Source organism: uncultured Thiodictyon sp., assembly GCF_903946935.1.
Lineage (GTDB): Bacteria > Pseudomonadota > Gammaproteobacteria > Chromatiales > Chromatiaceae > Thiodictyon.
Genome location: NZ_CAJAXH010000119.1, coordinates 1 through 48,777, shown reverse-complemented (window position 1 = coordinate 48,777; position 48,777 = coordinate 1). Strand labels below are relative to the sequence as shown.

Sequence of the window (48,777 nt, the reverse complement as noted above, 5' to 3'; positions counted from 1 at the left end):
GCAAACCGACTTCAAGCGAAACACAGGTTTATATTGCATCCGGACGCTTGCTTCTTCGGCAGATCTGCAATAATCAAACGCCGTATTTATTAGCCGTTAAGTAAGCCTCTATCTCAAAATGGTTCTTAGACAGCCTCTTACAACGCGCTCTTCAGAAACGGTATTAGGATTTTCATCCTGCGGTACTAGCCGCGTGATCAACGAGAACGTCACACTCGACGATCCCGCCGCCTATGCGCTTTGGCCGGCCCGTGCCACGGCCCAAGGAGAGTCGCCGGCGGAGCGCTGGGCACCCGGCATCCGCTTCACGCTGGTATTGCGTCTCATCCTGGGAGCCGATGCAGCAACCGATACACGCCAGATCGAGCACACGCTGCGCGCGTGGTTGCTCTTCGGCGGCATCGGGGGTCGCACACGCCGGGGTTGTGGCGCACTTGGCATCCCCGATGAGACAGCCCGAACCATTTGGCTTCCGGAGTCTCTGGATCTCGGCGCCATTGGCGCCTGGTTGTCATCGGGGCAAACTGCCAATGCGGTCTATCCGTCGCTATCCGGCGCGCGACTCTGCATCGGCCAACTCCGCTCGGCCACAGACACCTGGCATGAAGCTATCGGCTGGTTGCGAGATTTTCGGCAAGGCACCAATACCGCTCGAACGGACACTGCCACCATCGGACCATTTGCCCGACAGCGATCGTCGCTAGCGCGCGGTAACGCCGGGCGCCCCGGGCGTTCCCGCTGGCCGGAACCGGATCTGATCCGACATGCCTTCGCAGCCTACGACCATAACGCACTAATCCCTGCGAATCCGATCAGTTGGCCCCGCGCGGTGTTCGGCCTGCCGATCCAGTTTCGGTTTCAGAATAAGGATCGGAGCGGCAACTTTTTCTCGAACCGCCCACCGCAAGCCGGCGAGTTAGGCTGGTCGCCGACCGGTGACCCGCATGCACCAAGCCAACGCCTCACCAGCCCGCTGCTGGTTAAGCCGATCCAGGCACGCAACGGTAAATTCGCCGCAGCTGCCCTTTGGCTGAGTCGTACCCTGCCTAAAGAAGCCGTGGTAGGTATCAAAGCTAAGGGTTCTTTGCGAAGCCCGGCGCCTATCGGGCAGATGCTGACTTCGCCGCTGTTTACTCCGTTGACCGGAAAGACCAGTACGGAGGATGCATTCATGGACTGGCTCAAGACTAACTTGCGCCTAACCGGGGGTACCCTATGAGCCGCACCGTGCTGATTGTCGCTATTGGTCCCGTACAACAATTTATCGGACAAGCGCGCCGGATGCGTGACCTTTGGTTTGGGTCCCACATTTTGTCTGAGATGTGCAGGGGCGCCGCGTGCTCTTTGGCCGAGTCCGGCTGGAGTCTGGTATTTCCGGCGCTCGCTGCGGGAGACATTGAACTTAGCCGTTGCGATGGTGCGATACGCCCCAAGACTGGCGTACCGCCTCTCGGTATTGCTAACAAGATTGTGGCAACCCGTCAAAGCGGTGATGATGTGACAACGACGGTCGCCGTATCTACGGCAAGGATTGCAGCCGCCAACATTTGGAAACACTTTGCTAAGGAGGCCAACGGTCGGGCCAAGGGGCTCATTGCCCACCAATTGGGTGCGCATGAATCACCGGAGGCGGTTATCGAATCCTTCTTGGAAGTGATTGGTGGCTGGTCAACTTACGAGGCGGACGGTGAGTTCGAGTCTGCTCGTTTAGCAGCTGAACAGGCGGTGGCAGCACGTAAGGTACTGCGCGATTTTCGCCAATGGCAAGGCGGACCTCGTCGAAAGTCGAGCCTTGATGGCCAGCGCGAGAGCATTCTGGTCGATCGCAAATATGGCGAGCATCCATCAAAATTGGCCTTACGATTCCGTCTTAGTCCGCAGGAACACTTGGACGCAATTGGAATGGTCAAACGGGCTGGTGGCGATCCGGATCAATTCGTTCCCATCGCCAGGGTCGCCGTGGAGCCTTGGCTCAAGGCGCTTGATGAGGCGGCAACAACACACCGATCACTCGATATAGCGCTCAGAACACTCGAGGCCGAATGCGAGAAGCAAGGTGTTCCTCGGTGTCAGCGTGGCGTTACACGCTGGCTAAGGGGCGCCTTTCTATATGACGGCGAGATATTCTTTGAGGGGCAATGGCCCGCTTTGAGCAAGGAGCTTGGCCTAAAGGGCTTTTTCGACCCCTACGTCAAGCGACTTTTTCGTGCGAACCTATCGATCCCGGAGCCCTACCCCTATGTTGCCTGCCTACACGCCGACGGGGATCGAATGGGGAAGGCCCTGGGTCGGCTTGGCTCGGCGATACGGCAATCACGCCTGTCGGAAGCCCTGGCTAAATTTTCACAGGGTGTACGTGACATCGTCGAAGAACATTCCGGTCTGCACATCTACGCCGGCGGGGACGACGTAGTCGCAATCCTCCCGGTCCTTCACGCGGCGAACTGCGCCGAAGCCCTCAGAGCAGCCTTCATCGACGTAGTACAACCCATATTTCTGGAAACATTCCCAGACTGTGATGATCAACCACCGACCCTCTCCGTCGGGATCGGCATAGCGCACTTCTTGAAGCCCCTCGGTAATCTGCTCGGCCTCGCCCGCGAAGCGGAAAGCTTTGCCAAGCAGGGGGAGAATCTCGCCGATGGCGATCCGCGTCAGCGCAATGCCCTTGGCGTCATTTTCGACAAGCGCAGTGGTGATACCATCAAGTGGCGTGCTCAATGGGGCCAGCAACAGTCGCCCGGCAGGCGCCTCAACGACCTTGTTGGCTTGCTTAGCGACGGCCGGCTCCCAAGAAAGCTGCCGTATGAAATTCGTAAGATCCTGAAAGATGTCGAGCAGGAGCCAGACCCCAGGGATCGCATCGTTGGCAGGACGTGGCGACTGGAGGTACTGCGAATACTGGCGCGCAAGCGGCCGGAGGGGACCGAACAGCGGATCACACCCGAGGACATCGGTCTCGGGCTCCCATCACGTGAAGACGCCCGCGTCGATACCGTACTTGATGCGCTGCGCGACTGGGTAGATGCTGCGATGATAGCCAGCGCGCTTGCCGATGCCGAGCGTAATGTCAAGAATGTAGCGGCACGAGGAATCGCATTGGAGATTCAGCATGGCGATTGATCTGGTGTTGAGCCCGCGTGACGGACTAACCTTGAAAGATGCCCGCGGTTTTGATCTCGCCGGGGGTGTGACCGCCAGTGGTTTGCCCTGGCCGGGACCCCGCACCACGGCTGGCGCAGCCCGCACCGTGATCGGCCGACTGCAAGGTCTGTCACAGACCTATGGTGAAGATCGTGACGCCTGGCAAAGCATCCTTGGCCAAGTGACGGTACATGGCCCAATGGTGGTGACACGCCCGATCGACGCAGAGCGGTGGTTTCCCTTGTGGCCCGCGCCGCAAGACGCACTGCGCCTCCCGCATCCGAAGACCGGACAACGCGACGCGCCTGATGCGCGCATCCACTGGCTCGAACCCCGCCCTCGCGATGTCGTGCGATGGCGAGCGCGCGGGCTCTGGACCGACCAACCGGAAGAGGTGGCCGCCACGGAGGGCCTGTGGTTGCCGATCCCAGACGAGCGCATCAAGCCACTCTCGCCCCGACTGCTCTGGTCGCACGATGAGACCGTGGACTGGCTGCGCGGGCCGCAGTCCCACGACGAGCGAGCGTCGCCGCAACCAAAGCAGCGTGTGGATACCCACGTCGGCCTCGACCCCGCAACCCTTGCGGCCAAGGACGAGTACCTGTTTGCCCACGCGACCTCTGAGCCCCTGATCGCTGGCGCGCGCCGCGTGATTTATGAGTTGGGTTTGGCCTTACGCATAAATGGCGTGCCGGAGGGACAAGACATCACCGCGCCGATTTGGCGAATTGGCGGCGAGGGACGTTTTGCTTCCGCGAAGATCCTTCCGTCTGAGGTTCTCGCCGCCCCCGACCGATTGGCCGATCATTGGGACGAGAGCCGCTTTCTGCGCCTGCTGCTCGTAACACCGGCCTACTTCAATACGGGTTGGCGCCCGGATTGGCTCGCGCCCACCGCAACTGAAGAAGGCTACCGGTTCCAGGGGATACTGCCGGGCATTAACCGTCTGGTGGCCTTGCGCAGTGCGTTTCTGGACCGCGCTTGCTGGATTAGCGGTTGGGACTTATTAAGCCAAAAGCCTAAGCCGTCGGTCGCCTGTGTCGCCGCTGGCACCGTGTACTATCTTGAGTCCTTGTCCGCTCCGTTCACGTCGACGGACATCCAAAGCCTCTGGCTATCGAGTATCCAGCAAGCGGGTGATGCCATCCGAGACGGCTTCGGCCTGATACTCCCCGGGGCTTGGCCGGTAAGCATCTGAATTGGAAATCAACGAGAAACGATATCATGCAGCGCGCATACTTCATCCACGCACTTTCCCCTCTCCATCCGGGTACGGGGCAAGCACAAGGCGCCATTGACTTGCCCATCGCCCGCCTGCGCGGGACGGGCATTCCTTACTTGCCTGGAAGCTCGGTCAAAGGGGTTCTAAGAGACGCCTATCGTGAGGAAGGACTACACAACGCGGTATTCGGTCCCCCGGTGAAGCTCGGTCAGGAGGACACCCGTTTCTCCGGCGCGTTGGCGTTTGGCGATGCTCGGCTCTTGGCACTGCCCGTGCGCAGCTTCCACGGCACATTCGCCTGGGTCACCTCGCCCCTATTGCTACGTCTCGCGCGGCGCGATTTAGAGTGGTCCCATCAGATCCCAGGGGCATATTCAGTCAAGGGGAAGGGTTGGATCGGAGTCACTCAGTCCACGGTGTTGGCTGCCAACGGACACGTCTTTCTTGAGGATTTGGAGTGCCCGATGAACGAAAAGGAACAGGATCTCGTCAGCCTTTGGGCGAAATCGCTGGGCCAACTCGTACTCAAGGAAGACGTCGAGATTTTCACGGAGCGGTTCGCCGTGGTAGACGACGAGACGATGACTTTCTTGTGGGAGCATTCCACCCAAGTTGACGCGCGGGTGCGGATCAATGAGCAGGGCGTGGTTCAGGACGGCGCCCTGTGGTACGAGGAAAGTCTACCCGCCGAGACATTGCTTCTCGGGGTAGCCGCAGTGATCAAGAGCGGAGAAAGACCCGATCAATGGCTTGACTATTGCCTGGGAGAAGAGCGGGCGAACCTGCAATTTGGCGGAAAGGCCACTGTAGGGCGCGGTCGTGCCCGGCTCGTACCGGTCACGGGAGAACGGCGATGACACTGAAGACACTAGAGCAGGTTCGCATGAAGCGTGCGTACGCGGCTATCGATGACACGCAAGGGGCGCGACGCACGACTTGGCTGCAGGCCGTGAGTGGGTTCGGTCCGGAGATTCAGCGATCCGGTCTGCTGCAAGCACTTGCCTTCCTGCACCGCGGGCCGACTAAGGATATTGCGGACGACCTCTGCAAACAGATTCGCGAACATCTGACCAAGCTCGGTCACTTGCCCGCGCCGAAACGGGTTACCAGCTTTCTCATTGAGGTTCGGGACCTGGACCGAGCGACCTACATGCGAGTGACTCGCGAAATCATGGCCCTCTCGGTTTGGCTCAAACGGGCCGGTCAAATTCTCGGTGATGACAAGGAGTAATCTATGCGTACCGCGCTGGCGAATACCCTCGGCCGAAGCATCGACTCGCGGAGCGCCCATCCGGGGCTACTTTATGAGCGCTACGTACCGCTGATCTACGGTGACGAAACCGCAGGCCGGTCCGATCGGAAAGTGCCGGATGTCGGCCACATGCGATCCCCGGAGGATCAGGACGCACTGCTCCGACATGTTACCGGAATCCCCATGAGTGCGGCCTACCGAGTCGCCTGGCACCGCTGGCGGCGCGCGTTGCAGGAGTCGCGGGCAGTGATGCAAACCGTGGAAGCAACCAGCCGGTTGCTGCTGGGCCACGGTAATCCGGCACCGACGGAGGTCGGGATCACCCTCCACCACGTCTACGGGGTACCCTTGCTGCCCGGTACGGCACTGAAGGGCCTGCTAAACCATTATCTTGCGACCTGGGGAGCCGCGACCGACGCTGAGTGGAAAGGGGTGCAATACGACGCCGGCGGCCGCCCGCAGGGCGCGCCGGGGGTTTATCATCGGGCCATATTTGGCGCGCCAAACCTCCCACTCGGCGAGAGCGGCGAGCAAGAGGGGAAATCGGGCGGGGTTGTCTTCGAGGACGCTTGGCTTGTACCGAGCGGAGACGACTATCCGCTGTGCTCCGATGTGCTGACCCCACACCAGAAGGAGTACTACCGAAACTTCGGAGCGGAACCCCCAAATGACTGGACAGACCCAAACCCGGTAACCTTCCTGACAGTCAAGCCCAAGATGCGCTTCCTAGTCGCGATTTCGCCGGCAAGCGCACAAGGTGAAGGCGCGGAACTCGCCATGCGGCATCTGCTCGATGCGTTGGAGCAATGGGGTGTAGGCGCCAAGACCCGGGCTGGCTATGGCCGCTTGCATCGCATAGCGGAGGAACCTGCGGGCAGGATGGAGAGGGCGCAGCTGGCGGGCGCAGGAATGGCGGCATCAGCGGCACCATTGACCGAAGCGCTACAGTCTCTTAAGAATTCAGTTTCAGCGGTTCTCAACCCGCCTAACCGAGACCAGGCCCCGCCGATCGCGGAACGCCTTGCCCGTCTAATCACGGACGACCTTCTCAATACCCTTTCACCAAGTGACTACACCGTCGCCCAGAAGCTTCTCACACCACTTGTCGAGCATGCTGGCCTGCGCAAGCGGCGCAAAGACAGGCTCGACGAGATTCTGAAAAAGGTGATCCCATGAATGCACGTATTGTGCTATTTCTAGGTCCTCGTGGCGATGACGAAGAAACAAGTTACGCTCGCCTTGATAGGCTGGATCAGGCGACAGGTGCGCAAACGCGGCTTCCGTGGAATGTTCTTGTGGACGATTGTCAGGAGTCATGTCCAGGGGCACATATTCATGTATTGATCATCGGTAGCGAACTCGCGTATCGTGAATGGCAAGGTTATCTTCAGCAAGATGCAAAGGACGCCGGCTATCCGGACCGCTGCAAGATACCGATCGCCTTTGTTCGCTACAATGAAGCTGCACTGAACCCCAGCAACCGAGATGTCTTCTGGCGCTTTTTCCAGAATCTTCGACTCGCGCTGGGCGGGGACCCAATATCGCATTTGGATGAATTTTCGATCGCCGAGAAGAGTTCGGCAGAACGGTTTTCCCAGGAAGCGGACTACGTGTGCGTGGACATTACGCGCGGCTTCCGCGCTGCCCCCTTTCTTGGTGCCTCAGCGCTCGCATTTGCCCAAGCCAGCAACCGACGGCGGGGGCGTACCGTTCGCCATCGCATCTATTATGCCGCCAAAGATGCGGAACAGAATAGAATCATTCCGATATGGGATTTGACGCCATTTGTCGAAGGAGTTGAGCTCAGCGATGCGCTGGATGCGTTCTCCCGTCATGGGCGCGCCGATGACTTAGCCATGTTTTTCAAGAATTCGCAGATCACAGAGGTAATAAAGTTGGCCGAACCGATGCGGCAGTTCGCCGACGATCTATTGCTGATGCGTATTCCGAACCTTCTCAAAGACAGTGCCCCGGCAGTTCAGCAGGCATTATCTGAATCCTTCGATTATTTGAAAGATGCTTATCCCTCGGTTAGCAATGATCTTCAGGATTTCAGGGATCAGATAGATCAACTCGCCCCCAACGGCGTAGGGCCGGACCCGGTGAGTTTAGATGGACTCAAGGCGGCAGCTGTTCTAGCGGACCGCTTATGGTTCACTCGTCGATACGCGGAACTTTACGGTCTACTGAGGGAGTCACTGCTGACAGCATTCACTGTCGTGTACGTTGCAGAGCCGCATTTGCAACCGAATCGACTTGATCAAAAGAAGTTCGCTGATCAGCGTGCCCAGATTGAACAAAGCTGGTTTCCGTTGCTTGAAAAGTCGAAATTCTCAGAGTCGTGTGTACAAAAGAAGCCGAGGTTCATTTTGACCTTTAACACGTCGAGCATTGATGATGCCAGGAAAATTGCCAAACAGATAGACGACTTTAGCCGCTTACGTAATGACGTCGCCCACTGTTCCATGGGCACTAAACCGAACAAGGAGGAAGAACTGCGAGCCGAATTAAAGAACAGCCTTGACGCGTATAAATCGCTGGTTGAAGCGCTAGTTTGCCGTCAATAGCGAGTAACGCGACGCATTACCATGCTCGATTTAACCCCACTGGAACGCGCCCTCGCCGCCCTCGACCGCAGCCTCTCACGCTTCGCCGGGGCGCCGACTGACGAAGAAGTGCGCGATGCGTGCATCCATCGCTTTGAATTCACCTTTGAGCTGAGTTGGAAGATGCTCAAGCGGCGGTTGCAAATGGACCTGCCCAATGCGCAGGAGGTGGACTCCATGACCTGGCGGGCCTTGATGCGCGCGGGCGCGGAGCAGGGCTTGATTGATGATGTCGCGGGGTGGCTGGTATATCGGGAGAAGCGCAATATCACCTCACATACTTACGATGCCATAAAGGCGGCCGAGGTCGCGGCGGTACTGCCGGAGTTCGCGCGCGCCGCGCGCGCTCTGCTCGGCCGCTTGCAGGTACGCGGGGCGGCAGATGCTTGACCTGACAAGACAACAGCTTGCGATCGTACGCGAGCTAATCGCACGCCATCTGCCGAACCGCGAAGTCCGAGCCTTCGGTTCGCGGGTGAACGGTCGGGCCTGGCGCTATTCGGACCTGGACCTGGCGGTGATGGGGGGTGAGCCACTGCCGAATCTGGTCCTCGCGACCTTGCGCGCCGATTTTGAAGACAGCGACTTGCCGTTTCGCGTGGACCTGCTCGAATCACGCGATCTGCCGGCCGCCTGGATCACCAGTTTCAATGACCAGTCGGAGCGGATCTATCCGCCGCTGTTCGCGGCTGACCGTGGGACGGACGGCACCCCGCATGCCGAATTAGCGAGCGAGTCCTAGGTCGCGATCCCGATCACTGCGGGCCAATTGCCTGCGTCATTTCTCACTCGATCACAGGCCACAATCCATGCTCGATTTCTTGAAGTTTGCGACCGATAGTGTACTCAATCCGATCAGCATCTGGCTCAGTGTGATCGTCTCGGTTCCCATCTTCTGGACCTGGTGGGACTTGGTCATCGGACGACGCTATCGCCATCGCCGCTGGCAGGACGAGGTGAGTCGTCAGGCGGGGAGTCGGCCGGCGATCCTGATCGTTGACCTACTGCCTAATAAGAACATCCGGGCGGCCGTGGAGCATTTCCGCGCGGGTTACGACGACCTGAGGGCCATTCCGGAGGAGCATATCTTTGTGGTGAGCCGTGACGCCTGGCTGGAACCCAGCGATGCCCCGGGACTGGTGCTGGACATCCAGGCCGCGGCCGCTGAAATCCTGCGTTGCGGGGCCGACGTACTTCATTACTTTCACGCCGGTCCCGTGTTCGCTTCCGCCGTGGTCGGCGCGGAATTTGCCAACGCCGGATGCCGCGTGCTGTTGTACCAAAACGAGCAGGGGCACTATGTGAATTTCGGTCCCCTGCGTCATCCGAGGTTCTGACTATGACCTGTTACGTTCTGAACACCCCGGTACTCACGGCTTATGGCGACTATCGCTTTACCGGGCCCTTGACCGCATCACAAGCCGCGGAGCGACTGACCGCGGGATTCGTGTCGGCCGTCGGGCATGGTGCCGCGGCGGTGTTTCTTAGCCGGCTCTTGGATCTTGAGGTTGCATGCAATAGGATAACGATCGCCATGCAGCCGGGCGACACGGCCTTGGTGCTGCGCCTGATCACACGACTCCCCGAGGGCATGATGCTTACTGCCGAGGAGATGACTGCGGTGGATTTTGAATTGGGCTGGCTGGAGCGAATGGCCTGACGAGGTGAATTGGTCATTGATTGGGTTGCCGGAGAATCCTTGTCCGGCTTTGATGATCGTTCCGGGCGCGGGCTTCCGGGCGCACAGCGCCCAACACATGCGTGACACCGCTCGAGCGGTGTCACGAGATGCCGTGTGGCAGCAGTTATGATCAAGACCCCTTGTCCGATGAATTGGGGTAGCGGTTGCACCGCCCCTGTGGACACGCGATCCCTTCCGGCAATCACTCAAGAGTGGCTAGTCCTATGATCACCGCCCCCCAGATCGACGCCGCGGTACGCGTCCTCTCGGAGGCGGCAAGACCGACGCGTATCCTGCTGTTCGGCTCTTATGCCCGGGGCGATGCCGGTGCGGACTCCGACCTGGATTTCCTGGTGATCGAGTCAGGGGTGGAGAACCACGCCAGGGAAATGGTGCGTCTGCGCCGGGCATTGCGCCCGTTGCGTCTGCCGGTGGATGTGCTGGTCTACTCAACAGAGGACGTCGCGCGCTGGGGCGACCAACCCGGTAGCGCCTTGTACTGGGCACTGCGGGAGGGCAAGGTGATGTATGGATAGTCCCTCGGTTGCGCAGCGGCTGTTGGAACTTGTACTGCGTGATGACCAAGCCTTTTGGATGATTTGGGAGGCCGCCACCGGCTAAAGCCTCGACCTCCAGTGGCGGGCGGGTCGCCGCTCCTACGCAGCCTCATCCCGCCAGGCTCAACAACTCATACCACCCAAACCCCATACTCGCATTCTTCCCCACATTGAGCCATTGCCCCAGATGCAGATAAGGCCACAGCGCCGTGCTGTCACTCAGGTCGAGGTCCACATGGCCGATAAGCCCACCAGTGTCGACCCGCTGACCGTGGCGGGCGGCGAAGCGGCTGGCGGATTGGTGGCGCAGCGCGCGCTCGATGACCTGCGCCCGTTCGCTGGCGGCCTTGAGTGTGTCGAAGGGGGCCTCGAGTTGGCGACCGGTATAGAAATACTGGAGCAGGCTGGCGCGGCGCACCAGGGCCATGAGGAAGGGGCCTAAGCTGAAACCGCCGGCACCGGCGGCCTGGCCGGACGCCTTATAGGGGCTGCGGAAACGGATGCGTACGGCGGCGGGTGCCGGCGGGGTCGGCGGCGGTTCGGGGGGCTGCACGGCGAGTAGGCGCCCATGGCTGCCGACCAGTTGGGGCGGCCGGCCGTCGGGCAGGTGTTGGGTGACGTCGTGCAGCCAGACCCGGCCGCGCTGGGGTCCGAGCCCCGCCTGCCCGGCCGCGGCCAGGGCCTGGATGACGAGCGGCAGGCGGGTGTTGGCCTCACCGACCAGCACCAGTGAGACCGCGAGCGCCTCCCCGGCCCGGACGACCTCGGGATAGTCCTGGTCGATCCGAAAGGCGTGGGGGACGGGGACCCGGTCATAGCGGCGCATCAGGTCGGACGCGGGGGGCCGCGGGCCGCTGAAGAGGTAGCTGTATTGGCACTGGTGCAGGAGCAGACAGCCCGTGCAATCGGTCGCGGGGACGACACAGCACTGCCGCCGCAGGTGCAGGCCAAAAACGCCGTGCCAGAGCCCGCGGGGATCGGCCGCGGGCCGGAAGTCGGCGTCCGCCAGGTAGCGGAAGCTGTAGAGGGAGAGTGGAAGCCGGGGCTGCTCGATGTCCATGGCGGGAGACTCAGGCTGGGGGCTCGCTCATGCTATCCGGCGGGGCGCATAACTTCCAGCGCATTGACAGTTGCCCTGGACTGCGCTCCCTGCCAGGATTGGGCGCCGCCGACCGCCTCCCGCCGCCCGACCGGGTACGGCTCGGTGGCTGGCCGAGCGAGGCCCTGGAAACTCCCGCGTGCAACCCCATGGCGGGGGCGACGCGACCAGTCATCACCAGATAGAGGAGATCGCGGTGCGAACGATTGAGCTGAAGGCGCCCCTGGACGGTGTCACCCTGCCCCTGGAACAGGTCCCCGACCCGGTGTTCGCGCAGAAGATGGTGGGCGACGGGCTGTCGCTCGACCCCCTGAGCCAGGTCCTGCTCGCCCCCTGCGCGGGGACCGTGACCAACGTACACAGAGCCGGGCACGCGGTGACGCTGGTCACGCCCGAGGGCATCGAGTTGATGATGCACATCGGACTGGATACGGTGAACCTACAGGGCGAGGGGTTCACGCCCAAGGTGGCCGCCGGCGCGATGGTGGTCCTGGGCGATCCGCTGATCGCCTTCGACGCGGATTACCTGGCGACCCACGCCAAGAGCCTGCTGACCCAGATCGTCGTCACCAACGGCGAGCGCGTGGCGGCCTACCATCCGGCCACCGGTCTGGTGCAGGCCGGGGTCGACACAGTGCTCACCCTGGACCTGGCCGAGGGGGTTGCCGACGAGGCAGCGGCATCCGGCAAGCGGCTGATCTCCGAGGCGGTGCTGATCCCCAACCCGACCGGCCTCCACGCCCGCCCGGCGGCGGTGCTGGCTAACCTGGCCAAGCGCTACCAGGCGCGCATCCTGATCCAGCGCGGTGACGACCAGGCCAACGCCAAGAGCCTGGTCGCCATCATGGGCCTGGCCATTGAGCAGGGCGACAAGGTGGTGCTGGTGGCCGAGGGTCCGGACGCGGCGCCGGCGCTGGCCGCGCTGGTGCCGGAGCTGGCCGCCGGTCTGGGCGACGAGGGCAGCACGCCGGCCCCGGCGCCGGCCACCACCGAGGTGAGCGCGGATGCCGCCCCGGCCCCGCGCCCCCGCTCGGACGACCCCCAACTGCTGCTCGGCGTACCCGCCTCGCCGGGGCTCGCGGTGGGGCGCGTGTGGCGGCTGCGCCGGGAGGAGATCGAGGTCCAGGAGACCGGCGAGCCCCCCAACCAGGAGCGCCGCCGGCTGGAGGACGCGCTGGATCTGGCCCGCAATCAACTCGAGGCCTTGCAGGCGGAGCTGCGCGGCCAGGCCGATCCGGCCAAGGCGGCCATCTTTGCCGCCCACCAGGAGCTGCTCGGCGACCCGGGGCTGCTGGACATCGCCGACAGCGCCATCGCCAAGGGCAAGAGCGCCGCCTTCGCCTGGCGCGCCGCCTTTACCGCCCATGCGCAGAGTCTGGCGCGGCTGCGCAATCAACTGCTCGCCGAGCGCGCCAATGACCTGCGCGACGTCGGCCGGCGGGTGCTGGCCATCCTCACCGGCACCCCGCTGGAGGAGCCGCCGGCCCCGCCGGACACCATCCTGATTGCCGAGGACCTCACCCCGTCGGATACCGCCCGACTCGACCGCACCCGGGTGCTGGGCTTTGCGACGGTGGGCGGCGGCGCGACCTCGCATGTGGCCATCATCGCCCGCTCGCTGGACCTGCCCGCGGTGGCCGGTATCGAGCCCCGCGCGATGGATTTGGCGGACGGCACGCCGGTGATCCTGGACGGGTCCAAGGGCAGCCTGCGCCTGGACCCGGACCCGGCGGAGATCGAACGCATCAAGACGCTCAAGGAGCGCCTGGCGGTGCGGCGCGCCAATGACCTGGCCGCGGCCATGGACCCCGCGGTCACCAGCGATGGGCAGCGGATCGAGGTCGTCGCCAATATCGGCGGCCTGGATGACGCGGCACGCTCGCTCCCCCTGGGTGGGGAGGGCGTGGGCCTGCTGCGCTCGGAGTTCCTCTATCTGGACCGGACCGCCGCCCCCACCGAGGACGAGCAATACGCCATCTATTCGTCCATCGCCGAGGTACTGGACGGACGGCCAATGATCATCCGCACCCTGGACGTCGGCGGGGACAAGCCCCTGGCCTATCTGCCCATGCCACGGGAAGAGAACCCGATGCTCGGCATCCGCGGGGTGCGTATCGGGCTCGACCGCCCGGAGATCCTGCGGACCCAGGTGCGCGCCATCCTGCGCGCCGGTGAGGGCCACCGGTTGCGGATGATGTTCCCGATGATCGCCACGCTCGATGAGATCCGCTCGGTGAAAGGGCTGGTGGAAGAAGAGCGCGCGCGGCTGGGCGTCGGCGCGGCGGTGGAGTTGGGCATCATGGTGGAGGTGCCGGCCGCCGCCGTGCTGGCCCGCCAATTCGCCCGCGAGGTCGATTTCTTCTCCATCGGCACCAACGACCTCACCCAATACACCCTGGCCATGGACCGCGGTCATCCCAAGCTCGCCGCCAAGGCCGACGCCATGAACCCGGCAGTGCTGCAACTCATTGCCCAGACGGTCGCGGGCGCGACCGCCGAGGGCAAATGGGTGGGGGTCTGCGGCGGGCTCGCGAGCGATCCGCAGGCGGTGCCCATCCTGGTGGGGCTGGGGGTGGCTGAACTGTCGGTCAGCGTGCCGTCCATTCCGGCGGTGAAGGCGCAGGTGCGCGCCTACTCGTTGGCGCAATGCCAGGCCCTGGCGGCACAGGCACTGACCCAGGACAGCGCCGCCGCGGTGCGCGCCCTGGTGCCCCTGGACTATTGAATCGGCATTCGCCCTGGAGAAACAGATGAGTCTTCAAACCGTTTGGGGCAGCACCTTCGGCGGGCTGCAAAAGATCGGCAAGGCGTTGATGCTGCCGGTCTCGGTCTTGCCGGTGGCCGGTATCCTCTTAGGCGTCGGTTCCTCCATTGCCCGCGAGGCGCAGACCCCCTGGCTGGCCGAGATCGGGCGGATCATGTCCGCCTCCGGCGATGCCATCTTTATGATCCTGCCCCTGATCTTCGCCATCGGCGTGGTCCTGGGCTTTACCAAGAATGACGGGGTGGCGGCCATGGCCGCCACCGTCGGCTATTTCGTGCTGTTGGCCGCGCTCGGCGTCATCGGCCTGCTGTTCATCGGTTGGGTGGCGCCGGTGGAGCCGCTCAAGATCGCCGGCGACGGCGGCAAGGCCGTGCATGTGGAATACGACGCGGAGCGCGCGCGCTTCCTCTGTCTCGATAAGGACGGGCGTACGCTGGAGAAGGTCAGGGTCGCGGAGGCCAAGGACCATAGCCTCACCTGCGAGCAGATCAAGGTGCCATTCATCATCCGGGCCGATCGGAACTCGGGAGGTGCGATTGCACTCTACGATGCCGGCCAGGGTGAGCTGGCGCCCTTCCCGGCCGCCAAGAGCCGCGCCGAGATCAAGAAGATCTTCGGGATCGAGTCGATCGACACCGGCGTCTTCGGCGGTATACTGATCGGACTGCTCTCCGCCTTTCTCTTCAATCGCTATTATCGGATCTCGCTCCCGGCCTATCTCGGGTTCTTTGCCGGCAAGCGCTTCGTGCCCATCGCGGTGTCCTTTGCGGCCATTGGCCTGGCGGCGATCCTCGCGGTCGTGTGGCCGCCGATCGGGGCGGCCATTCGCGACTTCGGCGATTGGGCGGCCTATGGCAACCCGGCGGCGGCGGTGACCATCTATGGCGTGGTGGAGCGTATGCTCCTGCCCTTCGGTCTGCACCACATCTGGAACGTGCCCTTCTTCTTCGAGGTCGGCACCTATGTCGATCCGACGACCGGTAAGGTCGTCCATGGTGTGCTCAATCGCTTCTTCGCCGGCGACTATGAGGCGGCGATCCTGGGCGGCGGTTTCGTCTTCAAGATGTTCGGCCTGCCGGCCGCCGCGCTCGCCATCTATCACTGCGCCAAGCCGGAGAACAAGGCGCGGGTGGCCGGTATCATGGGCTCCGCGGCACTCACCGCCTTCCTCACCGGCATCACCGAACCGCTGGAGTTCGCCTTCCTGTTCGTCGCCCCGCTGCTCTATGTTGTCCATGCCGTATTGGTGGGCGCGGCCTATCTCAGCACCTACCTGCTTGGCGCGCGTCTGGGCTATAGCTTCAGCCACGGCTTCATCGACTACGCGCTCTACTATGTCAATGACATCAAGCCCTGGATCATCCTGGTGCTGGGGCCGATCTTCGCGGTGGTCTATTATGTGGTCTTCCGCACGCTGATTCAGTGGCTCGACCTCAAGACCCCGGGGCGTGAGCTCGAAACCATCGACGCGGGCGACGCCAAGACAATGGTCGCAGACGACTTTGCAAAGGAATTGGTCCTGGCCTTCGGCGGCAAGAGCAACATCCTGGGCCTGGACGCCTGTATCACCCGGCTGCGGGTGGCGGTAAAGGAGATGGGTAAGGCCAATCCGGACAAGCTCAAGGCCCTGGGCGCGGCCGGTGTGGTGACGGTCGGCAATAACCTCCAGGCGATCTTTGGGCCTAAATCGGACAATCTGAAGACCGACATGGAGGAATACCTGGCCAACGCCGGCCCCGAGGCCGAATTGCCGGAAGGGGCCGACGCACCCCAGGTCCACTACAAGGCCGATGCATTGAAGCCGCGCGCCCGCGACGCCAATGCCCCGGCCAAGGCCCGCGCCATACTGGCGAGCCTGGGCGGTACGGGCAATGTGCGTCAGGCAGAGGCCGCCGCCGAGACCCGGCTGCGGGTGACGGTCACGGATGGCGCCAAACTGGATGAAGCCGCACTCCAGGCCGCCGGGGTGCAGGGCATCCTGCGACTGCCGGACAATGTGCTACACCTGTTGGTTGGGCTCAATGCCGACCAATACGCGGCGGAGTTGAAGGCGGCAATGGCGGGGTAGGAACTCCGGGTCATCTGGCTCCCACGCTCCAGCGTGGAAGCAAGGGCGGGCGCTCCGCGTCCCGTCTGGCACCTGGAGCGAAGATTGCGCCGCGATCTGGTGGGGACCGTTCGATAAACCATCGGCAGGAGAATCAGGACAAGGTTGCAAGTGCCGTCACTGTGGCAAACAGACGCTTCATAATGTTGCATCGATCGGAGATGTGCATGTCTGGCGGTGCAGCATATGCGCCGCGACGCAACTTGAACAATCCGCTTAACCTCTCCTGATCTTGCTCCAATGCACCACCGTGGGAGCAAATCGCTACGCGTTGAGGCGGGCTTGAAAACCGTCCCTACGGAGCGGCCAAGGCAGCATTCCCACGCGGAGTGCGGGAACGAAAAGAGATAACACCATGCAAGATTCCACTAACCGGCTGCTAAGTCAGGTCATTTCACTGCCGCCAAACGAACGGGCCGCGTTGGTCGAAGGGATTATCGCCAGCCTTGATCGGCCGGACCCCTCCCTGGATGCCCTGTGGCTCAAAGAGGCGGAAGATCGCCTTGCGGCATACGACGCTGGGGATCTGGAGGCGGTTGACGCCGATCAGGTCTTTGCTGAACTGGGTAGAAAAACTTGAGAACTCGTTTCTTAGTGGCCGCCCGACGCGAATTGGCTGAGGCCGTCCGCTACTATAACGCCGAGCGAACAGGATTGGGCAACGAGTTCCGGGACAAGGCATGGGAGGCAGTTGAGCGGATTAAGACATTCCCCACCGCCTGGCAAGCGCTGGACGGATCAATCCGGCGATGTCAGTTGGAGCGCTTTCCCTATGGCCTCATCTACTCAGTGAGACGCACTGAAATCGTTATCATTGCGGTCGCTCATCTGCACCGCGAACCCCAGTATTGGAGATCCAGAATAAATTAGTGTCATCCGGTGGACCTGGCGTACCGGCCGCGCGGTCAAACGGTGGCTAAGGCGCTGGGTGGCACGGTGGCGCCGCCCGGAATAGCCCGGCGGGAGCGGGCCGACCCGACGCCGGCGCTGCACCATGTCCGATCCACTCGCTCACACCGACTTATTGCAAAGCCTCAAGCCGAGCGCGCCAGGGCCAGATAGCGCCGATGCAGTCGCTCGATCTGCGGCCCCAGTTCCGCCGGCTCGCCCTGGTTATCGATCGCCTCGTCGGCCCGCGCCAAGCGCTCGATGCGCGGTACCTGGGTCGCGACGATCCGCGCAACCTCGGCCGCGGCAAGCCCGCTGCGGCGGCACACCCGTTCGATCTGCAACGGTTCCGGGCAGTCCACCGCGAGCACCCGATCCACCAGGGTCTCCTGGCCGGTCTCAAACAACAGCGGGATGACCAGTACCGCGTAGGGGGTCGGCAACTGCGCCGCGCGCTCAAGCATCAGGGCGCGGATCGGCGGGTGCAGGATGGACTCGAGCCGCCGCCGTGCCGCCGGGTCGGCGAAGACCAGGGCGCGTAAAGCGGCACGATCCAACTGGCCATCCGGTTGCAGGACAGCGTCGAACGCGGCGGCGATGCGCCCCAGGGTCGCCGTGCCGGGCTCCGTCAGTTCCCGGGCCAACAGGTCGGTGTCGATGACCCCCGCACCCAAGGCGGCGAAGCGCTCGGCCACCGTGGACTTGCCGCTGCCGATCCCACCGGTGAGCCCGATTGTAAGCACGTGGCCCGCTTACGACAGACCGCTGATCCGCAGATAGGCGTCGTTGATCGGCTGGCCCCAGATCAGGCAGACCCAGCCGGCCACGGCCAGGAAGGGGCCGAAGGGCATCGGCACGCCGCGACCGTGGCGCCCGGTGACGATCAGCAAGGTACCGAGTAGGGCCCCGGTCACCGCCGAGAGCAGGATGATCTGCAACAGCAATTGCCAGCCGAACCAGGCCCCAAACAGCGCTAAGAGCTTGAAGTCGCCGTACCCCATACCCTCCTTGCCGGTCGCCAGGCGAAACAGTTGGAACACGCTCCACAGACTCAGATAACCGGCGGCGGCACCGATGATCGCGGACCTGGGGTCGGTGAAGAGTCCGAACAGGCTCAACAGCAGGCCGACCCACAGCAGCGGGATGGTGATGGAGTCCGGCAACAACTGGGTGTCGTAGTCGATGAAGGCCAGCGCGATCAGGGCCCAGGTCAAGGGCAGCGCGGCCAGGGCCTGCCAGGTCAGGCCGAAATGCAGGACCACCATCAGGGTGAGCAGCGCGGTGAGGCCCTCGATGAGCGGATAGCGCAGGCCGATATGCACCCCGCAGGCGGAGCAGCGCCCGCGCAGAAACAGATAACTGAGGATCGGGACATTCTCCAACGCGCGAATGCGGTGCCCGCAGGCCGGGCACTGGGACGGCGGTTGGGCGAGACTGAGCGCCGGTGAGTCGCCATCGGTGGCCGACCCTGACAGCTCGGCGCATTCGCGCCGCCACCCTGCCTCCATGATCCGCGGTAAGCGCAGAATCACGACATTGAGAAAACTCCCGATGATCAGCCCCAGGGCCAGGGCAGAGCCGTAGAGCAGGGGCGGGTTCTGGGCAAAGATTTCAATCCACGGCATGGTCGGGCTCAGTGATTAGTGGCCAGTGCTTTAGACGACTGAGCCGAGCTTGAAAATCGGCAGATACATGGCCACCACCAGGCTACCCACCATACCGCCGATGACCACCATGATCATGGGCTCCATGAGACTGCTGAGGCTGTCCACGGCGTTATCGACTTGCTCCTCGTAGAAATCGGCGACCTTACCGAGCATGTCATCCAGGGCGCCCGACTCCTCGCCGATGGCGGTCATCTGGACCACGATATGTGGGAAAAGATTGCGTTGGCGCATCGCGAGCTGTAGTGACTGCCCCGTCGCCACCTCCTCGCGCATCTTGAGCACCGCCTCCTGGTAAATGATGTTACCGGTGGCGCCGGATACGGATTCAAGCGCCTCGACCAGGGGTACGCCAGCAGCGAACATGGTCGACAAGGTGCGAGCGAAGCGTGCCAATGAGGCCTTGTTGAGAATACTACCGATGACCGGGATCTTGAGTATGCCGCGGTCCACGATCTCGCGGAATTTCCGTGAGCGCTTGAACACATAGCCGATCCCCCACACGACTCCGAAAAGCCCAAAACCGACCGCCCACCACCAATCTCGCAGCACGTCGGACAGGCCGATCACCGCCAGGGTAAAGGCCGGCAGGTCCGCGCCAAAGCTGCTGAACAACGTCTTGAACTGGGGGATGACGAACAGCAGGATCACCACCGAGACGAGGATGGCGACGACTATGACGGCCGTGGGGTAGAATAGGGCCTTCTTGATCTTGCCCTTGATCGATTCCGTCTTTTCTTTGTAGGTGGCGATCTTATCCAACAGGATATCGAGCACACCCGCCTGCTCGCCGGCGGCGACCAGATTACAGAACAGGTCGTCGAAATAAAGCGGGTGCTTTCCCAAGGCCTCGGCCAGTTGGGTGCCACTCTCGACATCTTGCTTGACGGCAAGGATCAGGTCCTGCATGGAGGGGTTGTCGTGTCCCCGTCCGACGATATCGAATGACTGGACCAGTGGGACACCGGCGGCCATCATGGTGGAGAGTTGGCGGCTGAACATCGCGATGTCACCGGCAGTGATCTTCTTCCCGCCGCCAAAGATCGACTGGGCCTTTTTCTTGACCTTGGTGGCGTTGACCCCTTGACGCCGCAGGTCGGCACGCACCGTGGCGATGTTGGAGGCACGGGTCTCGCCCTTGACCTTGACGCCGCGCCGATCCGTGCCTTCCCAGTGAAACACATAGGCCTTCTCAGCCACAGGTTGAGGCTTTGCCCTCTTTTTTGTTGCCAATGCCATCGCTATCAGTCCTTGGTGACTCGATTAATCTCGGCCAGACTGGTGGCCCCGGATTTAACCTTGCGCAGGCCCGACTGCCGCAGGTTGGCTACACCCTCAAGCGCTGCCTGGTCAGCCAATTGGAGCGCGTTACCGCCCTCCATGATGAGCCGGCTGATGGCATCGGATATCCCCATCACCTGAAAGATGCCCACCCGGCCCTTATAGCCCTTGTTGCAGCGTTCGCACCCGACCGGGCGGTAAATGGTGATGCCTTCGTCGACCTCCGCCTCCGTAAACCCCTCCTCGAGCAGGGCCTCGCGCGGTATATCCGCGGGCTGCTTGCAGTGTGGACACAGCCGTCGGGTCAGACGCTGGGCCATGATCAACAGGATCGCCGAGGCAATATTAAAGGGGGCCACCCCCATGTTGGCGAGTCGGGTGAGCGTTTGCGGGGCATCGTTCGTGTGCAGGGTAGAGAGCACCATATGCCCGGTCTGGGCCGCCTTGACCGCAATCTCGGCCGTCTCCAGGTCGCGGATCTCGCCCACCATTAGCACATCCGGGTCTTGGCGCAAGAAGGCGCGCAGGGCCGAGGCGAAGGTCAGGCCGCTCCTGGGATTCAGGTTGACTTGGTTGATGCCCGGGACCTGGATCTCAACCGGGTCCTCGACCGTTGAAATGTTGATATCTGGCTTATTGAGTATGTTGAGCGCGGTATAGAGTGACACGGTCTTGCCGGAGCCGGTGGGTCCGGTTACCAGCACCAGGCCGTACGGCTTGGCGATAGCGGCAAGGAAGAGTTCGCGCTGCTCCACCTCGAAACCGAGCGCCTCGATTCCCACCTGCGCCGCCGTGGAGTCCAGTATCCGCAGGACGACCTTTTCACCGTAGAGGCACGGCAGGGTGTTGACGCGAAAATCGATATCGCGGCTGCGGCTCAATTTGAGCTTGATACGCCCGTCCTGGGGGACCCGGCGCTCGGCGATATTCATCCGCGACATGACCTTGAGTCTGGCCACCAGGCGCCCGGCGATGTTGAGCGGCGGATTGGCGACCTCGCGCAGCATACCGTCCTGGCGGAAACGGATGCGGAAGTATTTCTCATAGGGCTCGAAATGGATGTCCGAGGCCCCGCCGGTGATTGCATCGACCAGAATCTTGTTGACATAGCGCACCACCGGGGCCTCGTCTACGTTCAGGTCCGCATCGTCGTCTTTGTCCTCGTCATCCCCCGCGAGCTCAAGGTTTTCCAGGTCCGTATCCATGAGGTCAGTCATGGTGGTGTCCTGGGAGTCGATGGCCTTGTCGATGGCGGCCGCGAGCTTGTCCTCCTCCACCAGCACTGCGTCCGTGGCGAGCCCGGTGTTGAAACGGATCTCCTCCAGGGCCTGGCTGTTGGTCGGGTCCGACAAGGCGAGGAAGACGCGGTTGCCGCGGCGGAACAGGGGCAGCGCCCGGTGCTTGCGCAGCAGCTTCTCATCCACCAGGTTCAGCGGCATATCCGCCAGTTCGATGGAGGTCAAGTCCAGCAGCGGGACGCCGAACTCATGAGACGCGGCAATGGCGATCTGCCGACTGTCGAGCAGCTTCTGATCGACCACATACTTCACGAAGGGCTCGTGACGGCGCAACGACTCGGTGGTCGCGTCCGCCGCCTGCTGTTCGGTCAGCAAACGGTCCCGTACCAGGCGCGAGGCGAGGCCCGAGGGTTTCATGGAGGTCTGAGTGGTCGCCATTGGATGCCTGTCCGATTCGGGCGGCCCCGCGGGGTGCGGGGCCACGATCCGAGCTATACCGTCCGCCATCGCTCCCCGCCATGGCCGGACCCATCGTAGCGCCACGCCCTGGCGGGCGTCGACACCAGGACCCTTACCGGTGTCGGTACGCGCACGTCACGCCCTGACCGGGCTAGCGGTTGACTGAAAAGGCGAGCCTGACGTTCTTGGCCACCAGTCCGTTGTCCTTTTGCTCACTCTCGTTGACATAGAACTCCAGGACGGTCTCCCGATTCATCAACAGGTCCTCGGTGACGTCGTCAGCCAACTCGTTGACATGACAGAAGACACTGGCGTAGGGCGAGCCCTCCGCCCGCGGGTCCGTGACCCACAGGTCGGGTGAGATGTGGTCCATGATCCGCAAAAAGCCATAACCCTTGTCGGCAATCCACTTGGTGCAGACCCCACGTACGCACGAGCCGGACTTGCCCCACTCATTGCGCGGCTCATAGGAGACGGGCACCAGATCGGGGATCAGAAAGCCGGAATAGAATGCATCCACTTCCCGCTGAAGATCGCGGGAGACGTTCTTGAAGCCGATCAGTTCCACCCGACAGCCCTTATTCTGCAGGGCATTCACCACTTGGATGAAATCGCCGTCCCCAGTGACCAGCAGGACCTGGTCGAGCTTGTCGGCCTGGAGCATGGCATCCACCGCCATATCGAGATCCGCGTTGGCCTTGGTGGTGACATTGCCGGCCTCATCGGTATAGCGGCGCACCAACTTGACCGTGATCTTCCAGCCAAAGTCGCGCACCATCTGCTGATAGATGCGCGATTTCTTGGCGTATTCCATATCCTCCCGGGCGCGCTCGGCATCGAAGGCCATATAGGTGTTCAAACGTTGCAGGACCCCGTTCTCGCGGGCGGCGAACCGGCGCAAGACGTCATAACGCATCTGGTAGCCGCCGTTGTAACGGACATTTTCGGCGTCGACAAAGACGCCCACACGACGATGAGAACTCAATTTAACCCCTGGGAAACAATAAGTTAATCGAATCAGACTGCATCGGGAGACGCCCCGCGCGCAATGCGCGGTGCGTCCCGCCGCCGTCCTACTTGTTGGCGCGCCCCTCGATCAGATCGTTGACCACGGTCGGATCGGCCAGGGTCGAGGTATCGCCCAGGGTGTCGATCTCGTTGGCCGCGATCTTGCGCAGGATGCGCCGCATGATCTTGCCCGAACGGGTCTTGGGCAGGCTCGGCGCCCACTGGATGAGATCGACGATGGCGATGGGCCCGATCTCACCGCGCACCATGGCCACCAGTTCCTTCTTGAGTGCATCCGTGCCCTCAATGCCCTGCATCGGGGTCACATAGGCATAGATGCCCTGACCCTTGATGTCGTGCGGATAACCCACCACCGCGGCCTCCGCCACATGCGGATGCAGCACCAGGGCCGACTCGATCTCCGCGGTCCCCAGGCGGTGGCCGGAGACGTTGAGCACGTCATCGATGCGCCCGGTGATCCAGTAGTAGCCGTCCGCGTCGCGGCGGGCACCGTCACCGGTGAAATAGCTCCCGGGGTACTGCTTGAAATAGGTGTCGATGTAGCGCTGATGATCGCCGTAGACGGTACGCATCTGGCCCGGCCAGGGCCGCGTGAGCACCAGCGCGCCCTCGCCCGGTCCGTCGATCAGGGTGCCGGTGGCCGCATCCACCAGGGCCGGGACCACGCCGAAGAAGGGCTTGGTGGCAGAACCTGGCTTGAGCGGTGTGGCGCCCGGCAGGGGGGTGATCAGGTGGCCGCCGGTCTCGGTCTGCCACCAGGTGTCGACGATGGGGCAGCGGTTGTCGCCCACCACCCGATAGTACCACTCCCAGGCCTCAGGGTTGATCGGTTCGCCCACTGAACCCAGGATGCGCAGCGACTTGCGGGAGGTCTGAGTGACCGGCTCCTCGCCGGCGCGCATCAGCGAGCGGATGGCAGTGGGGGCGGTGTAAAAGATGTTGACCTGGTGCTTGTCCACGACCTGCCAGAAACGCGACATGTCCGGGTAGTTGGGGATACCCTCGAACATCAGCGAGGTGGCGCCATTGGCCAGCGGGCCATACACGATATAGGTGTGACCGGTCACCCAGCCCACGTCTGCCGTACACCAGTAGATCTCACCTTCCTGATAGTCGAAGGTGTACTTGTGGGTCATGGCGGCAAAGACCAGATAGCCGCCGGTGGTGTGGAGTGCGCCCTTGGGCTTGCCGGTGGAACCGGAGGTATAGAGGATGAAGAGCGGGTCCTCAGCGTCCATCGGCTCAGGCTCGCAGGCGGGGGCGGCCTTGGCCATCTCCTCGTGGTACCAGACATCGCGGCCCTCCTTCCAGGCCACGGTGCCGCCGGTGCGGCGCACCACGACCACGGTGGCGACGCTGGGGCACTCCTCCAAGGCGGTGTCGGCGTTCTTCTTCAGGGGGACATTGCGACCGCCGCGCACACTCTCATCGGCGGTGATGACCACCCGGCAGTCGGAGTCCAGGATGCGGTCGCGCAGGCTGTCCGGGGAGAAGCCGCCGAACACGATCGAGTGTACCGCGCCGACCCGCGTGCAGGCGAGCATGGCCACCGCGGCCTCCGGGATCATCGGCATATAGATGCACACCCGGTCGCCCTTCTTGACCCCATGGGCCTTGAGGACGTTGGCAAATTTGCAGACCTCCGCGTGCAGTTCGCGGTAGGTGATCTTGCGGTCTTCGGCCGGGTTGTCCCCCTCCCAGATGAGCGCGACCTGCTCGCCACGCTTTTCCAGGTGGCGGTCCAGGCAGTTGTAGGAGACGTTGAGCTGGCCGCCCTTGAACCAGTCGATGTGCATGTCCTCCGCATCGAAGCTCCAGTCCAGCACCGAGTCCCAGGGCTTGGACCAGGTCACGAACTCCTTGGCCTGCGCGGCCCAGAAGGTCTCCGGGTTCTCCAGCGAATCCTTGTACATCGCCGCGTAGCGCTCCGCGTTGATGTGGGCCTTGGCAGCGATGGCCGCGGGGACCGGGTAAACCTTATCGTCGTGCGACATGTGGCATGTCCTCATGGTGGTGGTGGTGGCGTCCAGCGAAATCGACGCGTTGGTGCTTGCTGGACCCAGGGCAAAGGTGCGGTCGCCAATACTAAACGCTAGGCTAGCGGCTTTCCAAGCGGGTTCTCTCCCCAGGGCTGCGGCCCCCGCTCCGCGGAGGCCGCAGCCCTGGGGACCGAATCGGATTTCCGACGAAGGGGCCGGCACAGGGTTGATCTTTTACCACTCTAGATTACTGGTTAAGCGCGGTAACGCGGTTTCTGCGCGTACGGGGTGCCCCCCGGCCGGCTCTGGTCGATCGGGCGATGCACGAGTACTCACCGCGGCACGTTACGGAAATGCCTGATGAGGAGCAATGCCCAAGCAACCGTCGCGATGGCGAACGCCGCGAGACCGCCGAAAAACCACGGCATCGACAGGTGCGGCGGGGCCAGCGCGTTGGCACGCACGACGAGCCAATGCACGTAGCAGAGGAAAATCGCCAAGAGACAGCCGACATAGGCCATGTGCGCGCGCAGCGCCACGACCGTCGCGGTGCGCCGGGCCGGGGCCAGCCAGTAGTCGCGATTCGGCAGGTTGATGCGGGCCCGCGGGTGGCGCAAGCCTGCGGCAGGCAGGAGCACCAGCACCGATGGCAACACAACGACGAATCCGAGCATGAACCGGACATAAAAATCGCGCGGCATGAACCCGTTTGCCAAACCCGCGGCCCCGAAATGGGATGCGACGCGCGGCGGCAAACCAAGGCTGGTGAACCAGACAAAGGCTGCTGCGCCGATCACTATGACCAGAAAGACCGTCGTTGCGTTGGATCGTTGCATGTTTCACCGTTCCGCTTGTCTACTCACCCGCATAATACCACTGGGCAGACTCAATGAGTCCCCCGCACACGAAGAACTCAAGGCAGTCGTGGTGTCATCACCCCAAGAGGTTATCCAGTGAGCGCGCCACCAGATAGCGCGCCGGCGCCGCGCCGACCGCCAGCGCCTTGAAGTGTGCCTTACCGCAGGCGATCTTGGCGCCCTCGGTGCGGCGCAGGTCATCCGCAAACAGACTGCCCTTGGTCTCGACGACCAGATACAACCGCTCACCGCCCTCCACCATGACCAGCACCGCCCAGTCCGGGTTGTAACTCCCCAGCGGGGTCGGAACCTTGAACCAACCGGGCAGCTTGGCATACAGCTTCACGTCGGCGTTCTTCTCCAGTCGGTCGGCAAAGGTCGCCTCGGTGTCCGAGTCGAAAACGACGTGCTCGTACACTGACTTCTTGGTGTCCTTGAGCATGTTCTTGAGATATCCGCTCAGTTCCTCCTGCTCAAACAACTCCTGCGCAAAGTAGTGCTCCGTACCCAGTCGCTGGTACTTTATTCCGTCGACCACCGCCAGGCGCTTGCATCGGTTGATGGTCTGCGCGGTCAGCTCGATGAACTGCTGCGGATTGCCCCTGAAGTCGTCAAGCCGTCCGCAGCCGGTGAGGATGCGCAGGATGGTGCGGCGGGTGAGCTGGGTGCGGTCCTGCAGGTCGGTAAGCACGTCGGGGACCTCGATGTCGGCCTCGTTCGGTGACACCGTTGCGGCGCCCTCGCGCTCGGTCGCTGCCACCCCCGCCTTGCCGATCGCGATATCGGCCTTTCGCCAGTGGATGCGTGCCTTAAACACGGGCGGCCCATCGCGCACCGCGGCGATACACTGGTTGATCAGCTTCTCGTTGTCGAACTGCACGCGGTACGTCGTCTTGTGCTTGATGCGGTCCCACAGCGCCTTGAATTCGGGACTCAGGAATACCCCTTTGCGCACACCGACTGGCCGGCGCTCGTCGGCGTTCCTGATCTCCAGCCGCCCGGCCAGCTTTCGCAACACCGTCGTGATCTGATCGAGCAGCGGGGTGAAGGGCTCGGGCACCGAAAGGGTGCCATCCTTGAGCGCTTTCCTTAGCGCGTCCTGGACCCGACACTTGGCATCAATGAAGCCCTGTGCCTTCAGGTACTCCCATAGGGTCTCAGACAGCGCGAAGCCCAGCGGCGCCTGCCGGCCATCCTCGCCGGTGACCGAAATCGCCGCGAACTGATGCCGCTCCACGATACCAAAGCGGATTCCGGTGTCCTGCTCGATCTCTTTCTGGAGGTTCTCGGCGAACTCCTCAAAGCTCTCGGTCGCCACCACGGTCAGGGTGTTGACGTCGAAGCCACGCACGCGCTGGCCAGCCTGGTTGACACACAGTCGCAGGCCCCGGCCGATGGTCTGTCGCCGCTCGCGTTCCGTCTGGATGTCGCGCAAGGTGCAGATCTGGAACACGTTGGGATTGTCCCAACCCTCCCGTAGCGCCGAATGCGAGAAGATGAATTTGAGCGGCGTCTCCATGCTCAGTAGCCGCTCCTTGTCGCGCATGATCAGCGTGTAGGTGTCGTTGTCGGCCTGGGTGTCGCCGCGCGTATTCTTAAGGACCTCGACCGACTTGCCGCCCACCTTCTTCTTGTCGATCGAGAAATAGCCCCCATGCACCTCCTCGGCTGTGTGACTGAGGTCCACTTCCTCGAACAGGCTGCTGTAGTCGGGGTGCCGGGCAAGTCGCTGGTACTCCTCCTCAAAGATGCGTGCATAGGCGCCTTTGCCTGGGTTACCGTCCGCGTCGAACTGCCGATAGCGGTCCACCGCGTCGATAAAGAATAGGCTCAGGACCTTGATCCCCTCCGGGCGCAGCCGCTTCTCCTTGTCGAGGTGCTCCTTGATGGTGCGGCGGATCATCTGGCGCTGCACGGCCAGTGGGTCCACGTCTCCCCAGGCCTGGCCTACGAGCAGAAAGTGTTCTCCACCCGGTACCCGTAGCTCCATGAACTCCTTGCCCGCCTGGACGCGAATCTCACCGATACGGCAATCCCGGTAGAGCGCACGCCGTGTCGTCTGCTCCAGGTCCTCACCGTCCTGAACGACGACCTCGCGCCGTGCGACACCGGACCCCGCCGCCACATCCAGCTCCACCCGCGCACTGATGACACCGCGCTGATTGCCGACCGACACCAGCCGCACGAAGGGGCGATTGTGCGCCCCTTCTACGGTCGCCGACGCCACCTCGATCTGCTTGACCAGCTTACGCTCGTAGGCGTCCACCGCGTCGAGCCGGAACACCATGTGGTGCTTATCGGCGTGGGTGGCGGAGTAGCGCAGGGTGCAGAGCGGGTTCATCTCGTTGAGCGCCTCCTTGCCCTTCCCTGACAGACCGCCATCGACGCTTTGCGGTTCATCCACGATCAGGATAGGCCGCGTGGCCCGGATCAAGTCGATGGGCCTCTCGCCCCCCGTCTTCTCGCTGTCCTTGTAGAGGTTGTTGACGTCCTTCTTGTTGATGGCCCCCACGGTCACGATCATGACCTGAATCTGTGAGCTGGTGGCGAAGTTGCGCACCGGCCCCAGCTTCGACGAATCATAGAGGAAGTAGTCGTAGGGCGTGCCGGCATACAGCCCCTTGAAGTGTTCCTGTGTAATCTCAAGGGTCTTGTAGACCCCCTCTTTGATCGCCACCGACGGGACGACAATCACGAACTTGGCGAAGCCATAGCGCTTGTTCAGCTCAAAGATGGTTCGCAGGTAGACGTACGTCTTGCCGGTCCCCGTCTCCATCTCCACCGTGAAGTCGCCCGAAGCCAGTGACGTAGAGGGTCGAAGACCGCCGCGAAGCTGGATCGCGTGCAGGTTTTCCAACAGCTCATCGTCCAACAGGGTCAAACGGTTACCGATGCCCAGGTCCGACTCCGCGATGCCGAGCGTCAGCTGCTCAGAAAGCGTGCCAGGCAACAGTGAATCCGCATCGGCCGGCGGCGCCCCCTTCATGGTGACGGTGAATTCGGTTCGGCAGACCTCCTGGCCGCGGAATAGGTCGCAGACCGCTTCGATGGCCTGCAGCTGGAAATCCAGGTTGGGTTCAAAGTGCAGTTTCACGCTTGCACGCCCCTGATGGGTTGAGAAATCCAACCCTGGTTCGACAGAACCTGAACGGCGATTCCGATCTGTCGCGGCGTGAACTGCCGTTTGCGTGCGTTCCAGGCGTAAGTACGCTCGACAATGTCGTCGATTGTTGACACTGGCATCTGTGTTACGACCCAATGCACTGTGGACAGTAGATCGAGTCCAAAGGGGGACTCGAAGCCCTCCACCAGTGACGCAACCCGGTCGAAGCGCACACGGGTGTCGGCATGAGCTGACAAGAACCGCGTCGCGTCTTCAACGGCGCCCGGTACCAAGCTAAGCGGCTTGTCCGGTGCGTCGCCGCCATCCGCATAACCCACCGTCAGATGCCCCTCAATGGCGTGCAGCACATGGCGTAGATTCTCGGCATAGGGGCCATACGGTGCCTGCTTGAACGTGAGCCGCAGCGGCTCGCCAGCGCCTTGCATAAAGTACATCAGCTTGTGCACTTCCAGCAGGGTCACAAAGGGATCAAGCAGGCCTGCCAGATAGCGATTCATCAACTCCACCAGCGCGGCCCGTCCTGGAGTCATCTTTGGTACCTCGCGGTTGCGGGCCATGACCTCTGAAGCTGGCGCGCCTTTGGGCTCGTAGATGGCGACATGAACGTCAGGGAGTCGATTCAAAGCCGCTTCGATACGCGGCCTGACATCGGCCCAATCAAGACCGCCAAGCCCGCTGCCAAGGGGCGGAATCGCGATGGAGCGAATCTGCTTCTCCTGGATCAACGTAACTAACGCTTTGAGCCCTGCCTCAATGTCCTCGATCCGGCTCTTGCCGCGCCAATGACGTTTGGTCGGGAAGTTGATGATGTAGCGCGGTGCGGTAAGCCGGCCGGTCTCGAAGAAAAACATCTGTCCGGGTTGTACCTCGCCCCGCTTGCAAGCCGCGGCGTAAGCATCGAAGTTCTCCGGATAGACGCGCTTGAACTGCAACGCGATGCCGCGACCCATCACGCCCACGCAGTTCACGGTATTGATGAGCGCTTCGGATTCATCGTTCAGGATGTCGCCGCTTGTGAAGTCGATCATGGCTGACACCTCCTCTTTCAGTAGTACCAGTCGGTACGAATATCGACCGCTGGCCGATGGCCATTGACGGGCAGGGCATTGGTTGCCAGCTGAAAAGTCGCGCGGGAATGCACGCCGATGCGTTCGACGAGATTCCAGGGAAAACTGTGCTCCAGCAGAAACTCGGCCTGCTTGCCGTCCTTGCATGACTGCCAATTACGCGTCTGAACTGCATTCCAGTCGATTTCGCTTAAACGCGCAAGATCGCAGCGGTCTTCAAAGAAGTACGATCCAGCATTCGAGAGGGTGAAGGCCCAGCGCCGCCCTTGCTGATTCGCCCAGGCCACAACCTGGTGCAGGTCGGCCTCCAGGTGAATGATCGGGCCTTGGCCGCCGCGGTATCCGAGTTCGGGATGGTTGGCCTGATAGATCAGATACAGCATGACCGAGCGCGGGCAGAAATAGAACGGCACGCAATCACCCACATGCACGCCCGGCTGGCTGCTTAAGGTGAGGGTGGTCAGGCGTCGTTGCTTGATGTTGCTCATACCAATCGTGGTGCCGGCCGGCGTGCGACGGACCACCTCTGCATCGCACCACAGGCAGCCGTCCGCCACGATAGAAGGTAGCCGGTCCACATGGGCAATGTGGTACAGCTTGGGCTGCATTGGGGGTGCCATGGTCACAGGCTGCGCACGTTCTGAATGCCATGCTGTTCAAGGATGGCGCTGAGGTTGGTCTTGGCCACGTCGTCGGCGAAGGCGCTGTCGCGGAAGACGCAGGTCGTGTCCCCGGCCGGGGCCAGGGTCTGGTGCCACTCGACGATGGCCTGTGCCAGGGGTTCCACCTGGTCTTGCACGATCTTCTCGGCCAGGCACGCCATCAGCACGCCACCGCCGACGGAGTAGATACGCAAGGCCGTCTTATCCGCAGATGACGCAGATGTTCGCAGATGATAAGGCATTAATTCCGTGTCTTTATCTGCGTTAATCTGCGTCATCTGCGGATCAATGGTCTTGGTTTCGATCGGCACGCACAGGTCAAGCCCCAGTTTGAGCAACAACTCGTACAGAATATCGGATTCGGTGCGACCCTCGACCAAGTGGTCCAGGTGCGACAATAGGTCGGCTTCCAGATCTGTGGGATTTGGGTTCCAGGCGCGGATGTTGGATGTGTCGAGTTTAAACACGCGGAAACCGGTGCCGCCCGCGAACAACGGAGATTCGGCCTTGACCTTAGCGGCGGCTCGGCGTAAACGCTCCTTAGTAATCTCTGAGATATTGCGTGGCTTCTCTATCTCGTCACAAAATTCGCAGGCCGCCCGCTGATTCTTGTTTTCTGATGCTAGTGGTTCCGGAAATTGGATGAGGATGAAACGCCGGGCGGCCGTAGCTTCTGTATTCGCCAGCATAATGCCATGGCCGGTGGTGCCTGAGCCCGCGAAGAAGTCCAGTATTAAATCACCGGGTTCCGTGAGATACGTTGCCAACCGATGGAGGTCACGGTAGCTTTTTGCGTTTTGGAAGACAGGCTTTCCATCGAATAGCGCGACAAACTCTTGGGTCGCTTTCTGGGCATAGCTAAAAATCACGCTCCGCAGGACTTGCTCGTCCTTCTCGAACAGATTTCTTCTAATTGATGGGATTCGCTTTTCGTCTTGACCAAATATGATATTCCCGGCGTCGATCTCTTGTTTCATGCGGTCATAGGTGGGCCAAACCCAGCCCCGACTCGGGACCGCGCATGGCAAGCCGGTCACCGGGTGAAATACGTCGTAACGTGGCCCTCCCCCTCCCGGCCAGCTCGGATCTCCATCATCCCGGTAAGGTCCGCGTTCGTCAACCTTTGAGAAGCGCGCAAGCGGAAGGCGGGGGTCATCATCACTGAATCCCGCGTAGTGTTCCTTCAACCGCGTTGAGATTGCCTCCCATTCATCTCCATGTTTATGACGAAGCTCGGCAAAGAGGTCTCGCATTTCATCGACGCCGTCTTTTGGGGCACGCAGGCGAACGTCGAGTTCAGTCAAAAACTGCTTGTTCTTGGCATAAAGCACCATGTACTCATGGCCGACGGAAACAAGCTTGGCATCGTTCTTCCTGTTTCTATCAAAAACAAGCGTGGCGATAAAATTCTCTTCGCCACAAAGTTCATTCAGAACTGCTCTTAGGTGTCCGAACTCATGATCGTCGAGGCTGATCAAGAAGAACCCATCGCCCTTCAGCAGGTTCCAGGCCAGCTTAATTCGCGGATACATCATATTGAGCCAATCGGTATGAAATCGGCCGCTGGCTTCGGTATTACTGCTAATCTTGGCGCCGCCTGCGACCTGCGCAGTCAATTCCAGGTAATTGCGAATGTTGTCCCGGAAGTCGTCCGGGTACACAAAGTCATTGCCGGTATTGTACGGTGGGTCGATATAGATGAGCTTGACCTTGCCCGCATAGCTTTTCTGCAGGAGCTTGAGCACCTCCAGATTGTCGCCCTCGATCATCAGGTTCTGGGTGGTGTCCCAGTCCAGGCTTTCCTCGGGGCAGGGGCGCAGGGTGCCGGTGCTGGGGGTGAGTGCAAGCTGGCGGGCGCGGCGCTTGCCGTGCCAGTTGAGCCCGTATTTCTCCTCAGCATCCGTCACGGTCTGGTCACCCACCAATGACTTGAGTACGTCGACGTTGACCGCCACGCCGTTCGGTCCTTCGGTGAGCAGTTCCGGGAACAGGGCCTTGAGGCGCTCGATGTTCTCCGCCGGCAAGTCAGCGGAGTGAGATTCAGGGCTGTTCGCGTCGATGTGTTGCATCTGTTGGTTATCTCCAATACTCCAAGGCCGATTGGTTCGTGTCGCGCGTCCCGGCGGGTGGTTAGTCAATCGGGCCTGGTACGGTATAGCGTTGATCTGGATGGTTCTCCATCTCCGGGATGGTGTAGGCCAGCAGACCCTCGGCCACCATGGGGCTGAGGTAATCCCGCACGAGCGGCTTGTGCTCCTGACGGCCCAGGATGGCTGCCAGTTCCCGGGCGCTCAGGCCGCGCGACCGGCAGAGGTCCAGGATCAAGGCGCGTATAACCTCGCGCCGCGGTTTGGTCCCGGGAGCGGGGACGCGGGCCTGTAACGCCTCGGGGATAGTCACCAGGGGCTGGTGACTATTCTGGGTGGGGTGGTGACTATTTTGTTCTGGCTGGTGCCCATTATCCCCGGGCGGGCTGCTCTCGGGCGCTGCGGCGGCGGACAGGCTCGCCGCAAACGCCAAGCTTGACACATAGTAGGTCCGGCTACCGCCGCCCTTCATGTCCAGCAGACCCAGATCGCGCAGCCGGCGCAGGTGTACAGAGGCGCTGAGGGTGTCCGTGCGGTTGATCCCGCGATACGCCGCGTTGTCGATGGCCCCCAACTCCCGCACGAAGACCAGGGCGCGGGCCTCCTCGTCGCTCAGGACTTCGCGCGTCAAGCGGCCCAACCAGGCCAGATCGTCCGGACCCAGGAAGTGGTGAAACAGGAAGGTGGCGACAAATTGGTCGGGGCGGCGGGTCGACTCGAAGGTGGGGGGCAGCAGGCCGTTGGCCAGCATCAGCTCGCGCATGGCGCGGATGCCGCTGCCCTTGGTCTCGGCGATGTTGACCTCGTGCAACACGGCGGCGATTCGCGGGTTGCGGGTTTCGGAGCCGGGCTCGCCCAGCTGCTCTTCGGCCTTGATGGAGTGGCCGGGGTTACGGATTTCCAGCCGGTTGGCGTAGCGGATGATCTGGGTCGCGCCGTGGATGCGGTAGCTTCGATGCATCACGGCGTTGACGACCGCCTCGCGGATCACCCGCATGGGCAGCGTCGGTTCGTCCTCGCGCGCCAGCGCCCCCTCGGGCAAGGAAAAGGATTGCAGTAGTTCGTCCCGGACCGTGTTGGTGGCACGGCGAATGGCGGTGAACACCGGGGCACGGATCTCCAGAGTGTCGAAGCGGTGGTCGGGGTTCTCGACCCACTGCCGCCCCGGCACGCGGATGTAGTCGATGCGCATCATCGGGAAGCAGCGGCGCAAGGCCATGACGGTGCCGAACAGCAGGATGCCGGCCACCGTGGGCTTGAGCTGGCCTTGGTCGCGCTGCGCGCAGCCGAGTGCACGCAAGAGGTCCTCATCCGACCAGGCGAGCTCTTCCGCATCCGGGTTGATTTGGCGTCGCTGTTGTCGGTAGTCGTCCAGCGCAGCGGGGTCGATGTCGGAGAGGTCCACATCGTGCAGGATAGCCCCGTCATAGGTGTCGACCTGGTGGCCGGTGTAGAGGGCGATCAGGTCGTCCTCTGAGCCTTCCTGGTCCGTGGAACCGACGCGCCGGAAGGCCCCGCGCGGCAGGCCGAGACTGGTCAGGTAGATGGGTTTTTCGGTTGGCGCGGCCTCGGCTACATAGGCCACGATGACGGTTTTCCCCTCCAGCTGTTCCACTGACACGCGCGGCCTGACCGGACGGTTGAGCGTTGTCGCACACTGACTGGCCAGGTCGGACTGGAGCTTATCAGGATTGACGACGCCCTCGACTCGGTAGGCATTACCGAAGAGGTCTTGTTCGTCTCGCACCAGCCCCAGCAGCAGATAACCGCCGCCCAGGCCGGGTTCATTGGCGAAGGCGCAGACAGTTTCCAGCACCGAGCGGTCGATCTGGCTCGCGCGCTTGGCCTCAATGTGATGAGACTCGTCAACCGAGCACAGTTCCTGCAGCAGGTCCTCAGCTGTTCGCATTATGAGTCTCGTTTCTCACTGGCCGATCCTTTTCTTAAAGAGAGTGCACGGTGACTCGCCCGGCACTCCGCAGGCACGTCTATAGCCGCGATCAGCTCGACGGGGCTCATGCAACGCTTATCAGACGAGCGCGCCGCCGAAGGCATGCACTGTCTCTTCGCTGTCACGGCCCGAAACTTTCTTCCCGGTTGCGGCCTCGATCAGCCCTAACAGCCGCTTCGCCCGTTCCCTAACAAATGCGTCGAACTGGTCTCCACGCAGGTCCACCACAGGGATTGCGTGGGTCTCCAAAAAGCCATCGAGCGATGCTTGGTCGACCTGCCTATGCTTCTCGATGCGCACAAGATACTTGCTGGGGGCATCGCCGCTGATGAAGCGATTCGTACCGGCAGCGAGCGGTGCCTTGTTAATGACGCTGTTCCACTTTTCCCGGGGGAGCTTGTTGGCTTCGCACCACACGCGCGGAAAGATGTGGTGAATGTCGACCGCATTGTTAAAATAGGTATTGAGATCGATCGGCGTCCCACTAACAAAATCCTTACTGCCATGCTTCATTAGGAGGGCCGCCAAGCCCTTGTAGGCGGCTGCAAGCCTGGACTGCAAAGAAAGCAGACGGGTGGGCGCGAAGTTGGCATCCCGAATGGTGCGGGGCTCGTTGCCGCCCGCGACCCACTCAACAACCTCGGGCAAGTCCATCGCAAAGCGAGTCTCATTGGCGCCCCCGTAGAGTTCGCCAAACACGCCGCTCCAGTACCAGCGCAACAATTTCTGCTTCACTCCATGCTGGTCGATCTTGTTGCCAAGCAGAGCGCAGATTGCGGCGAGCGGAATCATTTGGGTGGCATAGGGCAAGCTCTTGTTATCGAAAATCTTCTCTTCTGCGAGCAGTTCAGCAGCCCGTCCAAAGCCTAGCTCCAGTTTGCCTTCGAGCTGTTGGAATATGGGGAGCTGAAGGCGTAACACATCGGCGCGCTTACAGGACACCGGCGACTTGGGATTGGCGGTAAGGTGCCGCTGATAACTGGCGAGCAAGGTTATCGCGGTGAGAAAGGTAGTTCCGTCCAGTGCCTCCAAGACATCGTACTTTGAGGAAAGACGCTGCCGTCTCACATCCCAATCCTCTCGGAGATTGAAATTGTTTGCGGCGAATGTCGCCGTCATCAGCTCAAACACTGTAAGTGTGACGCCACCCGTATTGACCTTCTCGAAAACCTGGCAAACGGCCTCCCGCGGGGTATCGGCTGTCAACTCGATGGCGGGGACTTTGAACTGCTGAAAGCGCAGCCAAACCTCTTGCTCGAAGCGCATCAGAAAAATGGCTGCCTGAGGATCGTTCACATGGTGGGCGGTGTAACCCATCCTCCAGTCCATGAACTTCTGGGTGTCAAACATTAGTGCCACGGGGAAAACCCGTTTTTCGTACTGCAGTGCGGGGGTGCTGATATCGAATTCCACTTTACGGCCGAAATCCGTTGTGACCTGCAGCGTCGCGGGGACCGAAATGACCGCTTCCTCACGATCCTCGTGTGGATCGAGGCACTTCTCCATGTCCAGAAAATAGACACGCTGAATTTCAAGTCCCTTATCGGTCTTGGTGTTAACCGGCTGACCGCTACGCAGGGCCAGGTACATCGACGTCAAACGTTGCTGGCCGTCTAGGACCAGCATTCTTGGTTTCGGCTGGGGTTCGAGTTTGACGCCGGCGAAGAGCCGGGGTTTGAAAGGTACCCCACCGGCCTCCAGAAACATCACGGCCCCAATTGGGTAGGACAGAGACAGACTCGCAATCAGCGAAGCGATATGGTTGTCATCCCAGACCCAGCTACGCTGGAAATCCGGTAACTGGGTATCGCCCCTGGCAATCGAATCCAATACGTCTTTCAGGGCAGGTTCGGCGGTTCTGAAGCTCATCGTAATCTAATCCTTAACAGTCAGTCTGTGGTAACACCACGAGGAAAGCCATCGCCTCGAAGTGGTCGGTACCGGAGAACGCCGCCTTGAGTGCATGAACTGTCGGTGGTCCTTGTTGTTGCGCTCACCACAGGAACCGCTTGAGCGGCAGCCAGTCCTGCGTTTCCCGATAGGCGGCCTGGGCAAGGAAGAGTTCGGCGGCGGCCAGCGCGTCGCTCAAGGCGTTGTGAGCGCCATAGCGCGGCAGGTTGTAGCGTTCGCCGAGCGAGTGCAGGCGCAGATCCGAGGCCTTGAAAGCGGTCTGTCGCCGCTCAAAAGTCCGGTGTGCCACCACCTGGGTGTCGACCACCCGCACCGGCAGCCCGGCGCGCCACAGGCGGCGACAGGCATTGCCCAGAAAACCGCATTCGATGGTGGCGTGGTGGGCAATCATGACCTTGCCCGCCAGCACGGGCAGCAGCTCCGCGAGTACGTCGGACAGTTCCAGGCCGCGGGCCGATTGGTCGTCGGTGATCTGGTGGATGACTGCACTCGCCTCCGGGATTCGCCGGTCGATCCGTATCACCCGGTGGCGAGCGCTCGCAAGGTCGATACGGTTGCCATGCACCACGACATAGCCAACGCTCAGGATCAGGTCCCGGGAGATGTCCAGCCCGGTGGTCTCCAGATCAATGGCCAGATAATCGGCCGCCCGCCAATCCTGGTCGGTGCGCGGCAGGCGGTGGCCGAGGTAATCCCGCAGCGGCCCCGGTAAGGCGCGACGCCGCTGTAAGCGGCGGCGCCAGTCGAGAAAGGAGGGTACTAAGAACACGCTGTTAGTTGAAGCGCCCGGTCTGGTAACGGTGTCCGAGCGACTCCTGCATGGTGTTGATCAGAACAAAGGCGTCCTTCAGGTGTCCGCGCTCCAGTGGCGAGAGCTCCTCCGGGGAGAGAAAGTTGTCCGCCTTCTCGCCGCGGCGCAATTGGTGGGCCTGGTGGCGCATGCGCAGGGTCCCGATGAATTGCGCCGCGTCGATCAGATTGGCCGCGCCATCCTTACTCAGTGCGTTGACCCCGGCCGCGGCCCGCAGACGCCCCAGGGTATTGGTCTCGGTGACGCCGCTCGAGAGGGCATAGACCCGGGCCAGGTCGATGATCGGCACCACCCCGCGGTGCTTGATATTGAAGGTATGGCCATGGTCGCCGCCCTGGATCAGCACGAAGTTGCGGAAGAACCCCAATGGCGGGCGATTCTTGATGGCATTCGCGGCCAGATAGGCGATGAAGAGCTGGTTGGCCTTGGACAAATTCAGCACCTGATCGTGGATCTCCTCAAACATCCCCTCCGGATCATAGACCGGGCGGAGGTCGAAAAAGACGCTGGAGAGCATCAGGGCCATGGGTTCCGGGCGCCGAATCCAGGTGTTGAAATACTTCTTCCAGATCCGCAGGGGCTGGCGCCACTCGGGATTGCGGGCCATCACCTCGCCCGGGCAATAGATATAGCCACAGGCGTTGAGTCCGTCGTTGACGATGGCGGCGAGCGCGGCAAAGTAGGCGTCGTCCTCCGGCTTCATATGGTCGGCGATCAGCAGCGCGTTGTCCTGATCCGAATAGGACGACTGCTCGCGCCGGGCCTGCGAGCCACCGACCATCCAGGCATAGGGGACCGGCGGGGTTCCCAGCTGCGCCTCGGCCATCTCCAGCAGGCGCCGAGTGATGGCGTCGGTCACGGCGCTGATGGCCTGACCGACCTGATCCGCGGTCGCGCCGCCATTGATCATGTGGACCTGTAATTCACCCACCTTGGCGCTGATCTGGATGAGCGCGTCCAGGTCTTTGGCCTTATGCACATCGCCGACCAGATAGACTGCATTGGAGCTTTGAAAACGGGTGAGATCCGTCGTCGAGAGGATACCCGCCACCGCGCTGCCTGACATCACCGGTAGGTGGTGTACGTTGAGCCGAGTCATGGTGAGCAGGGCCTCAAAACCCAGCGAGTCCACGGTCACCGTTTGCAACCGCTCGGTCATGATCTCACGCACCGGTCGGTCGGTCGGCAGCCCAGCGGCGATGCAGCGGTTACGGAGATCCCGGTCGGTGATCAAGCCGGCCAGGCGCTCATCCACCATGATCAGGAGCGAGGAGACCTGGTTCTCCGACATGATCTGCGCCGCCGCGCGGATGCTGGTCTCCGGGGTGGCGGTTACCAATGCGCGACCGACCAGGTTACCCACCCGCAAGGTCATCAGCCCGGCGCCGGTGGCCGGGGCATTGACCACCGCGTCGAGTGCGCGGCGCAGTCGGTGGGCGACCGATTGGTCGAAGTGTTCGGCGAAGGCGGCGTGCTGTTCGCGCAGACTCGTCAGGTCGGTGCAGGGAAGTAAATAGACGAGCGTGTCCTCCGCGGTGCTGCCCCGCATGAGCGGCCCGCCCTCGCCGGCCCGGCAGGACATATCGCAGAGGTCGCCCTCGGCCAGTTTGGAGACCAATTCGCCCTGGTCATCGCGCATCTCCACCGCGCCACGCCGCAGGATATACAGATAGGGCTGATCCACATCCACCGGCGGAAACACACTGCCACGGCGCAGATAGCGCACCGACAGCCGCTTGGGCAGGCGCTCGAGGGTCTGCGGCGGCAACTGATCGAAGGGTGGGTGACTGGCCAGGAATTCTTGGATTTCAATGAGTTCGACGTCCACGCGGTTTCCCCTGGGGTAACAATAGGGCGCTATGACCGAGAACGGAAATAGTGTCCGCAAATGAACGCGAATGAACGCAAATTAAGAATGCAGTGTGCCGGTGGTACCGCCGGCTCCCTGAGATTGCGTCGACACCGACACGCAACTCGTTCAGTCCTATTGCATTGACTGCGTTCTTGTAGGCGGCTTGCTGCTTGGCCATTTGCGTTTATTTGCGTTCATTTGCGGACAAAGATTCTTAGCTCTGAAAACGCCGAGGCCCGAGGTCGCTGGGCGATCTCGGGCCTCGGCGTTAGACCGGCGGTGCCACCGCCGCAATGCGGCAGTGGCACCGGGACTCACTGTCCCGGGTCGGCATCCCTGCGATCAATGGCCGGCGGCACCCTCGGCACCAATGCCGGTCTCGCAACGCACGCGCTGCGCCGCGAAGGCCGCCCGCTCACTGTTGGCCCGCTCGGAGCGGTCGAGCATCGAGAACAGCCAGATACCGATGAAGGCCACCGGGATCGAGATGATCGCCGGGTTGTCCAACGTGATCAGGCCCACCGACTTGCCGTCGGCACCCAAATGGCCCAGGGTATCGCCCCACACCGCCTTGGTCATGATGGTCAGGGTCACCGCGGTGATGAGCCCGGCGAAACCGCCAATGAAGGCACCCCAGGTGGTCATGCCGCGCCAGAAGATGGAGGCCACCAGCACCGGGAAGTTGGCGCTGGCCGCAATGGCGAAGGCCAAGCCCACCATGAAGGCGACGTTCTGCTTCTCAAACGCGATCCCCAGCCCGATGGCCACCAGCCCCAGCACGAAGGTGGCGATCTTGCCCACCCGCAGTTCAGTGGTCTCGTTCACGCGGCCGCGGGCGATGGCGCTGGCATAGAGGTCATGGCTGATCGCCGAGGCGCCGGCCAGGGTCAGGCCCGAGACCACCGCGAGGATAGTGGCGAAGGCCACGGCCGAGATGAAGCCGAGGAACATGTCGCCGCCCACCGCCTGTGCCAACTTGATAGCAACCATATTGGTGCCGCCGATCAGACCCTTGGGGTCCTTGACCATACCATCGACCAGGGCGCCTTCCTTGAAGAACTCCGGGTGCTGGGCGAGCAGGGTGATGGCGGCGAAGCCGATGATGAAGGTCAGGATATAGAAATAGCCGATGAAGCCGGTGGCGAAAAAGACCGACTTGCGCGCCTCCTTGGCATTCGGCACGGTGAAGAAACGCATCAGGATGTGCGGCAGACCGGCAGTACCGAACATCAGCGCCAGACCCAAGGAGATCGCGTTGATCGGGTCCTTGATCAGGGTGCCGGGGCCCATGATGGCGAGACCCTTGACATTGTGCGTGGTCGCCTGACGGAACATCTCCTCGGGGGAGAAGCCGAAATGGGCCAGCGCCATGAAGGCCATGAAGGTGGCGCCGCAGAGCAACAGGCCGGCCTTGATGATCTGCACCCAGGTGGTCGCAGTCATGCCGCCGAAGATCACATAGATCATCATCAGGGCGCCGACGATCACCACCGCCATCCAATATTCCAGACCGAACAGGAGCTGGATCAGCTTGCCGGCACCGACCATCTGCGCGATGAGATAGAAGGCCACGACCACCAGTGAGGAGACCGCCGCCATGGAGCGGATCGGCACCTGACTGAAGCGGTAGGAGGCGACGTCGGCGAAGGTGAACTTGCCGAGGTTGCGGATCTGCTCGGCGATCAGGAACATGATCACCGGCCAGCCGACCAGCCAGCCGATGGAATAGATCAGACCGTCATAACCGGACAAGAACACCAGGCCGGAGATACCCAGGAAGGAGGCCGCCGACATGTAGTCGCCGGCGATGGCCAGACCGTTCTGGAAACCCGTGATACCGCCGCCGGCGGTGTAGAAATCGCTCGCCGTGCGGGTGCGCAAGGAGGCCCAGTAGGTGATGCCGAGCGTCATCGCGACGAAGATCACGAACATGATCACCGCGGTCATATTGAGCGGTTGCTTGGTCACGCTCCCGGTCAGGGCGTCGGCCGAGGCGATGGCAAAGGGGACCAGCAGGGCGAGCAGGATGGCCCAGGGGGACAGACGCTTCATTGCAGGTTCTCCCGAATGCGCTGGGTCAGGTCGTCGAACTCACCGTTGGCGCGGTAAACATAAATGCCGGTGAGGAGGAAGGCGGAGATGATGACCGCCAGGCCGACCGGGATGCCGACGGTGGTGATTGAGCCGTGGTACAAGGGGATCGCCAGCCACTCCTTCTTGTAGGCAATGACCAGCACGAAGCCGTAATAGATGACCATCATCAGGAAGGTCAATATCCAGCCAAAGCGTTTGCGTTTGGATACGAGTTCCGCATAAAGCGGATGGCTCGTAATGGCGTCGAGCGAGTCAGTTGTCATAGACGTACCTTTGTGGTGTGGGAAAAAGGTTGTTGGCTTGCCGGCGGTCCCGCCGGTGGAGTCCTCCTCATCCGTTGGGTAGCATATCAGTCCTTGCGCAAGCCCGGTGTCGCACGCCGGCCACGTCCGCCCCCGCGCGCTCGCGACTGATGGCGAGACGCAGGGGCGCTAGTCGCACCGGCGGTGTCGGTGCAAGCGGCTCCACGGGCGGCGTCGAGGCAGTCCGATTGTGTTGCCCCGCTGCAAGTTGTGTCAACGCTCTTGGCAAACTTTTTCGCTGCTGCCGACCGGCCAACGCCGTGCGGGGCCGGGGGATGCACCGGTTGTCCCTGCCGTTGCGTGTGGGTAAGTGGGTTTTGCCAAGCCCCGGCGCTCCTTTTACACTGGCGGATTCGTCCGTCCCCCTTCCATCGCCCGTTTAGACGCTGTCGCCGGAATTTTTCAATATGAACTATGTAAGTACCCGCGGCCGCGTCGACCCCGTCGGTTTCGCCCAAGCCGTGCTGATGGGGCTCGCCACCGACGGCGGTCTACTGGTGCCCGCCAGCATCCCAAGGGTCGACCCGGCGACACTGCGTGCCTGGTCGGCCTTGAATTTTAAGGACTTGGCGCTGGAGGTCATCGGCCCCTTCGTAGACGGCGAGATCCCGCGCGACGACCTGCGGGCGCTGATCGAGCGCTCCTATGCCGGCTTTACCCACCCGGAGGTGACACCGGTGATCGACAGCGGCGGGCTCAAGGTCTTGGAGCTCTTCCACGGACCGACCGCCGCCTTCAAGGACGTGGCCCTACAGTTCCTGGGGAACCTGTTCGAGTATCTGCTCGCGCGCGACGGCGGACACCTCAACATCGTCGGCGCCACCTCGGGCGATACCGGCTCTGCCGCCATCTACGGGGTGCGGGGCAAGGCGCGGATCAACATTTTCATCCTCCACCCCAAGGGCCGCGTCTCGCCGATCCAGGAGCGGCAGATGACCACGGTGCTGGACGCCAACGTACACAACATCGCCATCCGCGGCACCTTCGACGACGGCCAGCGCATCGTCAAGGACCTGTTCAACGACCTGCCATTCAAGTCCGGGTACCAACTGGGCGCGGTCAACTCGATCAACTGGGCGCGCATCCTGGCCCAGACCGTTTACTACTTCTATGCCTGGGGCCGGGTGAGCGGCGGCGACCCCGACCGGCGCGTCCGCTTTGCGGTGCCCACCGGCAACTTCGGCGATGTCTTCGCCGGCTATCTCGCCCGGCGCATGGGTCTGCCGATCGACCGTCCGATCATCGCGACCAACCGCAACGACATCATCAGCCGCTTCGTCCACACCGGGGTCTATGAGGCCGGCGCGGTCTATCAGACACTTAGCCCGGCCATGGACATCCAGCTCGCCTCCAACTTCGAGCGCTATCTGTATTTTCTGCACGACGGCGACGCCGCAGCGGTGCGCGGCCTGCTCGATGACTTGCAGCGCACTGGGCGCCTGGCGGTCGACGGGGCGCGCTTGGCGCAGGTGCGTGAGGATTTTTCAGCCGTCGCCGTCTCCGACCCGCAGACCCTGGAGCAGATCCGCCACACCTTCGAGGCCAGCGGCTACATCCTCTGCCCCCACACCGCCACCGGTGTGTGGGCCGCCCGCGAGCGGCCGGATGCCATCTGTCTGGCCACGGCCCATCCGGCCAAGTTCAACGAGGCGGTCCAGGCCGCCATCGGCCGCACCGCGGCGGCCCCGCCATCCTTACAGGGTTTGTTGGAACGGGAGGCACGCTGTGTCGAGCTGGACGCCACCACCGCGGCGGTGCGCGATCACGTTCGTTCGACCCTTGATGTAGCTGTGGTTTAACCCTGCATAAACAGCGGCACATAGGCGTGTAGGCGCCGCCCCTGGTAGATCGCACCATTGATCCGCCAAGCGATCTGGTCCGCCGCGGTCCGTTCCAGGCCCGCGGAATCGATGATCGCGGTGACCTTGCTCGGGTCGCCCTCATGGTTCAGGGTGATCTGCGCATTGGTCCCCAGCGCTCGCATACGGGCCTGGATGCCCTCGGCGGTGATCTCCGGCGGTAGGTTGGCGATGACGATGTGCATGAACAGTCTCTGAACAGCATAGTGAGTATAGAGCGGCCCCCAGTATGCAAGTCCGCGGCCGCCGACTGCAAGCGCCAAATATCAGTCGTTCATTCGAGCCTGGTGTGGATTCTCCCCAGATCGGCCACCACTGTGGAACCCTAGACACTGACACCCATGCCAGGAGCCTCCATGCCGCACGCCAAACCGTCCCGACCCGTCTACACCCCGGCAGGGTCCGCGGGCCTGCGCCCGCTCGCCGCCCTGCTCGGTCTGCTCATCGCCCACCCGGGAGCCGCCATGGACACCCCCAATACTGCCGCCAGCGTTGCCGAACAGCGCATCGACGACTCGGCCCAGCGCGCCCTGGCCGTCACCATCTACAACGACGACCTGGCCCTGGTGAAGGACCTGCGCGCACTCACCCTCGCCCAGGGCGAGAATCGGCTGGCCTGGCGCAATGTCTCCGGCAAGATCCGCCCCGAGACCGCGCTGCTGTCGGAGACCTCCGGGAAGCTCCCGATCAGCCTCTTGGAGCAGAACTTCGACTTCGACCTGCTCACCCCCGATAGCCTGCTCAAGAAATATGTGGGCCGTAAGGTCCAGGTCATCCGCACCAACGACGCCGGGACGCGCACCGCCGAAGACGCCACGGTGCTCGCCACCAACGACGGCGTGGTCCTGCGCTATGCCGACCGCATCGAGACCGGCGTGGCCGGGCACCTCGCCTTCCCCGACCTGCCGGCGGACCTGCGCGACCAGCCCACCCTGGTCTTGCACCTGGATTCGCCGGCGGCGGGCGGCGGCACCTTCGAGCTGTCCTATCTCACCGGCGGGCTGGGCTGGAAGGCGGACTATGTGGCCGATGCCTCCGCCGACGGCAAGACCATGGATCTGAGCGGCTGGGTCACACTCACCAACGCCAGCGGCGTCGCCTACCGGCAGGCGCAGGTGCAGTTGGTGGCGGGCGAGGTCAATCAGGTCCGTCCGGCCCCGCCGCCGCCCATGATGATGCGGACCATGGCGATGCCCGCGGCCGCCCCCATGCCGCAAGAGGAGTCGCTGGACCAATACCACCTCTATACCCTGCCGCGCCCCACCGACATCGGCAACAACCAGACCAAACAGGTGGCCCTGCTGTCCGCCCCGCGGGTGCCGATTACGCGTGAACTGGTGGTACGCGGCCAGCCCTATTCCTACCAGTCCCAGTCATCCGATGGCTGGAACAAGCTCGCGGTGGCCTCCACCCTCAACTTCATCAATAAGGGCGGGAGCCTGGGTATCCCCCTGCCCAAGGGTGTGGTGCGCGTCTATTCCAAGGACAGCCGGGGCAATGCCCAATTCATCGGCGAGGACCGTATCGATCACACCCCCAAGAATGAGACAGTCACCTTGAAGCTCGGCGAGAGCTTCGATGTGACCGCCCGGCGCAAGCAAACCGAGTTCAATAAACTCTCCGGCAGCGGCCGCTATGACTATGCCTACGAGGCCGCCTTCGCCATGGAGTTGAAGAACGCGCGGCCGGAGCCGGTCACGGTCAAGGTGCTGGAGGAGATCCCAGGGGATTGGAAGATGACCCAGGAGAGTCAGCCGCACACCAAAGAGGCGTCCAACCTCGCCTCCTGGCAGGTCCAGGTCCCGGCCGAGGGAGCCGTCACCCTCACCTGGCGGACGCAGGTAAGGCACTGATCTGATGAAGCTCGCATCGAAGCGCCCCTGGCTGCCGGCACTGGCCGCCATCCTGCTGGCCATCCTGGCGCCCCCCGCCGCCGCCCGCGAGGCCCCGCTGGTGGACCTGGAGGGCGCCATCGGGCCGGCCGCCGCCGTCTTTGTTGCGGACGCGCTGACGGCGGCGCAGCGCCAGGACGCGCCGCTGCTGGTCCTGCGCATCGACACCCCGGGCGGGCTCGACAGCGCGATGCGCGCCATCGTCAAGTCGATCGTCGCCTCCACGGTGCCGGTAATCGGCTATGTGGCCCCCGGCGGGGCGCGGGCGGCGAGCGCGGGCACCTATATCCTCTATGCCTGCCAGGTCGCGGCCATGGCGCCGGGCACCAATCTGGGCGCGGCCACCCCGGTGCAGATCGGCGGTCTGACTGGGGCGGCGCCCTCCCCCGCGCCCGCCGCCGTTGACGGCAAGCCGACGCCTGAACCGAACGGCGACGCCATGACCCACAAGCGGGTCAATGACGCCACCGCCTACCTGCGGAGCCTGGCCGAGTTGCGCGGGCGCAATGCCGACTGGGCCGAACGGGCGGTGCGCGAGGGTGCGAGCCTGTCGGCCGAGGCGGCGCTCAAGCTCCAGGCGATCGACCTGATCGCCCCGGATGTGGGCGACCTGCTGACCCAGGCGAACGGTCGGCGGGTCGTGACCGCCGCCGGGCCACGGGTGCTCGACACCGCCGGGATCACCCTGATCGAGCGCCACCCGGGCTGGCCCGATCGCTTCCTGGCCGTCGTCAGCAACCCCAACATCGCCTACATCCTGCTGCTGATCGGCTTTTATGGGCTGGTCTACGAGATCGCCAACCCCGGCACCGTGCTCCCCGGCACGGTGGGGGCGATCTGTCTGCTGCTGGCACTCTATGCCTTCCAACTGCTGCCGGTGAGTTGGGCCGGGCTGGCCCTGATCGGGCTCGGGTTGGGGTTGATGATCGCTGAGGCCTTCGTGCCGAGCTTCGGCGCGCTCGGTGTGGGCGGCATGACCGCCTTCGTCATCGGCTCATTGATCCTGATCGACACCGACGCCCCGGGTTATGCGATCTCAATCCCGCTGATTATCGGTTTCGCGGTGGCCAGCGCGGTCCTGCTGGTGCTGGTGGTGGGGATGGCGATCAAGGCCCAGCGCCGCCCGGTGGTGACCGGCGGCGAGCAATTGATCGGCGCCCCGGGCACCGCCGTCTCCGGCTTCCCGGGGGCGGGCAGCGTCCATCTGCACGGCGAGATTTGGAGTGCCTACAGCCCCCAGGCCATCCCCCCCGGCGCGGCCATCCGGGTTCTGGCCCGCGAGGGCCTGATCCTAGCGGTAGAACCCCTGACCGAGCAGCACCCGTCATCCCAACCCCAATCAAACGACTAAGGAGTGCCAATCATGCCGCTGAGTGCCTTTTTTGTTGCGTTGATCCTCATCGCCTTGCTGGCCCTCTCGATGGTCAAGATCCTGCGCGAATATGAGCGCGCGGTGGTCTTCACCCTGGGGCGCTTTACCGGGGTCAAGGGGCCGGGGATCATCCTGCTCATCCCCGGCTTTCAGAAGATGGTCAAGGTGGACCTGCGGGTAAAGGTCCTGGACGTGCCGCCCCAGGACGTGATCTCCCGCGACAATGTCTCGGTGAAGGTCAATGCGGTGATGTATTACCGGGTGATGGACCCGGAGCGCGCCGTCATTCAAGTCGAAGACTTCGAGATGGCGACCAGTCAGCTCGCCCAGACCACGCTGCGCTCGGTACTGGGCCAGCACGACCTCGATCAGATGCTGGCCGAGCGCGAGAAGCTCAACGCCGCCATTCGCAATATCCTCGATTCGCAGACCGACGCCTGGGGGATCAAGGTCGCCAATGTGGAGATCAAGCGGGTGGACCTGGACGAGTCGATGATCCGCGCCATCGCCCGCCAGGCCGAGGCGGAGCGCTCGCGCCGGGCCAAGGTGATCCACGCCGAGGGCGAGATGCAGGCGGCCGAGAAGCTGGCCGAGGCCGCCGCCATCCTGGCCCGGCAGCCCCAGGCGATTCAGTTGCGCTACCTGGAGACCCTCACCGCCATTGCCGGGGATAAGAGCTCGACCATTGTCTTCCCGCTGCCGCTGGACCTGGTGGAGCCGCTGCTGCGGCGCGCGGTGACAGGTGGGTGACGCTCGCGTTCGGCCATGCCCGCCAGCGACTTGGTGCCGGGCGGAAAACCGCGACCCATCAGGTGGCGATGGCCCATGACCGGATACCGGCTCAGTGCAGCCGGTTAAGGGTCGCCGGATCCCCCAGCAGGTTATAGACCGCGGCCGCTGGCGCGGGACCGTAGGACTGCGCGGCGTTGCCGAGCGCCGCCTGAATCGCATCGCCGAGGCGTTCGGCGCCTGACCCGAGGGCGGCGTCGAGGAAGGCGCCGTTCAGCGTTGCGGCGCTACTGTCGTAGGAATAGCCGCCGGAGGACCACACCGCCACGGCCCCGCCGTGGGGGTTGAGCAGCAGTGCCTCGCCGAGCGAGATCAACTGCGGGGGTAGTACTGCAATCTATATGCTTTAAGGCACTTGGTTAACGGGCCGTGCCGCATTGTAGTAGTGAATAAAGTACCAGATCGCGCCAATGTGATTTGCTAGTTTCTTCGAGAATGACAGCGCTTTTCTCACAAGCCTGGACGCGCGTTGCCTGATCGTGCAATTGAAGCGTTCAATATGATTAGTCTGCCCCGACTCTTTGCCCACAGCGTGGTGGCGATCTTGCGGAATTGCCGACTTATACGCACCCCAGAAATCGGTATAGCTCACGGCGCTTTCCTGATAAACTTCGGGCAGCGATGCCCAAAGGCCCTGGGCAGCCTCTGCGTCGCGGCGACCGATGTAGGCACCAACAATCTCGCGGGTCTCTCGGTCAATTGCAAGCCAAACCCATTGTTTGTCATACTTATTTCCAACAAACGACCACAGTTCGTCACATTCGATCACAATCAGATGCATCACCACCACCAGCTGGTGCAGCCACCGCACCCCCGCCGGGGTCGCCAGGCACGCCGCACCTCCGCCGGCAGCCCCGCCAACGGCACCGCCGCGCGCCAGCCGCGCAGCGTACTGCGTGCCACCCCCAGGCTCGCCGCCACCTGGTTCAGCGGTTGTCCCTGCACCCACTGGACCGCCGCAACCCCGAGCTTTTCTGCCCGCTCCAGACGTGCGCGGTGCTTCACCATGCACCACCGCACGCTGGCCCGCCACGGGTGCACGGCAAATCCGTTCTAGCCCGCCGTGGCTGGCCGTCCCCGCCGACGGCGGGAATTTTCGGTCATGCCCAGGTAGTCGAACACCAGGCGGACGTTGCGTGCCAGGCGCTGGATGGTGGCGGCGACGGTGTCGCGGGAT

41 protein-coding genes and 1 pseudogene are annotated in these 48,777 nt (G+C 62.7%); 20 read left to right on the top strand and 22 right to left on the bottom strand.

Going from position 1 to position 48,777, the window contains the following annotated elements:
• Positions 1-193: 193 nt before the first annotated feature.
• From QZX93_RS10455 to QZX93_RS10400, 12 genes are all read left to right on the top strand, one after another.
• Positions 194-1,219, top strand: a complete 1,026-nt coding sequence (locus QZX93_RS10455) for an RAMP superfamily CRISPR-associated protein (protein ID WP_295392273.1) — start codon at positions 194-196, stop codon at positions 1,217-1,219.
• Complete coding sequence (cas10, locus tag QZX93_RS10450) at positions 1,216-3,123, top strand: type III-B CRISPR-associated protein Cas10/Cmr2 (RefSeq protein ID WP_295392271.1); 1,908 nt, start codon at positions 1,216-1,218, stop codon at positions 3,121-3,123. The genes QZX93_RS10455 and cas10 overlap by 4 nt, the downstream gene beginning before the upstream one ends.
• On the top strand, positions 3,113-4,342 hold the full coding sequence (locus tag QZX93_RS10445) for a type III-B CRISPR module-associated Cmr3 family protein (RefSeq protein ID WP_295392268.1): 1,230 nt from the start codon (positions 3,113-3,115) through the stop codon (positions 4,340-4,342). The genes cas10 and QZX93_RS10445 overlap by 11 nt, the downstream gene beginning before the upstream one ends.
• A gap of 26 nt (positions 4,343-4,368) precedes the next feature.
• Entirely contained in the window at positions 4,369-5,223 is an 855-nt protein-coding gene (cmr4, locus tag QZX93_RS10440) for a type III-B CRISPR module RAMP protein Cmr4 (protein WP_295392267.1), read from the top strand.
• Positions 5,220-5,597, top strand: coding sequence for a type III-B CRISPR module-associated protein Cmr5 (locus tag QZX93_RS10435; protein WP_295392266.1), 378 nt, complete (start codon positions 5,220-5,222; stop codon positions 5,595-5,597). The genes cmr4 and QZX93_RS10435 overlap by 4 nt, the downstream gene beginning before the upstream one ends.
• Positions 5,598-5,600: 3 nt before the next feature.
• A complete protein-coding gene (cmr6, locus tag QZX93_RS10430; protein WP_295392265.1) occupies positions 5,601-6,794 on the top strand; it encodes a type III-B CRISPR module RAMP protein Cmr6 in 1,194 nt (397 codons plus the stop codon).
• Positions 6,791-8,185, top strand: a complete 1,395-nt coding sequence (locus QZX93_RS10425; protein WP_295392264.1) for a TM1812 family CRISPR-associated protein — start codon at positions 6,791-6,793, stop codon at positions 8,183-8,185. The genes cmr6 and QZX93_RS10425 overlap by 4 nt, the downstream gene beginning before the upstream one ends.
• A gap of 21 nt (positions 8,186-8,206) precedes the next feature.
• Positions 8,207-8,614 (top strand): nucleotidyltransferase substrate binding protein, encoded by a 408-nt coding sequence (locus tag QZX93_RS10420; protein ID WP_295392263.1) that lies wholly within the window; start codon positions 8,207-8,209, stop codon positions 8,612-8,614.
• Positions 8,607-8,966 (top strand): nucleotidyltransferase domain-containing protein, encoded by a 360-nt coding sequence (locus QZX93_RS10415; protein WP_295392262.1) that lies wholly within the window; start codon positions 8,607-8,609, stop codon positions 8,964-8,966. Before QZX93_RS10420 ends, QZX93_RS10415 begins: the two co-directional genes overlap by 8 nt.
• A 67-nt stretch (positions 8,967-9,033) precedes the next feature.
• Positions 9,034-9,561, top strand: a complete 528-nt coding sequence (locus tag QZX93_RS10410; RefSeq protein ID WP_295392261.1) for a hypothetical protein — start codon at positions 9,034-9,036, stop codon at positions 9,559-9,561.
• 2 nt (positions 9,562-9,563) lie between these two features.
• Positions 9,564-9,884, top strand: a complete 321-nt coding sequence (locus QZX93_RS10405) for a DUF1874 domain-containing protein (RefSeq protein ID WP_295392260.1) — start codon at positions 9,564-9,566, stop codon at positions 9,882-9,884.
• 245 nt (positions 9,885-10,129) lie between these two features.
• Positions 10,130-10,441 (top strand): nucleotidyltransferase domain-containing protein, encoded by a 312-nt coding sequence (locus QZX93_RS10400; protein ID WP_295392259.1) that lies wholly within the window; start codon positions 10,130-10,132, stop codon positions 10,439-10,441.
• Between the two features lie 130 nt (positions 10,442-10,571).
• Here the strand turns inward: QZX93_RS10400 and cas6 are convergent, their stop codons facing one another.
• On the bottom strand, positions 10,572-11,522 hold the full coding sequence (cas6, locus tag QZX93_RS10395) for a CRISPR system precrRNA processing endoribonuclease RAMP protein Cas6 (RefSeq protein ID WP_295392258.1): 951 nt from the start codon (positions 11,520-11,522) through the stop codon (positions 10,572-10,574).
• A gap of 178 nt (positions 11,523-11,700) precedes the next feature.
• Here cas6 and ptsP point away from each other — a divergent pair, with 178 nt between their 5' ends.
• The 4 genes from ptsP to QZX93_RS27340 all read left to right on the top strand — a co-directional run bounded on the left by ptsP (position 11,701) and on the right by QZX93_RS27340 (position 17,302).
• Positions 11,701-14,286, top strand: coding sequence for a phosphoenolpyruvate--protein phosphotransferase (gene ptsP, locus QZX93_RS10390; protein WP_295392257.1), 2,586 nt, complete (start codon positions 11,701-11,703; stop codon positions 14,284-14,286).
• Positions 14,287-14,311: 25 nt separating this feature from the next.
• Positions 14,312-16,393 (top strand): PTS transporter subunit EIIC, encoded by a 2,082-nt coding sequence (locus QZX93_RS10385; RefSeq protein ID WP_295392256.1) that lies wholly within the window; start codon positions 14,312-14,314, stop codon positions 16,391-16,393.
• 394 nt (positions 16,394-16,787) lie between these two features.
• On the top strand, positions 16,788-17,012 hold the full coding sequence (locus QZX93_RS10380) for an addiction module protein (RefSeq protein WP_295392255.1): 225 nt from the start codon (positions 16,788-16,790) through the stop codon (positions 17,010-17,012).
• Between the two features lie 14 nt (positions 17,013-17,026).
• Complete coding sequence (locus tag QZX93_RS27340; protein ID WP_366760137.1) at positions 17,027-17,302, top strand: type II toxin-antitoxin system RelE/ParE family toxin; 276 nt, start codon at positions 17,027-17,029, stop codon at positions 17,300-17,302.
• A gap of 164 nt (positions 17,303-17,466) precedes the next feature.
• Here the strand turns inward: QZX93_RS27340 and coaE are convergent, their stop codons facing one another.
• The 17 genes from coaE to QZX93_RS10295 form a co-directional block, all read right to left on the bottom strand.
• Positions 17,467-18,063, bottom strand: a complete 597-nt coding sequence (gene coaE / locus QZX93_RS10375; protein ID WP_295392254.1) for a dephospho-CoA kinase — start codon at positions 18,061-18,063, stop codon at positions 17,467-17,469.
• A gap of 9 nt (positions 18,064-18,072) precedes the next feature.
• Complete coding sequence (locus QZX93_RS10370; RefSeq protein ID WP_295392253.1) at positions 18,073-18,945, bottom strand: A24 family peptidase; 873 nt, start codon at positions 18,943-18,945, stop codon at positions 18,073-18,075.
• Between the two features lie 30 nt (positions 18,946-18,975).
• Complete coding sequence (locus tag QZX93_RS10365; RefSeq protein WP_295392252.1) at positions 18,976-20,223, bottom strand: type II secretion system F family protein; 1,248 nt, start codon at positions 20,221-20,223, stop codon at positions 18,976-18,978.
• A gap of 5 nt (positions 20,224-20,228) precedes the next feature.
• Positions 20,229-21,941: a type IV-A pilus assembly ATPase PilB gene (gene pilB / locus QZX93_RS10360; protein WP_295392250.1), complete on the bottom strand. Its 1,713-nt coding sequence runs from the start codon at positions 21,939-21,941 to the stop codon at positions 20,229-20,231.
• A 172-nt stretch (positions 21,942-22,113) separates the two neighbouring features.
• On the bottom strand, positions 22,114-22,947 hold the full coding sequence (locus QZX93_RS10355; RefSeq protein WP_295392248.1) for an NYN domain-containing protein: 834 nt from the start codon (positions 22,945-22,947) through the stop codon (positions 22,114-22,116).
• Positions 22,948-23,035: 88 nt separating this feature from the next.
• Entirely contained in the window at positions 23,036-24,985 is a 1,950-nt protein-coding gene (gene acs / locus QZX93_RS10350; RefSeq protein WP_295392246.1) for an acetate--CoA ligase, read from the bottom strand.
• 317 nt (positions 24,986-25,302) lie between these two features.
• Positions 25,303-25,806 carry a DUF1648 domain-containing protein gene (locus QZX93_RS10345; RefSeq protein WP_295392244.1) on the bottom strand — a complete coding sequence of 168 codons (504 nt, stop codon included), beginning with the start codon at positions 25,804-25,806 and terminating at the stop codon, positions 25,303-25,305.
• Between the two features lie 97 nt (positions 25,807-25,903).
• Positions 25,904-28,921: a DEAD/DEAH box helicase family protein gene (locus QZX93_RS10340; RefSeq protein WP_295392242.1), complete on the bottom strand. Its 3,018-nt coding sequence runs from the start codon at positions 28,919-28,921 to the stop codon at positions 25,904-25,906.
• Positions 28,918-29,979, bottom strand: a complete 1,062-nt coding sequence (locus tag QZX93_RS10335) for a macro domain-containing protein (RefSeq protein ID WP_295392240.1) — start codon at positions 29,977-29,979, stop codon at positions 28,918-28,920. The genes QZX93_RS10340 and QZX93_RS10335 overlap by 4 nt, the downstream gene beginning before the upstream one ends.
• 17 nt (positions 29,980-29,996) lie before the next feature.
• Complete coding sequence (locus QZX93_RS10330) at positions 29,997-30,626, bottom strand: DUF4433 domain-containing protein (protein WP_295392238.1); 630 nt, start codon at positions 30,624-30,626, stop codon at positions 29,997-29,999.
• Positions 30,627-30,640: 14 nt separating this feature from the next.
• On the bottom strand, positions 30,641-32,749 hold the full coding sequence (locus QZX93_RS10325) for a site-specific DNA-methyltransferase (RefSeq protein ID WP_295392236.1): 2,109 nt from the start codon (positions 32,747-32,749) through the stop codon (positions 30,641-30,643).
• Between the two features lie 61 nt (positions 32,750-32,810).
• Positions 32,811-34,676, bottom strand: a complete 1,866-nt coding sequence (locus tag QZX93_RS10320) for an ATP-binding protein (protein ID WP_295392234.1) — start codon at positions 34,674-34,676, stop codon at positions 32,811-32,813.
• Between the two features lie 120 nt (positions 34,677-34,796).
• Positions 34,797-36,587 carry a DUF262 domain-containing protein gene (locus QZX93_RS10315; protein WP_295392233.1) on the bottom strand — a complete coding sequence of 597 codons (1,791 nt, stop codon included), beginning with the start codon at positions 36,585-36,587 and terminating at the stop codon, positions 34,797-34,799.
• A gap of 124 nt (positions 36,588-36,711) precedes the next feature.
• Positions 36,712-37,398 carry a 3'-5' exonuclease gene (locus tag QZX93_RS10310; RefSeq protein ID WP_295392231.1) on the bottom strand — a complete coding sequence of 229 codons (687 nt, stop codon included), beginning with the start codon at positions 37,396-37,398 and terminating at the stop codon, positions 36,712-36,714.
• A gap of 4 nt (positions 37,399-37,402) precedes the next feature.
• Complete coding sequence (locus QZX93_RS10305) at positions 37,403-39,268, bottom strand: DUF294 nucleotidyltransferase-like domain-containing protein (RefSeq protein WP_295392230.1); 1,866 nt, start codon at positions 39,266-39,268, stop codon at positions 37,403-37,405.
• A gap of 366 nt (positions 39,269-39,634) precedes the next feature.
• A complete protein-coding gene (locus QZX93_RS10300) occupies positions 39,635-41,344 on the bottom strand; it encodes a cation acetate symporter (protein ID WP_295392229.1) in 1,710 nt (569 codons plus the stop codon).
• Positions 41,341-41,649 carry a DUF485 domain-containing protein gene (locus QZX93_RS10295; RefSeq protein WP_295392227.1) on the bottom strand — a complete coding sequence of 103 codons (309 nt, stop codon included), beginning with the start codon at positions 41,647-41,649 and terminating at the stop codon, positions 41,341-41,343. Before QZX93_RS10295 ends, QZX93_RS10300 begins: the two co-directional genes overlap by 4 nt.
• 446 nt (positions 41,650-42,095) lie before the next feature.
• Between QZX93_RS10295 and thrC the strand changes: the two genes are divergently transcribed.
• Positions 42,096-43,487, top strand: a complete 1,392-nt coding sequence (gene thrC / locus QZX93_RS10290; RefSeq protein WP_295392225.1) for a threonine synthase — start codon at positions 42,096-42,098, stop codon at positions 43,485-43,487.
• On the opposite strand, the gene QZX93_RS10285 is transcribed toward thrC, so the two are convergent.
• A complete protein-coding gene (locus QZX93_RS10285) occupies positions 43,484-43,732 on the bottom strand; it encodes a hypothetical protein (RefSeq protein ID WP_295392223.1) in 249 nt (82 codons plus the stop codon). The genes thrC and QZX93_RS10285 overlap by 4 nt on opposite strands.
• 171 nt (positions 43,733-43,903) lie before the next feature.
• Here QZX93_RS10285 and QZX93_RS10280 point away from each other — a divergent pair, with 171 nt between their 5' ends.
• From QZX93_RS10280 to QZX93_RS10270, 3 genes are read left to right on the top strand one after another with little or no spacing between them, the layout of a single operon-like run.
• Complete coding sequence (locus QZX93_RS10280) at positions 43,904-45,400, top strand: DUF4139 domain-containing protein (protein WP_295392221.1); 1,497 nt, start codon at positions 43,904-43,906, stop codon at positions 45,398-45,400.
• A gap of 4 nt (positions 45,401-45,404) precedes the next feature.
• Complete coding sequence (locus QZX93_RS10275; protein WP_295392220.1) at positions 45,405-46,790, top strand: nodulation protein NfeD; 1,386 nt, start codon at positions 45,405-45,407, stop codon at positions 46,788-46,790.
• 12 nt (positions 46,791-46,802) lie between these two features.
• On the top strand, positions 46,803-47,561 hold the full coding sequence (locus tag QZX93_RS10270) for a slipin family protein (RefSeq protein ID WP_295392218.1): 759 nt from the start codon (positions 46,803-46,805) through the stop codon (positions 47,559-47,561).
• 91 nt (positions 47,562-47,652) lie between these two features.
• Here the strand turns inward: QZX93_RS10270 and QZX93_RS10265 are convergent, their stop codons facing one another.
• The 3 genes and pseudogenes from QZX93_RS10265 to QZX93_RS10255 all read right to left on the bottom strand — a co-directional run bounded on the left by QZX93_RS10265 (position 47,653) and on the right by QZX93_RS10255 (position 48,641).
• Entirely contained in the window at positions 47,653-47,916 is a 264-nt protein-coding gene (locus QZX93_RS10265) for a C25 family cysteine peptidase (RefSeq protein WP_295392216.1), read from the bottom strand.
• Positions 47,917-47,946: 30 nt separating this feature from the next.
• Positions 47,947-48,372, bottom strand: a pseudogene (locus QZX93_RS10260) (IS1 family transposase); the annotation flags it as partial.
• Positions 48,373-48,380: 8 nt separating this feature from the next.
• Complete coding sequence (locus QZX93_RS10255) at positions 48,381-48,641, bottom strand: hypothetical protein (RefSeq protein WP_295394587.1); 261 nt, start codon at positions 48,639-48,641, stop codon at positions 48,381-48,383.
• Between the last annotated feature and the right edge of the window lie 136 nt (positions 48,642-48,777).

What these genes read in the sequence shown, in the direction of transcription:
- cas10 (WP_295392271.1), top strand. Translation starts at nt 1,216, where the DNA reads ATGAGCCGCACCGTGCTGATTGTCGCTATTGGTCCCGTACAACAATTT.
- QZX93_RS10445 (WP_295392268.1), top strand. Translation starts at nt 3,113, where the DNA reads ATGGCGATTGATCTGGTGTTGAGCCCGCGTGACGGACTAACCTTGAAA.
- cmr4 (WP_295392267.1), top strand. Translation starts at nt 4,369, where the DNA reads ATGCAGCGCGCATACTTCATCCACGCACTTTCCCCTCTCCATCCGGGT.
- QZX93_RS10435 (WP_295392266.1), top strand. Translation starts at nt 5,220, where the DNA reads ATGACACTGAAGACACTAGAGCAGGTTCGCATGAAGCGTGCGTACGCG.
- cmr6 (WP_295392265.1), top strand. Translation starts at nt 5,601, where the DNA reads ATGCGTACCGCGCTGGCGAATACCCTCGGCCGAAGCATCGACTCGCGG.
- QZX93_RS10425 (WP_295392264.1), top strand. Translation starts at nt 6,791, where the DNA reads ATGAATGCACGTATTGTGCTATTTCTAGGTCCTCGTGGCGATGACGAA.
- QZX93_RS10420 (WP_295392263.1), top strand. Translation starts at nt 8,207, where the DNA reads ATGCTCGATTTAACCCCACTGGAACGCGCCCTCGCCGCCCTCGACCGC.
- QZX93_RS10415 (WP_295392262.1), top strand. Translation starts at nt 8,607, where the DNA reads ATGCTTGACCTGACAAGACAACAGCTTGCGATCGTACGCGAGCTAATC.
- QZX93_RS10410 (WP_295392261.1), top strand. Translation starts at nt 9,034, where the DNA reads ATGCTCGATTTCTTGAAGTTTGCGACCGATAGTGTACTCAATCCGATC.
- QZX93_RS10405 (WP_295392260.1), top strand. Translation starts at nt 9,564, where the DNA reads ATGACCTGTTACGTTCTGAACACCCCGGTACTCACGGCTTATGGCGAC.
- QZX93_RS10400 (WP_295392259.1), top strand. Translation starts at nt 10,130, where the DNA reads ATGATCACCGCCCCCCAGATCGACGCCGCGGTACGCGTCCTCTCGGAG.
- cas6 (WP_295392258.1), bottom strand. Translation starts at nt 11,522, where the DNA reads ATGGACATCGAGCAGCCCCGGCTTCCACTCTCCCTCTACAGCTTCCGC.
- QZX93_RS10385 (WP_295392256.1), top strand. Translation starts at nt 14,312, where the DNA reads ATGAGTCTTCAAACCGTTTGGGGCAGCACCTTCGGCGGGCTGCAAAAG.
- QZX93_RS10380 (WP_295392255.1), top strand. Translation starts at nt 16,788, where the DNA reads ATGCAAGATTCCACTAACCGGCTGCTAAGTCAGGTCATTTCACTGCCG.
- QZX93_RS10370 (WP_295392253.1), bottom strand. Translation starts at nt 18,945, where the DNA reads ATGCCGTGGATTGAAATCTTTGCCCAGAACCCGCCCCTGCTCTACGGC.
- QZX93_RS10365 (WP_295392252.1), bottom strand. Translation starts at nt 20,223, where the DNA reads ATGGCATTGGCAACAAAAAAGAGGGCAAAGCCTCAACCTGTGGCTGAG.
- pilB (WP_295392250.1), bottom strand. Translation starts at nt 21,941, where the DNA reads ATGGCGACCACTCAGACCTCCATGAAACCCTCGGGCCTCGCCTCGCGC.
- acs (WP_295392246.1), bottom strand. Translation starts at nt 24,985, where the DNA reads ATGTCGCACGACGATAAGGTTTACCCGGTCCCCGCGGCCATCGCTGCC.
- QZX93_RS10345 (WP_295392244.1), bottom strand. Translation starts at nt 25,806, where the DNA reads ATGCAACGATCCAACGCAACGACGGTCTTTCTGGTCATAGTGATCGGC.
- QZX93_RS10335 (WP_295392240.1), bottom strand. Translation starts at nt 29,979, where the DNA reads ATGATCGACTTCACAAGCGGCGACATCCTGAACGATGAATCCGAAGCG.
- QZX93_RS10330 (WP_295392238.1), bottom strand. Translation starts at nt 30,626, where the DNA reads ATGCAGCCCAAGCTGTACCACATTGCCCATGTGGACCGGCTACCTTCT.
- QZX93_RS10325 (WP_295392236.1), bottom strand. Translation starts at nt 32,749, where the DNA reads ATGCAACACATCGACGCGAACAGCCCTGAATCTCACTCCGCTGACTTG.
- QZX93_RS10320 (WP_295392234.1), bottom strand. Translation starts at nt 34,676, where the DNA reads ATGCGAACAGCTGAGGACCTGCTGCAGGAACTGTGCTCGGTTGACGAG.
- QZX93_RS10315 (WP_295392233.1), bottom strand. Translation starts at nt 36,587, where the DNA reads ATGAGCTTCAGAACCGCCGAACCTGCCCTGAAAGACGTATTGGATTCG.
- QZX93_RS10300 (WP_295392229.1), bottom strand. Translation starts at nt 41,344, where the DNA reads ATGAAGCGTCTGTCCCCCTGGGCCATCCTGCTCGCCCTGCTGGTCCCC.
- QZX93_RS10295 (WP_295392227.1), bottom strand. Translation starts at nt 41,649, where the DNA reads ATGACAACTGACTCGCTCGACGCCATTACGAGCCATCCGCTTTATGCG.
- thrC (WP_295392225.1), top strand. Translation starts at nt 42,096, where the DNA reads ATGAACTATGTAAGTACCCGCGGCCGCGTCGACCCCGTCGGTTTCGCC.
- QZX93_RS10285 (WP_295392223.1), bottom strand. Translation starts at nt 43,732, where the DNA reads ATGCACATCGTCATCGCCAACCTACCGCCGGAGATCACCGCCGAGGGC.
- QZX93_RS10280 (WP_295392221.1), top strand. Translation starts at nt 43,904, where the DNA reads ATGCCGCACGCCAAACCGTCCCGACCCGTCTACACCCCGGCAGGGTCC.
- QZX93_RS10275 (WP_295392220.1), top strand. Translation starts at nt 45,405, where the DNA reads ATGAAGCTCGCATCGAAGCGCCCCTGGCTGCCGGCACTGGCCGCCATC.
- QZX93_RS10270 (WP_295392218.1), top strand. Translation starts at nt 46,803, where the DNA reads ATGCCGCTGAGTGCCTTTTTTGTTGCGTTGATCCTCATCGCCTTGCTG.